Raw genomic sequence first — 57,671 nt, 5'->3', positions numbered from 1 at the left:
TCACTCGTGATACTGCCATATAGGGCAACGAGAATAATATAGGTCAGAATCATAGTGACAATCTCGACCGAATTGGGGGAGACGTATAGCCCGTATAAGAGCCCGACCCCGATCAATCCGTTATACACTCCTTGATTTTTGAACAAAACCGATACCGAGTCTCTCTTCAGTTCGTCTTTCGACATACGGAAGACACGTGACGTCGAGGAAGACGCTGTCGCAATCGTCTCTAAATAGAAGATATAGAAGAACTCGATGGCGACGAGTGTCCCGAGCACAATGGTGAGCGTCGACATATTAGTTGACCGATGCTACTTGCACGACCGGTTTCGCAGACACGTAGTTCGCGACGTTTTGTGCGAAGTTGATGAGGGCAGGGTTTTGGTTGTGTTGCTCGAGAGCAGCTTGGTCTTCCCAGTTCTCGATCATGACGAAACGGTTCTCGACAGACGTTGACTCATATAGGTCATATCCGACGCAGCCCGCTTCTTGTTTTGATGAGTCGATTAAGACTTGGATGTCACGCAAGAAGTTCTCGCGTTGTGATGCTTGGATATCGAATGTGGCGTTGACTAAGATCATGGTTGATTCCTCCGATTGTGTGGTGAATTATTTGAACGATGTGACCGTTTGAGCGTCAAGACGAACTGATTCGTAACCTTCTTCTGCAGCTTTCCCGACAGACAAGATCATGACTGGTACATAACGGTCTTTGTCGAGACCGAACGCTTCAGCGAGTTGGTCTTTCTCGAAACCACCGATTGGGTTCGTGTCATAGCCGTGTGCACGTGCTGTGAGCATGAATTGCATCGCTGCGAGACTCGCATCGATTTTTACGATGTCGTTCATCTCTTGTTTCGAGAGGTTTTTGTAGTAAGGGATGATTGCGCCGAGCTGTTGGTCACGAACTTCTTGTGGCATTTTGCCTTCTGCGACCGCTTGATCGTAGATTTGTTCGCCGTACTCGTAGCACTCCATGTCTCCAAAGATGAGGAGCATCGCAGAAGATGAATCGTTTTGACGTGTGTTGAAGCGGATGAGCGGCTTGAGCGTCGCTTTCGCTTCTGGGCTTTCGACGACGACGAAGCGCCATGGTTGCATGTTGACCGATGATGGGGCAGTCGTTGCTTCCTGAATCATCTCGAGCATCTCTTCTTGTGAGATTTTCACGTTCTCGTCATAGACACGGATTGATTTACGACCGAACATGACGTCTTTGAATGTATTGTTTTCGAATGTAGTTGCCATTGGTGAATTCCTTCTTTCTCTGTTTAGGTGTGACTGTTCAGTTTTTGAAGCAGTCCGGATAAGTGTTGAATCTCTTCAGCAGACAAGGCTTGTAAGACGAGGTGGTTGGCCTGTTCGTCTCGTTCGCAGTGCCCGAGGTCTTGCTCTGCTTTCTCTGTCACGCGGACGAACATCTCGCGATGGTTCTCCGCGTTCCGCTCTCTGATGACATATCCTTTTTCTTCGAGGATTTTTAAATGTCGGGTGATGGCGGCATTGTCGATTTTCATCTCTTCTTTAATCACGCGTTGCGAACAAACGCCTCGTTCTTTGACGACTTGTAGCATCTCGTAGCGGGTCAGGCTGAAGCCCGTCTCCCGTTCGAACGATAATGCGACGTTTTGTTCCGCCAACTTGATTTGGTAAAGTAATCGGCTGATTTCACGTAGGTCCATTGCGTCCCACCTTCCTCAATTGACTTATCAATCGTTGACTTGTCAAACGATACAACGTTTCGGATTGCGTGTAAAGTCAAACGCTCAAAAAAAGACGACACCGAAATTACCGTGTCGTCTCGTCTTCGATGGGAGTGCCATCAAAATGATATTCTGTCATGAACGTCGTCTCGTCGAATCCGTAAAGACGGTCGTAGGCGTTCAAATCCTCAATCGTCCGCACGTCGAGGAATGACGGGTCGATATCAGACGCTTCACGCGTGAACATCATATACCGTTCCGTATAGTCGTCATTGCCACCTGGTTTCCCATCGAACGAGAAATGGATCGAGTAGACGTCAGACTCGATTTCGCGGATGATGTTGAGAATGCGCTGTTTCTGTTCGTCCGTGTTGTTCCAGTCTTCATGAAACATGATGGAGACGTCGAGATACGTCTCCGGATTCGTCTCATAAATAGACGTCGGGGTCGGGGTGACGTTCGCTTGCACATCATCGGACACACCAATCGGCACCTCCGCACGGACGGTCTCTTCCTCTTTTAGGATTCCGTCCGATACGAGCCGCTCGTGAATTGTCCGCTCTGCCTCACGTTCCCAATACGTCTCGAGCACGTTGTCATGGATGGAGCCGTCTCCATACGTCTCAAGAAAATAAGTGCCGGCGAACGGTTCGTTCGTCAATGTGACTTCCCCGACATAACCGCCCATCTTCCAATCCCATGACAGTTCGATGTCGGGTTGTTCCTGATACGTTTCTTTTAAATAAGTACTATATGCATCTCGTGTCTCGGATTTTTCGATCGTCGTATAAACGAAGAACCCACCAGCGAGAAGCCCGCCGACAACGCCTGCCACGATTCGTTTTTTCATCATTTCGTCACCTCTTTCCCAATGTACCTGATAAATCGAGGAGAAACCTCGGTCCAAAGTCTTATTCAAATCATTTCCATTTCCCTGTAAACTGAAAGTGCCCTCGAAATACTATTGCAATTACGTGTACTAATACATATAATACACTTAAAGAGTGACATTGACTATGAGAGGGTGTGACCCATGTTATACAAAATCGATATGAAGAGTTCAGAACCGCTATACGAACAAATCGTCAATCAAACGAAAGAGCTCGTCATCCGCGGCATTTTACGTCCGGGAGACAAGGTGATGTCTGTGCGCGAACTCGCCACCGATCTCGTCATCAATCCGAATACGGTTAGTAAGGCGTATCAGGAGTTGGAGCGACTCGGACTCCTCGAGATGCGACGCGGGCGCGGGACATTCGTCTCCGAAGACTGGGTAGATGATGATGCATCAAGAGAACCGGTCATCGCATCGATCAAGAAGATTGCGATTGATTGCCATTATGCGAATGTGCCGTTAGAAGAAGCCATCGACGTATTGCGGACCGAATATGAGAAAGTAGGGGAAGCCAATGCTGAAAGTTGAGCAACTGAGTAAACAAATCGACCGTCAGACGATTCTTGACGGAATTGACTTTACTGTCGAATCAGGAGAAATCGTTGCGCTCGTCGGGCGTAACGGTGCCGGCAAGACGACACTTCTCCGGACGATGGTCGGAATCATCCGCCCAGATTTGGGAGACGTGTTATATGGAACGAAAAGTATCTTTAAAGACGCGGGACTGAAACGGGACGTCATCTTCGTACCGGATTCGGCGGATGCACTCAAACACTACACGGTGAACGAGGCGACCGACCTGTATGAGTCGATCTATCCATCGTTCAATCGTTCCGCTTTCCGTGAGACGTTGACGCGTTACAATATCGACAATAAAAAAATTCGCCAGCTGTCAAAAGGACAGAAGGCGCTCGTCACGTTATCACTCGCTTTCGCCGTCCAAGCGAAATACTATCTGCTTGATGAACCGACGGACGGTTTAGACGTAGTTGCCAAGTCAGACGTGTTGAAACTGATGATCGCCCAGGTCGAGAAGCGGAACTGCTCGATCATCGTCTCGAGCCACCAGTTGCACGAACTCGAACGAATCGCCGACCGCATCATCATGATCGAGAGTGGGCGCGTCAAAGCGATCATGTCGCTCGAAGAGGCGCGTGCCCTCAGCATCAAGTGGCAAGTCGTCTTCAACGATCATGTCCCGGTCGAGTTGCTCGAACGAAAAGATATCGAAATCATTAGTGTGACAGGACGTGTCGTGCTATTCATGGCGAAAGAACGGACGGAGGAGCTCGAGACGTTCATCGATTCATACAATCCGATGCTCATCGAAGAGATTCCGATGTCTCTCGAAGACGTATTCCGTATCCAGTTAGGAGGAGAAGCCCATGCCGTCTAAAGTGTTGTTGAAGAAAGATTGGAAACAAGTGTCGTTGCTTTGGATCTTGCTCGTCTTCTTAGGGATCGTCGCTTTCACGGTGCCGGTGTGGACGGATATGTATGCGTACGAACAACAGATTCTTGAAATTAAACAAAACCCAAGCGACTTCCCAGATATCGTGACAGGTGATGTGAACGAGATGGTGCCGGAAGACTTCTTCGGGGATGGATCTGGATACGGATACCTCGGAGGTCTGAACGGACTCATTCCGTCAGGCGGTGTCATTTTCTTGTTTGTCATCTTCGGTGCCCTCATGGCGTCCGTGTTGATCGGAAGTGAACGCAATAGCCAAATGTCCGATTTCACGATGTCGTTACCGTACACGCGTACCCAGCTATACATATCGAAATGGGTGCTCGGTGCGACAGGAATTGTAACATCGACCTTGATTGGTGGGACGTTGATGTTCCTCATCATCCGCTTCTCCGATTACTCCTTCTTGATGGAAGGAAAAGAGTTCAAGGTGATTGCGATGATTCTATTCTTGATGCTGTCCGGAATTTCGTTCTTCTCGCTCTCATTATGGATGGGATCGTTTGGCGGAGAGTCCATCTCACAAGTCATCTGGACGTTTGTCGCGCTCATCTTTCCGATGGGGATTTTACTTCTCGTCCAAGGTTCACTCTATGCCTTTTTCCCAGATCGACTCTTCTTGTTCGTTGAAGAAGCGTTTGAAAGTATCCCGATGCGAATTTTGTCACCGCTAAACAATATTTTCAATGTCGATATGTATTCAGTGTATACCGATCAATCGGTGTGGAATGACTTTATCACGTACGCCCCGATTCTTTCGATCGCGAACATCGTGCTCACATTCGGTCTCGGGTTGTGGATGTTCAAGGAAGCACCACAAGAGAACAACGGACGCTTCTTCATGTTCTCGAGCTGGTTGTGGCTCATCCATATCGTCATCGTCATTTGCTTCGCGATGTTAGGTGGCGTATTGTTCTCGGTCATCTCGTACCCGCAAAACATGATCTTGTATGTGATTGGATTTGTGATTGCGGCCTTCCTGGCTCACTTACTCGCCAAACGCTTGCTCTACCGCTTCAACTTGAAACTCAAATCGTAAGGAGGGACACCAATGAAACGCTTCTGTCTGTTGCTCGTACTCGCCATCTCACTAGTAGGTTGCACGAATGCTGAACCGGACGCCTTTGAATATAAAGGCTCGAAAGTCGGGGACAATGCCGCTGTCGTCGGGATTGCTGGAAGCTTGCCGCTACACGAATGCTATCAATCGGTCGAGCTGCAGACGAAGAAACGTCCATATGGGTTGACCGTCCGTTACGAAGATCCAGGGATGGAGCGGGCGGAGCAAGAGCGTCTTGCGATTCGGAATGCGGCTGTTTACTTCACGCTCATTCCGAATGCAGAGATTGTCCGCTTCGCTTTTCCGAACCGGACATACGCCTTCTCTCGCCCAGAGATGGAAGCGTGGTTCGGAACGGATTTCTCGAACATTCGTCACGAGAATGAGTTAAAACAATTAATGAATCAGAAGCTTGAACAGCTGGATTCGAACAATTCCTATTTTAGGCGGGTATGACAGCGATTGGATGACAAATCCAATCGCTTTTTTTGATATTTTCTGAAAATTATCGGGTAAAGGGTAGATGAAAGCGTTTTCTTAGCATTATAATAGAGTTAACTGAATGAGTATTCATTTCCAAGGAGGAACAGCGATGAACAAACCGTGGTTACAAGATTATCCAGAAGGTATGCCCCAGTCGATCGATTACGAGGTAAAGCCGCTCTATGAGGCATTGTCTCGCGCAGCAAAGGATTATCCGAATCGTACGGCTGTCTCCTTTATCGGGAAAGAGTGGACATTCGCGGAGATCGATGATGCCGCACGTCGACTCGCCACGATGCTCCAAGCGAAAGGACTTGAAAAAGGGGACCGCGTCAGCCTCATGCTTCCGAACTGTCCTCAATACGTCATCTCGTTCTATGCCGTGCTCTATGCAGGTGGGACCGTCGTCCAGACGAACCCGCTCTATACGGAACGGGAACTTGATAACCTCATCACGGATGCGGGCGTCAAAATCGTCATCACCCTCGACTTGCTCTATCCGAAAACGCTTCGCGTCAGTGAGAAGACGGAGATCCAGACCGTGATCACGACGAGTATCGCCGATTACTTACCGTTCCCGAAAAACAAGCTGTATCCGATCAAAGTGAAACGTGAAAATAATATCGTGATCGATACGACCGGCTCGACACCGTTTAAAGACTACAAAGACTTTAATCCGGTCACACCGCTCGACATTGATCCAAAAGAAGATGTCGCGGTTCTTCAATATACAGGAGGAACGACGGGACTTCCGAAAGGCGTCATGTTGACCCACTTTAACTTGACGGCGAACGCGGACCAAATCACGAACTTATTCTATAAATACAATCGCGGAGATGAGAAGCGCGTCTTGTGTGTCGTTCCGTTCTTCCACGTCTACGGAATGTCGTGCTGTCTGAACTTCGGTGTCACAAACGGGTATGAGCTCGTGCTCGTGCCGCGCTTCGAAGTGACGGATGTCCTGAAGACGATTCAGAAGAAAAAGCCGCACTTCTTCCCGGGTGCTCCGACGATGTACGTCGGGATCTTGAACGACCCGAAACTGAAAAAATATGACTTGTCTTCGATTGAGGCGTGTATCTCAGGTTCGGCACCGCTTCCGATTGAGGTACAAGAGGAGTTCGAGAAGATCACTGGTGGTCGCATCGTCGAAGGATATGGATTGTCTGAGACGTCGCCGGTTACGCACGCGAACTTCTTATGGGATAAGCGAATCGTCGGCTCAATCGGTGCGCCGCTGTCGGATACTTCTGCTAAAATAGTAAAAGCAGACGGAGAGACGGAGGCAGACATCGGGGAGATTGGTGAAATCATGCTGAGCGGTCCACAAGTTATGAAAGGCTATTGGCAAAAACCGGAGGAGACGGCAGCCGTTTTGAAAGATGGATGGCTCGCGACGGGTGACCTTGGGTATATGGGCGAGGACGGATTCTTCTATATTGTCGACCGGAAGAAAGACATGATCATCGCCGGTGGATTCAACGTCTATCCGCGTGAAATCGAGGAAGTGCTCTACGAACATCCGGCCATCAAGGAAGCGGTCTGTATCGGTGTCCCTGACCCGTATCGTGGTGAGACGGTCAAAGCGTTCATCGTCCTTCGCGACGGGTCGAGCGTGACCGAAGAAGAGCTCGACAAACATTGTCGTGAGAAACTCGCGGCTTATAAAGTGCCGAAGCTGTACGAGTTCCGTGACGAGTTGCCGAAGACGTTCGTCGGTAAGATTTTACGCCGCGTCCTCGTCGACGAAGAGAAGGCGAAACAAGTGAAACAAAGCAGTTGACACCAAGCGTATGCATGATAGAATAATAAATGAATGAACCATCATTCATTTTTCTGCAGCGGTAAGGAGCTTGGGGTTAATGACAAATCATATTTCGAAAAGTGACCGAATCATTGATGCGGCGGTCAAAGTAATTGCCAATCATGGCTATCACGGTGCAAAGGTGACAGCCATCGCCAAAGAGGCGGGTGTCGCGGACGGCACAATCTATTTGTACTTCAAAAACAAGGAGCATCTCTTGATCGAGTTGTTCCAAGCGAAGATGGGGCTGTTTATCGACTACTCGAAACAACAAATCGGGAACGAGACGACAGCCGGAGATCAGTTGTATCAGTTGATCGAATCACATTTAAAACAACTGTCGGCCGATTACGACCTTGCCGTCGTGACACAAATCGAACTGCGACAGTCGAACTTGGTGCTTCGCCAAAAAATCGGAGAAGTGCTCAAACCATATTTGAATTTGATCGATTCGGTCGTCAAACACGGAATCGAGACAGGAGAGTTCGACAAGGATCTAGATTATCGACTCGCCCGTCAGATGATTTTCGGCACAATCGATGAGGTTGTGACGAGCTGGATGGCGAGCGGCTTCAAGTATGACTTGATGTCGACGCTTCCGAATGTGCACCATATGTTAAAGAAGGGGCTTACTTAACAGTGAGCCCTATCACTAGCTCAAAAAATGAATGCTGATTCATGAATGATGGGAAAGAATTGACTAAAGGGGGATCAACCATGAATATTTTTGTTTTGCTGAAACGTACGTTTGATACTGAGGAAGCGATTCAGCTCGAGAATGGGGAAATTCAAGAAGACGGCGCTGAGTTCATCATCAACCCGTATGACGAATATGCGGTCGAAGAAGCGATTCAAAAACGTGACGCACTCGGGGGAGAGGTCACGGTCGTCACGGTAGGACCAGAAGACGCGGACAAAGAGCTTCGTACGGCGCTCGCCATGGGAGCGGACAAAGCTGTTCGGATCTCGATCGAGGACGATGTCGAAGATGCGGACCACGTCACGATTTCAAAAGTGCTCGCCACATACTTGAAAGAACAAGACGCAGACCTCATCTTTGCAGGGAACGTTGCAATCGATGGCGGTAGCGGACAAGTCGCACCACGTGTCGCAGAACTTCTCGACATGAACTACGTGACGACGATCACGGCTCTTGAAATCGACGGCACGACGGCTACGGTCACACGTGACGTCGAAGGGGATACGGAAGTCATCGAAGTCGCACTCCCACTTCTCGTGACGGCGCAACAAGGGTTGAACGAGCCACGTTACCCGAGCTTGCCAGGGATCATGAAAGCGAAGAAGAAACCACTCGAAGAACTCGAACTCACGGACATCGACCTCGATGAAGATGAAATCGAAGCGAAAATCGAGACGATCGAACGATTCTTACCAGAAGAGAAGAAAGCCGGGCGTATCCTTGAAGGCGACATGTCGACACAAGTGAGCGAGCTCGTACAACTTCTTCGCACGGAAGCGAAAGTCATTTAAGGGGGAGATCATAGATGAAAGCTTTAGTACTCGCAGAAGCGCGTGAAGGCGCGTTACGTAACGTATCATTCGAAGCCATCGCTGCGGCGAAGCAATTGACAGACGATGTGACGGCAGTCGTGATTGGGGATCACGTGCAATCACTCGCGCAAGAACTTGGGGAGTATGGCGCAAGCCGTGTCCTCGTCGTTGAAGACGATCGCCTCAAACACTATACGCCAGACGGCTACGGACAAGTGCTCCGTCAGTTGATCGAGCAAGAAAGTCCAGACATGATCGTCCTCGGTCACACGGCTCTCGGGAAAGACATCGCACCGAAACTCGCGGCACGTCTCGATGCCGGACTCATCAGTGACGTCGTCTCCATCGAGGGAACGGGTCGTGACGCTGAGTTCGTTCGCCCGATCTACTCAGGGAAAGCGTTCGAAAAAGTGAAGTTCAAAGACTCGGTCATGTTCTTCACAATTCGTCCGAACAACATCGACGCACTCGCGCGTCAAGCCGGCGCGAGCGTCTCAGTTGAAACGCCAGCAGTCGAATTGAAAGACCTCGCGATGATCGTCAAAGAAGTTGTTCGTAAGGCGACTGGTAAAGTCGACTTGGCGGAAGCGAAAGTCATCGTCGCAGGCGGACGTGGCGTGAAGAGCGAAGACGGCTTCAAACCGCTTGAAGAGTTGGCGGAACTTCTCGGAGGAGCGGTCGGTGCTTCACGTGGAGCATGTGACGCCGACTACTGCGACTATGCGCTTCAAATCGGACAAACGGGTAAAGTCGTCACACCAGACCTTTATATCGCGTGCGGAATCTCTGGGGCAATCCAACACTTGGCAGGGATGAGTAACGCGAAAGTCATCGTCGCGATCAACAAAGATCCGGAAGCGAACATCTTCAGCGTGGCGGATTATGGCATCGTCGGTGATTTGTTCGATGTCGTTCCAATGTTGACAGAAGAGTTCCGCAAGCACCTCGTCAATAGCTAATAAGCAAAACGTTTTGGGGTTGTTACCCTCCGTGGTATACTCTGAACATGAATTGCATGAGAGTTCTACATCAGGACTCTCTCATCTTATTGGGGAGGTTTTTACAAATGGCTATTAAACACGCAACGACTCAATCGTTTGAACAAGATGTAAAAGAGGGCGTAGTCCTCGTTGATTTCTGGGCAACTTGGTGTGGACCATGTCGCATGATCGCGCCAGTTCTCGAAGAACTCGATCAAGAAATGGGTGACCAAGTCCAAATCGTGAAACTCGACGTCGACGAAAACCCTGAAGTCGCAGGTGCTTTCCAAATCCAAAGTATCCCGACACTCATGATGTTCAAAGATGGCGAGCCTGTTTCGAAAACAATGGGCTTCCAACCAAAAGAAGCATTGAAAGAGTTTATCGCAACAGCACAATAATTGCGTAGCAGCCGATTGAAGTCGGCTGCTTTTTTGTTTTGTCGAACGGAAAAGAAGGAAAAGGACAGGCAAGTAGGGAATAGGTTGAGTTATTCCACACACCCTCATTTACGGAAAAATCCGATACATATCGTCTGATTTCAAAATTTTTTTTGAAGAAATTCCGTCGGCTTCCTTCATATTTAAAAGATTCGGAATTTTAGTGAGGGCGTGAGCGGACTGGAAGCTTTTATCATGGAAACAGACTGAAAATTTACGCTATACTCATGAGGAAGACATGATGGAGTCAAGTGACCTTACTTTACGGCTCAATCTATTGTACGACTCTGTTCGAAGGAGGAATTTTCTTGTCGCTGTTACATTTAGCTATTTTGTTGCCGCTTCTCGCGGCACCGTTCATCCCGTTCTTGTTTCGGGGGATGAAGCAAATTCATACAGGCTGGTTCGTTTTGATCGTTCCGGTCGTGCTCGTCACCTACTTCGCCGGATTCATTCCGATCACGAGTGCAGGGGACGTCGTGACAGAGACGATTGCGTGGATGCCGTCCCTCGGGATCAACTTCACGGCATACGTTGACGGACTCAGTCTATTGTTCGCCCTCCTCATCACGGGGATCGGCGCACTCGTTGTCTTATATTCCATTTATTATTTGAATAAGGACAAAGAGTCACTCGGGCATTTCTATGTATATCTCTTGATGTTCATGAGTGCGATGCTCGGGGTCGTTCTCTCGGACAACATGATTGTCATGTATATGTTCTGGGAGCTCACATCGATTTCATCATTCCTGTTGATTGGTTACTGGTATGAGAAAGAGCGTTCACGCTACGGCGCACAGAAGTCGATGCTTCTCACCGTATTCGGTGGATTGTCGATGCTCGGGGGGATTGTCTTACTCGAGTCGATGATTGGTTCGTACAGCATTCGTGATATGGTCGCGAACTCTGGCGTCATCGCCGAGAGCCCGTTCTTCCTTGTCGCGATGATTCTCATCTTGCTCGGGGCGTTCACGAAATCGGCGCAGTTCCCGTTCCACATCTGGTTGCCTGACGCGATGGAAGCACCGACTCCGGTCAGTGCGTACCTCCACTCGGCAACGATGGTCAAGGCGGGTCTCTACCTCGTGGCCCGTATGAGCCCGGTGTTCCAAGAGTCATCGGTCTGGCTATGGACGATTGCCGGAGTCGGGATGTTCACGATGTTCTGGGGCTCGTTCAACGCCGTGAAGCAGACCGACTTGAAGGGAATCTTGGCATTCTCGACAGTCAGTCAGCTCGGGTTGATCATGTCACTCCTCGGTCTAGGGGCGGCTGCGCTCCACTATGACGGTATGGATGACAATATCTTTATGGTCGCGACGATCGCAGCGATCTTCCATTTGATCAACCACGCGACATTCAAAGGCTCGCTCTTTATGATGGCCGGAATTGTCGACCACGAGACGGGCACACGTGACATTCGTAAGCTTGGCGGTCTGATGACGGTCATGCCAATCACGTTCACGATTGCCGTCATCGGTTCATTATCGATGGCCGGTCTTCCACCGTTTAATGGTTTCTTGAGTAAAGAGATGTTCTTAAAAGCGACGACGAAAGTCTTCTCGGCCGACTTCTTCGCACTCGATACAATTGGAATCTTACTTCCGGTCATCGCGTTCGTCGGAAGTGTGTTTACGTTCATCTACAGCATCATGCTGTTCACACGGACATTCATGGGCAAGGCGAAGTTCGATCAATTGCCGAAGAAACCGCATGAGGCGCCAATCGGCATGTTGATTTCGCCGGCCATCCTCGCGCTTCTCGTTGTCGGTCTCGGGTTCTTCCCGAACGTCTTGTCGAACTCGCTCATCAAACCGGCCGTCGAGTCGATCTATCCGACACTCGTCGCGCAAGGGCAAGAAGTCGATGTTCACATCTATTTCTGGCATGGTTTGACGCCAGAGTTGTTCATGACGATCGGGGTCGTTCTCCTCGGTTCGTTGCTGTTCTGGCAAATGGGCAAATGGATGGGCATCTACAATCGAATCCCACATCGTTTGACGCTCAACGGGATGTACGATGGTACGCTCGTCTGGTCGAATAAGGCAGCATACCGCTTTAAAGACAACTACATGACTGGATTCATCCGGTCGTATTTGATCTATATTTTCGTCTTCCTATCAGGCATGATGCTCTTTAGTATCTGGTGGTTCGACATGTACCGATTCTCGTTCGAGAACTTGGCAGAGATTGCACCGTATGAATACGTGCTCGGAGCCGTCGTCATGCTTGCGGCGCTCGCGATTCTTTTCATGAAGTCGCGTCTCCCGTCAATCATTTTACTCGGGGTTGTCGGTTACGGCGTGGCATTGTTCTTCGTCTTCTTCGGTGCACCTGACTTGGCACTCACGCAGCTCGTCATCGAGACGGTCTCGGTTGCCTTGTTCTTGCTCGTGTTCTATCACATGCCGGACATCAGCAAGAAGGAAGTACGGATGCGTTTCAAAGTCGGGAATGCCATCGTAGCGATTCTCGTCGGGACGACCGTGATGCTCCTCAGTTTCATGGCGCTCACGAATAAATCGCTCACCTCGATCTCCGAGTATTACAAAGAGAACGTGTATGAGCTTGCAGCAGGTAAAAACATGGTCAACGTCGTCCTCGTCGACTTCCGTGGATTTGATACTTTGTTTGAAATCGTCGTTCTTGGAATTGCGGCTTTCGGGATCTACACGATGATTAAATTTAGAACAACACGACGTACGAAAGGAGAAGGTGCACATGAAGCAAAACAGCAAACACGTCAATGACGTCATTTTGCAGACGGCCGCGATTATCATTTTCTTCATCATCGTCATCTTCTCGATCGATTTGTTCTTTGCCGGTCACTATTCACCAGGTGGAGGGTTCATCGGTGGATTGATGACATCCGCGGCACTTGTCTTGTTGCTACTCGCATTTGACTCGAAGACGCTCGCGAACGTGCTCCCGATTGACTACCGTCTCATGACGGCAAGTGGATTGTTGATTGCACTCGCGACAGGTCTTCACTCGGTGTTCTTGGGTCGTCCGTTCTTGACGCATGCTTACGGGAAGTTCGACTTACCACTTCTCGGTGAACAGACGCTCCACACGGCGATTGCGTTCGACTTAGGAGTTTATCTCGTAGTCATCGGAATCACCTTGACGATTATACAAACGATTGGAGAGAGTGAATAATGGAAATCTTCGTTAGCATCATCATCGGTGTCCTGACGATGTGTGCCGTCTATCTTGTTCTCTCAAGAAGTTTGTTACGCATCATCATCGGCACAGCCTTGTTCAGTCACGCGGCGCACCTTCTCGTCTTGACGACGGCAGGTTTGAAGACAGGGGCAGCCCCTGTCCTCGTCGACGGTGTGACTGATTTCACAGACCCGTTACCGCAAGCGCTCGTTTTGACGGCAATCGTCATCAGTTTCGGGGTGACGGCGTTCTTTCTCGTACTTGCATACCGCACATATCAGGAGCTCAGCACGGACAATATGGAAGAAATGAAAGGAACAGAATCGTATGATTAACTTACCGGTCTTTCCAATCGTCATTCCTGCGCTTGCGGCCATCATCATGATGTTCATGCCAAAACGGGTCCAGCTGCAGCGTGTGATGGCTCTTGGAGCTTTAGTTATTACGGCGATCGTGTCACTCTTCCTTGTGCACACGGTCTCCACGGAGGGGATTCAAACCCTCAACCTCGGGAACTGGCAAGCGCCGTTCGGGATTACACTCGTATCGGATATGTTGTCAGCCCTGCTCGTGACGACGTCGACTCTCCTCACGCTCTTCATCGTGTGGTTCGCCGTCCATTACTTCTCAGACTCATATGAAGGCAACTACTTGTACATCTCGATGCTCTTCTTGCTCGTCGGGGTGAACGGTGCCTTCACGACAGGTGATATTTTCAACTTGTTCGTCTTCTTCGAGGTCTTCTTGATGTCTTCATACGTGTTGATTGTACTTGGTGGACGTGGCGTCCAGTTACGTGAGTCCATCAAATACTTGCTCGTGAACATCATCGCCTCGGCACTCTTCGTCATGTCGGTCGCCTTGCTCTATGGCGTTACAGGTACGCTCAACTTGGCAGACTTGGCGATGAAGATTCCGCTCGTCGATAACCCGGACGTCATTACCGTCATCGGTGTGATGTTTGTCATCGTCTTCGGGATGAAAGGGGCACTCGTCCCACTTCACTACTGGCTCCCTGGGGCGTATGTAGTCGCACCGACACCGATTCTCGCGATGTTCGGTGCACTCTTGACGAAAGTCGGGGTCTACTCGATCTTGCGGACGTACACGCTACTGTTTGATGGGAACGGTGAGTTTTTACAGACGTTCCTTATGGTGCTCGCTGTCCTCACGATCTTCATCGGGATGACAGGTGCCATCGCTTATAACGATGTGAAGCTGATCATCATCTACAACATCATGATCGCGGTCGGGGTCATCTTGTACGGGATCTCGGTCAACACGCAGACGTCCCTTGAAGGGTCGCTCTACTACTTGATTCACGATATGATCATCAAGGCAGTTCTCTTCATGCTCGTCGGGATGATGATTGGGATCACCAAATCCGGTCAACTACGCGATATGGGTGGACTCATCACACGCTTCCCGCTGTTCGGATGGACGTTCTTCATCGCAGCGCTCTCGCTTGCAGGGATTCCGCCACTTAGTGGATTCTTCGGGAAGTTATTGATCGTATCAGGCGGGATGGACGAAGGAGAACTGTTCGGACCACTTCTCGTCCTCTTATCAAGTCTCTTCGTCCTCTATTCGGTCATGAAGATCTTCTTGAACGGATTCTGGGGAGAGGCGAAGCGTGAGTATGACGGACCACTCGTACCGTATACAAAACGTTTGATTGTGCCGGTCTTCTTGTTGCTCATCATTGCGGTCGCATACGGATTTGGGGCAGAAGCCATCCATCCGTATATCACGCAAGCGATTGAGCCGCTCGTCAATCCAGAAATCTATATCGATGCCGTGATAAAGGAGTGAAACACAGATGGCTTATCAACTTTTGATTAACTTTTTCTTGGCGTTCATCTGGATGTTCCTCACGGGATCGTTCACAACGAGCGGATTTTTCGTCGGGTATCTACTCGGCTTGCTCATCTTGTTCATGATGCGCCGATTCTTTAAATCTAGTGGAGGCGGTTTTTACTTCACACGCGTCTGGCGTCTGTTTAAACTGCTCCTCATCTTCATCCGGGAACTGTTCCTCGCGAACTTCGAGGTGTTACGTCTCGTCCTTAGTCCGAAGCTGAAGATTCAACCAGGAATCTTCAGGTATGAGACGTCTCTCGACAAAGGCTGGAAAGTCAGCTTGCTCTCGATGCTGATCACGCTCACACCAGGGACGCTCGTCGTTCAGGTGTCGAAAGACAATTCCGTGCTCTATATCCACGCGCTCAACATGCCGGATAAGGAAGCATTACAAAAAGACATTTATGATAACTTTGAATCAAGCATTAAGGAGGCGACAGAGTGATGGATTTACTAGACATTCTCATCTACATCTCGCTCGCCATTCTCTTGCTTGCGATGTTGATGATGTTGTATCGCGTCGTCAAAGGACCGACGACGGCAGACCGAGTCATCGCGCTCGACTCAATCGGGATCGCGCTCATCTCGGTCGTCGCGTTACTGTCGATCCTGCTCGATACGACCTTATATTTTGAAGTCATCTTGCTACTCAGTATTTTGGCCTTCATCGGAACGGTTGCGTTCTCGAAATTCTTAGAGAGGGGAGAGATTATCCAACATGACCGCGACAATGATCTTTGATCTCATTACCGGCATCTTCACGATCATCGGCGTCTTCTTCACAGTCGTCGCCGCGATTGGTCTCATCCGTCTCCCAGATATTTATTCGAGAACACACGCTGCCTCGAAGAGTGCGACGCTCGGTGTCATGTTCGTCCTCTTCGCCGCTGTGCTTCACGTTTATGTCGATGAGCAAGTATTCGATGCAAGACTCTTGCTCGGTCTCTTCTTCGTCCTCTTGACGGCTCCAGTCGGGGGGCACCTCATCTCACGTGCGGCGCACGCGAAAGGGGTCCCGCTTTGGGAGAAGTCGCTACAAGACGCGCTGAAAGAAGACAAGGATAAAGGAATCGAATAAGAAAAAGACGGGATTCGCCATGAGGCGAGTCCCGTCTTTTGTTTAGATCAGATAGGTCAGGTCGGAGGCGGCCGTCGGATAGGCGACTTCTAAGTGCTTCACGTGTTGATGCGACAGTTTGTTCTGTATAATGAAAGAGAACAGGTTGATGAGTTCCGGGGCATGGTGTCCAATCAGATGTGCCCCGATGATATGACCTTCCGCACTCAACAATACTTTCGAATAGGCGGTCGCGTCATTGATGCGTGAATAGGTGAGGAAATGGGACATGTCCGTTTCTTTCACGTCGAAGTCGATACCCTCGGCTTCCGCTTCCTCCACAGTGAGCCCCACTTTGGCAATCGGCGGCGTCGCAAACACGATTGTCGGCGCCGGACGCTCCGGGAGTGGCCGTGTATTCCCGTGAAGCATGTTCAATGCAGCGAGGCGTCCTTCTTGACCAGCGAACGGTGTAAGCGCAGGATTTGGACTGCTTGCGACGTCCCCAGCGGCATAAATAGTCGGATTGCTCGTCTGGAGATAATCGTTCACCTGAACACCATGGTGGTCGACTGTGACTCCGGCTGCTTCGAGATGAAGTCGCTCGATGCTTGGAATTCGCCCTGTGGCGTTAAGGACAACTCCTTCAAGGGTAGAGTCATCTGATAACGTTAAGACGTTCCCATCGATTCGTGTCGGTTCGATGTCATGTCGGACGGTGATGCCGATTCGCTTCGACTCCTCGAGGAGCCGATGGACGACGTTCGGGTCGAATGCCTTCAACGCACGTGAACGAATGAGAAGGGTCACGTCGCTTCCGAAGCGTCGGAAGATATGGGCGAATTCAAAAGCGATATAACCGGCACCGACAATATGAATCGATTTCGGTAATGCGTCGAGGTCGAACACATCATCGCTCGTGATGGCCAGTTCGCCACCTGGAATGTCGAGAGGGCGGGGTGTTTGGCCCGTCGCGATTAAAAATTGAGGGGCAGAGAGCTCATGACCATCGATGACGATGGAGTCTTCATCGATAAAGTGAGGCTCCCCCTGATATAAGTCAATGTTCATCTCGTTCCAATGTTGCGTTTTTGACGTAGGAATCGAGAAGCGATATTCATCAATCCGCTTTTTAAAGGACGACCAATCGAGGGACAGGCTTCCTTCGACGCCGAGCTCGCGCATACGTTCCGTGCGGGCGAGTAGTTCGGCACCTTCGGCGAGCATTTTTTTCGGGTCACATCCACGTTGGGGACACGTTCCTCCGAACGTCCAGTTTTCAATGATGGCAATTTCTTTACCGGCGTCACGTAAAATCGTGGCGGCTTGGCTCGCGGCAGACCCGCTCCCAATAATAATGACATCGTATCGTTTCATAATATAAAATCCTCCTCTGACGAGATATCACACTCTTTTTCCCGTACAGGAGGAAGCTAAACTGAGGTGAATAGAATTGAGTCATACTGACCATATCAAACATAAATTAGCGTTACTCCCAGATGAGCCAGGCTGTTACCTGCATAAAAATGAATATGATGAAGTGATTTACGTAGGGAAGGCGAAAAACTTGAAGAACCGGGTCCGCTCTTATTTCACGGGCGCACACGACATCAAAACGATGCGTCTCGTCGCAGAGATCCGTGACTTCGAGTATATCGTGACGGCGAGCGAACTCGAAGCGTTACTGCTCGAAATGACGCTCATCAAAAAGCATGATCCGAAGTACAACATTCGCTTGAAGGATGACAAGACGTATCCATACATCAAAATTACGAACGAACCGTATCCGCGTCTATTGACGACACGTAAGCTGAAGAAAGACGGCGGACATTACTTCGGACCGTATCCGAACGCTTACGCGGCGAACGAGACGAAACGTCTGCTCGATAAACTATACCCGCTCCGTAAATGTCAGCCGATGCCGAAGAAGCTCTGTCTCTATTATCACATCGGTCAATGTCTAGGGCCTTGTGAGCTCGCGGTCGACACGGATTCGCAAAAAGAGATCGTCAACGAGATTCGTCGATTCCTGAACGGAGAGACGGCTGAGACGCTCACGAAGCTGAACGTTGAGATGGGACGTGCCGCTGAGGACATGCAGTTCGAGCGAGCGGCTGAACTGCGCGACCAGATTCGAGCGGTGGAATCGATCATGAATAAACAGAATATGATTACGGCCGACCCGACGGCACGAGACGTCTTCGGTTATACGCTTGACCGGGGCTGGATGTGTGTCCAAGTGTTCTATATGCGAGGCGGCAAGATGATCGAGCGAGATGTCTCTCTCTTCCCGATGCACGGAGAACCTTCTGAAGAGCTCGAAAGTTTTATCGTCCAGTTCTATGAACAAAATGTCGTGCCAAAAGAGATTCTCGTACCGGAAACGGTTCGCCTCGATTTATTGAATGACGCAATCGGTACGAAAGTGATGCAACCGAAACGTGGGGCGAAGAAGCAACTGCTTGATTTGGCGACGAAGAACGCGACGATCGCCTTGAACGAGAAATTCGAATTGCTCGCACGAGACGAAGAGCGGACGTTACTCGCGATGCGTGAACTCGGGGAGGCAATCGGCATTCCGAACTTGTCGCGTGTCGACATCATCGATAACGCGAACATTCAAGGGGCGGACGCCGTATCGGCGCTCGTCGTCTTTGAGGACGGGAAACCACTCAAGAAAGAGTATCGGAAATATAAGATTCGTACCGTCCAAGGGCCGGACGATTACGAGACGATGCGTGAAGTCGTTCGTCGACGGGTCCGTCGCCTGTTGACGGAAGACAAGCGACTACCCGACCTCCTATTGATTGATGGTGGACTCGGACAGTTGAATGCCGCGCTCGACGTTATCCAAAACGAGTTCGGGCTCGATTTACCGGTCGGCTCACTCAAAAAAGATGACCGACATCGGACGAGTCAACTGTTGTTTGGAGAACATGGTGCGGTCGTGGAACTCCACCCACGATCGAGTGCGTTTTATCTATTGCAACGAATGCAAGATGAGGTCCACCGTTTCGCCATCACCTTCCACCGTAGCTTGCGCACAAAGAAGATGACGAAATCAATCCTAGACGAGATTCCGGGAGTCGGTCCGAAGCGTCGTCAACAGCTCATCCGTCATTTCGGGTCGATGAAACAGATTCGTCTGGCCTCGCTTGAACAGTTGAAAGAAGCGGGACTACCGGAAAAACTGGCGGAGACCGTCCTTCAATATGTGCATGAGGATACGGATGAATGAGGCAGCTTCCGACAGACGTGGAGAATACAATCGCTTCATTCGTGAGAACGGTTGATGAATTTCTACCAACCGTTCAGCATGTATACATTCATGGTTCATTAGCGATGGGTGGCTTTCATCCGAAGCGAAGTGATGTAGATTTGTTGCTCGTCGTATCGAACGCATTGACTCGGGAGGAACGACAAAAACTCATCGACTGTTGTCTCTTATACTCCAACGAACCATATCCGCTCGAACTGAGTATCATGACGATGGTCCAGCTAAAAGACTGGTGTCACCCGAGTCCCTTCGAGTTTCACTATAGTGAAGGATGGCGTTCTCGTTTTGAAAAGGCAGGTAGGGAAGAGCGAATCGAATTGCAACAAGGATTCACCGACCCTGATTTGGCAGCTCATATGATGATGATTTTACAACGAGGTATCACTTGGCGCGGAAAGCCACTTCATCAATTGCTCTGCGGATTCGATTCCGCTCATTTTTCTGATGCGATTCGGGCAGATGCGTTCGACTGTCTCGATACGATGGATGAAAATCCGATTTATTGCGTGTTGAACTTGTTACGCGGACTGGCCTATGAACAAGAACGTGCCCTTCTCTCGAAACAAGAAGCGCTCGGTTGGGTGATAGAGAACGGACATTTTCCGGGAAATGTTGTAGCGGTCGTTCGTAAAGCGACTCAGGGCTATGAAGGGGAAGACGTGACGTTTGATCAACACGAACTCAATGACGTACGTCAGTATATGAACGGGCAACTTCAGCAGAAACAAAAATAAGAGTCGATGCGAAACGCATCGACTCTTATTCGTAATCGTCTTTCCGGTCTAGTTGGACGGTGATTTGGACAGTTTTTCGAGCGGGATCGGCATATCCTTCCGCGACGCACTGGAAACGACCTGCAATCTGTTCGGCTAAAAATCCAGCTTCGAGCTGATAGTAACCGGTCGCCTTGGCTTGGGTCGTGGGCGGTGGGGTCAGTTCGTATGTAAATTTACTCCCACGTTCCTTTTTGAGCGTCAACGCTCCCCAACCTGCCTCGTCGAAGAATGCAGTCAGTTCATCGTCAGACATCGTCGGGAATTTGCGGGCGACCCGTTTTCCTGACCAATAGATGACTTGGGCGTAATCTTCACCAAGCAAGTCCGTCAACACATAGTCGCGAAGAAGTTCAATCGCGAAAATTGGTTGGCTCATCGTTTCCATTCTATCCCATCACTCCAATCTCTCTATATCATTATAACGACCAATCTGAATTTGGTCATCCTGTATTTTTGAAAAGAATGTGGCACAAATCGGCTAGGTTATCTTGTCATACAATTTTCACAAGAGTAGAATAGGAGTCAGAAAGCTATATCTGCATTTGAAAACGCTTTTATTGACAAAACGAGCCAATGCTCGTGAAAAGGGGGAACTAGAATGGCAGCGCATCGTGACTATTTCAGTCGTAAAGTCCATTCGCTACTTGGGGTCATTCCAATCGGTTTGTTTTTGATCGTTCACTTATCGGTCAACTACTACATCGTCGATGGGGTGGAGTCATTCAACAAAGCAGCAAAATTCATGGAGAACTTACCGTATCTGTACTTCCTTGAAGTGACGATTATCGCATTGCCGATGATCTTCCACGGCGTGTACGGCGTGTACTATGCGTTTCTCGGATCGATCAACTCGAACCGTTATTCATACGCACGTAACTGGATGTACATTTTCCAGCGCTTCACAGGGGTCTTCCTCGTCATCTTTATCGCATGGCACGTTTGGGAAACGCGCTTAGCGAAATTACGCGGGGTAGAAGTCAATGCGGAGATGATGCAAAACATCGTCGACAACCCGCTCATGTTGATCTTCTACATAGTCGGAATCCTTTCGGCTACGTTCCACTTCGCGAACGGTCTTTGGTCGTTCTCGATCACGTGGGGAATCACACAGTCACCTCGTTCGCAACGTCTCATGAGCTACGTATCAGGTGTCGTGTTCTTGGCACTATCTTTTGTCGGCATCCGTTCGATTTTGACGTTTGCAGGCATCTTGTAATTAGGGGGAATTTTACATGGCAAATCAAAGTTTGATCGTCATCGGTGGCGGTCTAGCTGGACTCATGGCGACGATCAAGTCGGCAGAGATGGGTGTTCCGGTAAAACTATTCTCGCTTGTACCGGTCAAGCGTTCACATTCAGTTTGTGCCCAAGGTGGCATCAATGGGGCCGTCAACACGAAAGGGGAAGGCGATTCTCCTTGGCAACACTTTGACGACACGGTCTACGGGGGCGACTTCCTCGCCAACCAACCACCTGTTCAAAAAATGGCAGAGAATGCACCGAAAATCATCCACATGTTCGACCGGATGGGTGTCATGTTCAACCGTACGCCAGAAGGTCTCTTAGACTTCCGTCGTTTCGGTGGAACGCTTCACCACCGTACGGCATATGCTGGAGCAACAACAGGTCAACAACTTCTCTATGCACTCGATGAGCAGGTTCGTCGTTATGAAGCACAAGGTCTTGTCGAGAAATATGAGGGATGGGAATTCCTTCGTGCCGTCATCGATGAAGAAGGGATCTGCCGCGGTGCGGTCTGTCAGGATTTGCGCTCGATGGAAATTAAAGCGTTCCCATCGGACGCGGTGATCTTGGCGACAGGTGGCCCAGGGGTCATCTTCGGTAAGTCGACAAACTCGGTCATCAACACAGGACAAGCAGCGGCAGCGGTTTACCGCCAAGGTGCCGTCTATGCGAACGGGGAGTTCATCCAAATTCACCCGACTGCGATTCCTGGGGACGACAAACTTCGTCTCATGAGTGAATCGGCTCGTGGGGAAGGTGGACGTGTCTGGACATACAAAGACGGGAAACCATGGTACTTCCTCGAAGAGAAATATCCAGCATACGGAAACCTCGTACCGCGTGACATCGCGACACGTGAGATCTTCGATGTATGTGTTAACCAAAAACTCGGCGTCAACGGCGAGAACATGGTGTACCTCGACTTGTCGCACAAAGATTCGAAAGAACTCGACATCAAACTTGGTGGGATCCTCGAAATCTACGAGAAATTCGTAGGGGACGACCCGCGTAAAGTACCGATGAAGATCTTCCCGGCAGTCCACTATTCAATGGGCGGACTGTGGGTCGACTACGATCAAATGACAAACATCCCTGGACTCTTCGCAGCCGGTGAATGTGACTACTCGATGCACGGTGCGAACCGTCTCGGGGCGAACTCACTCCTCTCAGCCGTTCATGGCGGAATGGAAGCAGGTCCTGCAGCGGTCAACTACATGCGTGGTCTCGACCAAGCGACAGAAAGCGTCTCAGACGCGCTCTTCAACTTCAACGAGCGTGAAGAGATTGAACGCTTCAACGACATCCTTGCGATGGACGGAACAGAGAACGCGTATCAAATCCACCGTGAACTCGGTGAACTCATGACGGATAACGTCACAGTCGTTCGTTATAACGATAAGCTCGAAGCGACGGACAAAAAAATCCAAGAATTGCGTGAACGTTTCCATAACATCTCGGCTACGGATACGGCACGCTGGAGCAACCAAGGGGCATCGTTCATTCGACAGCTCGACCACATGCTCGACCTCGCACGCGTCATCACACTCGGCGCACTCAAGCGGGACGAAAGCCGTGGTGCCCATTACAAACCGGAATTCCCGGAACGTAATGACGAGCAGTTCATGAAGACGACGATGGCACGTTACAAAGATGGGGAAGTCGATATCTCGTATGAAGACATCGATGTTTCGTTAATCCCGCCACGTAAACGGGATTACTCGAAGAAAGGGGCGAAGACGAAATGACGACGCCAATGCAATCTGAACAAAAAGACATCCGCTTCATCATTGAACGCCAAGATGGACCAGATCAAGCAACATATACTGAAGAATTCACGGTGCCGTACCGTCCGAACATGAACGTAATCTCGGCATTGATGGAAATCCGCCGTAACCCGGTCAACGCGAACGGCGACAAGACGACACCGATCAACTGGGACATGAACTGTCTCGAGGAAGTATGTGGTGCCTGCTCGATGATCATCAACGGGAAGCCACGCCAATCGTGTACAGCGCTCGTCGATAAACTCGAGCAACCGATCCGCCTCGCGCCGATGAAGACGTTCCCGGTTATCCGTGACCTCCAAGTCGACCGCCAGCGTATGTTCGATGCGTTGAAAAAAGTGAAGGCATGGGTTCCAATCGATGGAACGTATGACCTCGGTCCAGGACCGCGTATGCCAGAAAACAAACGTCAATGGGCATACGAGTTATCGAAATGTATGACATGTGGGGTTTGTCTTGAAGCGTGTCCGAACGTCAACGACAAGTCGGACTTCATCGGTCCAGCAGCGATTTCGCAAGTCCGTCTCTTCAACTCGCATCCAACAGGTGCCTTCCATGCGGAAGACCGCCTCGAAGCCCTTATGGAAGACGGCGGCATCATGCAGTGCGGAAACGCACAAAACTGTGTCGAAGTTTGCCCGAAAGGCATTCCGCTCACGACGTCTATCGCTTCGATGAACCGTCAAACGACGCTTCACTCGTTCAAACAGTTCTTCGGTAGTGACAAAGGTCGCACCGGTTCTGCGGTCGAGGCATAAGCGAGCCGATGACCAAGTACTTTCGAGAGCCAGGTTGGGAAACACGTGTCAAAGCAGGGATCGCGCTCGATGTGAAAGTCCGCTTTTCGGAGTGCGATCCGTACGGTCACATGAACAACACGATCCCGTTCATCTATTTCGAAGATGCGCGAATCGAGTTGTTAGAAGCGACAGGATTCTCCTTGAAGGACGGGTTTGTCGTCGTCGCCGATGCGCAATGTGACTATGTTCGACAAGTCATGCCACGTCAACAGCTGACCGTGCATGCCAATATCTTGACGGTCGGAAACACTTCATGTGATATTCATTACGGGGCATATGACGGAGAGCAACTCCTCTTCGCGGGACGAACGAGCCTCGTTCATTTGACGAAGGAAGGTCGTCCAACGGAATGGACTCCGGAATATAAAAACCGCTTGCAGAATTTTTGCGAATCCGCTATCATTTGATAATGAGTTCACAAACAAAAAATATTCTGCCGGTTCGCCTGTAGAATTGAATTTTGAAGGGAGACCATCATCTCATGGAAAAAACGTTCACAGTCGTTGCTGATTCAGGAATTCACGCTCGTCCAGCTACTCAGTTGGTTAACACAGCTTCTAAGTTCCAATCAGACATCAACCTCGAGTACAATGGTAAAACAGTTAACTTGAAGTCGATCATGGGTGTACTTTCACTCGGTATCGCAAAAGATTCTACAATCAAGATCACTGCTGAAGGTGAAGATGCAGAAGAAGCGATCAACACGCTTTCTGACATGCTCACTAGCGAAGGTCTTGCTCAGTAATTCGGGTAAGGGACGAGGCGCCACTGGCGACCTCGTCTTTTTTTGTCATGGGAACGTTTCTTTTTCCGTCTGATGTTTTTTGGTAAGATAGGTGAGAATGGAAGTGATGCAAAATGAAACGAGCGATTGGAGTCCTCGATTCAGGAGTCGGCGGGTTGACGGTAGTCAAAGAATTGATGCGCCAACTCCCTAAAGAAGAAATCATCTATATCGGGGATACGGAACGCTGTCCATACGGACCGCGTCCGCACGATGAGATTGAAGCTTATACATGGGAACTCATTGAGTTTTTATTGAAGAAAGACGTCAAAATGATTGTCATCGCCTGTAACACGGCGACGGCGGTCGTTTTGAAAGAGGCGCGGAAACGCCTCGATATCCCGGTCATCGGTGTCATCGACCCAGGTGCCCGCGCGGCCGTCAAAGGGACGCGCAACAAACATATCGGTGTCATCGGTACGAAGATGACGATTGAGAGCGCTTCGTATGAGAAGGCGCTTCGTCACGTGGCTGGTGAGGTCGACGTGTACTCACTCGCTTGCCCGCCTTTTGTCCCGCTCGTCGAAGCGGGGGACGTGTCGGGAGACCGCGTCCGTCAAATTGTGGAAGAGACGCTGCGTCCCCTACAATCTTCTGAGATGGATACACTCATTCTCGGTTGTACGCACTATCCGATTCTTGCGCCTGTCATCCAGGACGTGGTCGGACCAAACGTGCACCTCATCTCGTCGGGTGACGAGACGGCGCTTGAAGTCGCAGCGATGCTTGATTATCAAGAGCTTGAGAACGGATTAGATACTGTCCCATCCCATGCCTTTTATGCGACGGGTGACATTGAACTGTTTGACCGACTAGCGAGCGAATGGCTCGGTCGTCCGGTCCATGCAGAGAAAGTCGAGGTGACCGGCATTGCGTGATACGAGACGATTTGATGAATTACGAACAGTCGAGATCGTACCTCATGTGAATAAGCATGCGGAAGGATCCGTCCTCATTTCGATTGGTGATACGAAAGTGATTTGTACAGCGACTGTCGAAGAACGTGTTCCGAACTTCCTTCGCGGGAAGAAGCAAGGCTGGATCAATGCCGAGTATGCGATGTTGCCACGTGCGACAGGTGACCGGACTGTCCGAGAAGCGGTACGTGGGAAACAATCGGGTCGAACGATGGAGATTCAGCGTCTCATCGCCCGATCACTTCGCTCGGTCGTTGACTTGGAACGTCTAGGCGAACGCACGATTTGGATTGACTGTGACGTCATCCAAGCGGATGGCGGTACGCGTACGGCATCCATCACGGGTGGTTTTTGTGCCCTCGTCCTCGCTGTCGACCGTTTGATCCGTCAAGGGAAGCTTGATGATACACCAATCAAAGAAGGCGTCGCAGCCATCTCGGTCGGACGGACCGATGAACTCGTTCTCGACTTGGACTATATGGAAGACGCGGCGGCTGAGGTCGACATGAACGTCGTCATGACGGCGAGCGGTCGGTTCGTCGAAGTTCAGGGGACAGGTGAAGAGGCGACGTTCACGCTTCAAGAGATGAACGAGATGCTCGCGCTCGCGCAACACGGAATCGAATCATTATTCAAGACGGCTGAAGAGGCACTCGGTGCTTCTTGGTGGTACGTCGGAGAACGTTCGGAGGAGACATTATGAAGTTGATTATTGCGACACACAATCCTGGAAAAGTGAAAGAACTGGAAGGGATGTTGACACCGCTCGGGTTCGAGGTCGAGTCACTACTCGACTATCCGGATGCGCCGGAAACAGATGAGACAGGTACGACATTTGAAGAAAATGCGGCGTTAAAAGCGACAGAAGCGGCTGCCTATTTCGGTCATGCCGTTCTCGCGGATGACTCCGGTCTTGAAGTCGACGCGCTCGATGGGGCACCTGGTGTATATTCAGCCCGCTTCGCCGGTCCTGAAAAATCGGATGAGGCGAACAATGCGCTTCTTCTTGAAAAATTGAACGGGCAAACGAATCGCGTGGCTCGCTTCGTCTGTGCGCTCTGTCTGGCGAAGCCGACAGGAGAAACGTTGACCGTTCGCGGAACGATTGAAGGGACAATCGGCTATTCTCCACGTGGCGAGAACGGTTTCGGATACGACCCGCTCTTTATCGTTCCATCGCTCCACAAGACGGCGGCCGAACTAGAACGTGAAGAAAAAGCGGTCGTCAGTCACCGTGGACAGGCATTACGAAAACTGGAGGCAGAAATCATTCCATTCATGAAAGGATGAAGCTTATGCGTTTTCTAATAGTGAGTGATAGTCATGGTCTGACGGAAGAATTGACAACGATTTTTGAACGACACGAGGCGGAGATTGATGACGCGTTCCATTGCGGCGATTCACAACTCGCACTTGTCAATGAACATCTATTGCCGTATCGAACGGTCCGTGGGAATTGTGATTTTGGTGGAGACCTTCCGCTCGAACGGATTGAGACGACGGATGCCGGCACAATCCTCATCGTCCACGGGCATCATCACGACGTCAAATTCGACTTGAATCGGCTGCGTTATCGGGCTGAAGAAGTCGGCGCGAACGTCGTCTTGTTCGGTCACTCGCATGTGGCGGGTGCTTTGATCGAGGATGGGGTCGTCTACATCAACCCGGGTTCGATTCGGATGCCACGGGGACGAACGGACAAAACATATGCGCTTCTTGACCTAGAAAAAGGGGAAGCAGCGGTACGTTTTTATCGCTCGGAAGACGGTTCTCACGTCGAAGATTTGGACATCGCAGGAAAACTATGAGTTTCGAATGGGAAATCGATTGACAGGAAACCATTTTTCTATTATAGTTTTCATGTCAATGTCCCAATAGCTCAGCAGGATAGAGCAACGGCCTTCAAGACAAATAGGAGCCTTTATAGGGAAACAGAAACCTATAAAGTGGACGACACTATATCGGTGAAGCCTTAACAGATCATGCTGATGGTAATACCGAGGAAACTCATTCCCGCCTGGTCGGGTCGAGTTGATTCGAATGTCTATGGAAATAGAGGTAGAATCAATGGAGGAGCATGGTGCTCGTGAGGTTCCGTAGAGACTACACGTGTCGCACCTGAAACGGTGAAGATATAGTCCAGACTACAAACAACACGATGTTGGTGACGAAAGTCATGGTGGTAAGCTAAGCCGTCGGTCGGGGGTTCGAATCCCTCTTGGGACGCTTCCATTAAAATAGAGACGCTCTCTACGGAGAACGTCTCTTTTTTCATTTTCCGGGAAATCGATTGACAAGGAATCGCGTCCTAACGGAAGATGAAAGGGAATGGAAGAGAGGGTGAGGGAAGATGGAGAAGGAAAAGGACCAGGACTATCCGTTCCCCGGGAATTGGTCGCGTCTGCACAAGATGATTCAAGAAGCAGATGCTTCTGGGGAACGACAGCGGATCGAACCGATTTTATGGGATTGGTATCAGGCGATTCCAGGTGACCCGTTTATTTTCATGGAAATCTTCCAATGTGCGATGGAAAAACCGGACGACCCGGAAACGCTCGAGAAGTTGCAGGAACTCGTCGCCATCCAGATGGCGGAAGCGGAAGAACCGGCTTCGGGCGGATTACAGATCGCGCAGTATTACATCATGCGGGACCAGCCGTTTGAAGCGGCGCACTGGATCAACCAGTACCTCGAATGGCAAGACGAAAAAGATACGGTCAACACACAGGCACATCAAGTGCTTCAAGTGTTGAAGATGACGGAGTTTCCGGCGGCAGTCGCCAAATTGAAACGGACGTTGACGCGAGGCAGTACAGGGGAACAAATCGAAGCGTTGCAACATGTCCATTTCAATATCGATTCGGTACTCGACAATGTGCTGAATGAGCTACTCGTATCCAATCGACCGAAGCTCGTCAAATTGATCGTGTTAGAGAAGGCTTTTGCCGAACTTGCGGTTATCAAGTGGTCGGATGGGGATTCGACGAACGAGATGTCGCAAATGGAGGCAACATCGCACATCGAGACGTGGGAGAAGACCGTCCTCTCGCTTCAGAAATCAGTAGAGGGCGATGAGATCGGGACTCAGTTGTTGATGAACTATATGTATACGCATTATCCGTATGTGCCGGCTGAAAAAGCGGACGTGGAACAGGCGCTCGTACAGGCGAAACAAGCGATTTTGCATGACGAGGCAGTCGACGGTTTGGCAGCTGCGATTTTAGAGGCGGATCTGCGCTTCACACAGGCGTTATTAGACTAAATCCTTGTGTGCATACCGAGGATTTATGCTATAATACGGATTGTTGTACATTTTTGTACGGTATAAACGAATTGTTGGAGGGACTTAGCATGACAGCAAAATGGGAAAAAACATCAGGTAGCCAAGGCGTACTCACGTACGAAGCTCCTGCAGAAGCTTTTGATAAAGCAGTTGACGCCGCATTTAAAACAGTCGTCAAAGACTTGAACGTGCCTGGCTTCCGTAAAGGTAAATTGCCACGCCCAATGTTCAACAAAATGTATGGAGAAGAAGCACTCTATCAAGATGCGCTCGACATTCTCTACCGCGACACAATCCAAGGTGCGGTTGAAGAAGCTGGTTTCGAACCAATCGCGCTCGAAAACATCGATGTAGACGGCACGCTCGAGAAAGGCAAACCAGTCGCTTTCAAAGTGACATTCGTGGTTGAGCCAGAAGCTGAGCTTGGCGAATACAAAGGCCTCGAGTACGAAGCTGTTTCAACTGAAGTAACAGAAGACGAAGTAACAGCAGAACTTGAAGCACTTCAACAGCAAGGTGCAGAACTCGCTGTTAAAGAAGGTGCAATCGAAAACGGCGATACAGCTGTATTTGATTTCGCAGGTTTCGCTGACGGTGAGCAGTTCGAAGGCGGCACAGCTGAGAACTACACACTCGAAATCGGTTCTGGTCAATTCATCCCAGGATTTGAAGAGCAAATGGTCGGCATGACTGCTGGTGAAGAAAAAGACGTTGAAGTAACATTCCCTGAAGAGTACCACGCTGAAAACTTAGCGGGTAAACCAGCGACATTCAAAGTCAAACTTCACGAAGTTAAAACAAAACAAGTTCCTGAACTCGACGACGAGTTCGCAAAAGACATCGACGAGTCTGTTTCGACACTCGACGAGTTGAAAGCGAGCATCCGTGAGCGTTTAGAAGCTGGTAAGAAACAAGAAGCTGAAGGTACAATGCGCGACCAACTCGTTGAGCAGGCAACTGCGAACGCGACAATCGACGTACCACAAGTTCTCGTTGACCAAGAAGTAGACCGCATGGTACAAGAGTTCGGTTCACGTGTATCTTCACAAGGAATCGACCTTAACATGTACTTCGAACTCACTGGTACTTCTGAAGAAGCAATGCGCGAAGAGATGAAAGAGCAAGCTGAAGAGCGCGTTAAAGCTCGTCTCGTCTTGAAAGCAATCGCTGACAAAGAAGCAATCGAAGTATCTGACGAAGATGCTGAGAAAGAGCTTGAAGAAATGTCTAAACTTTACAACATCGCACCGGATCAACTCCGTACGATGCTCGCTCCACAAGGCGGTCTTGAGACACTTAAAGGTGACCTCAAATTCCGTAAAGCGATCGACATCCTCGTTGAAAACGGTAAAGCGAAGTAAGTTGATTTTTAGTGGGACGACTGCTTAGCGGTCGTCCTTTTTTCTGTCACAACACTTTGGATGTGTAATTCTTTGAAGTCGCAATATGTTCATGCTACAATTATTTCAACGCAGAGATGTAAAATGTCTTTTCACGGTGCATCGCACCAGAAAATACAAATCGCGATTTATCGCACTTACATCCATTTTCACCACAGAAGGGGTGTATCGAATGTTCAAATTTAACGAGGAAAAGGGGCAACTCAAGTGCTCGTTTTGCGGAAAATCGCAAGAACAAGTTCGTAAGTTAGTCGCCGGACCAGGCGTATACATTTGCGATGAGTGTATCGAACTTTGCAATGAAATCGTTGAGGAAGAGCTCGGTGTAGAGGAAGAAGTCGAATTCAAAGACATTCCGAAACCACAAGAGATTCGTAACATTCTAGACGATTATGTCATTGGACAAGACCGCGCGAAACGTGCGCTTTCAGTCGCTGTCTATAACCACTATAAACGCATCAACGCCGGCGGCCGTTCGGATGATGTCGAACTTGCGAAGTCGAACATCGTCATGATCGGACCAACTGGTAGCGGGAAGACGCTTCTCGCCCAGACGATGGCTCGCGTCTTGAACGTCCCATTCGCAATCGCGGATGCGACGAGCTTGACGGAAGCGGGTTACGTCGGTGAAGACGTCGAAAATATCTTGCTCAAATTGATCCAATCAGCTGACTACGATGTCGAGAAGGCTGAAAAAGGAATCATCTATATTGATGAGATCGATAAGATTGCTCGTAAGTCTGAAAACCCATCGATTACGCGCGACGTATCCGGTGAAGGCGTTCAGCAGGCACTCCTTAAAATTCTTGAAGGCACGACAGCAAGCGTACCGCCACAAGGTGGACGTAAGCATCCGCATCAAGAATTCATCCAAATCGATACGACAAACATTCTCTTCATCGTCGGCGGAGCATTCGCCGGGATTGAATCGGTCGTCAAACGCCGAATCGGGAAGAAAGTCATCGGTTTCGGAAACGATCAAGAGAATCGCGAGTTGACGCAAGAAGACTTGCTCGCCCGCGCACTTCCTGAAGACCTTCAAAAATTCGGTTTGATTCCTGAGTTCATCGGTCGTTTGCCAGTCATGGCGACGCTCACGACACTCGATGAGGAAGCACTCGTTGAAATCTTGACGAAGCCGAAAAATGCCCTCGTTCGTCAGTACGAGAAAATGCTCGAGCTTGATGATGTCGAATTGACGTTCACAGACGAGGCATTGATCGAAATCGCCAAACTTGCGATCAAACGTAAGACTGGCGCGCGCGGTCTCCGCTCGATTATCGAAGAAATGATGCTCGATGTGATGTTCACTGTCCCATCGCGTGACGATATCGAGAAAGTCATCATCACAGATGAAACGATTACGGGTCTTGCCGGTCCGAAATACGTCCTTCGTGATGGTACTGTCGAACAGACAGGGGACAACAAAGAGACAGCATAATTTGTTAACGAAGAAGGCTCAAACACTCGGCACACTCCGAGTTTTGGGCCTTTTTGCACAGGAGGCGTTGTAGATGGAAAAATTACCAATCCTTCCGTTGCGAGGAGTCGTCGTATATCCGCTCATCGGTGTGACAATCGATGTCGGACGCCCGTTATCACTTCGGGCGCTCCTTGCTGCAAAGGAGCATGAAACGGATTTAATTGTCGTCACTCAAAAAGAGACCGGGAACGAGTCACCAGAACCGGAAGACTTGTACACGATTGGAACACGTGTCCATATCGCCAAGATGAGCGAATTGTCGAACGAGACGATTCGGGTTCGCATTGTCGGGAAAGAGCGTGTCCGCGTCGACTCGGTCGAATCGACGGATGAAGGCTGGTTCGCTAACGTCGAACCACTCGAGCTTGCTGAAGGGGAAGAGGTCGAACGTACGGCGCTCGTCCGTCTGTTGAAAGAGCAGTTCGGTAAACTTGTCGCGAACATTAAAGGTATGTCCCCGGACGAACGTCGTCGTTTCGAGATGTATGAGCGACTTGAGTCGCTCACGGACTATATCACGTCGAAACTTGATGTCGATGTCGAGCTTCGCCAAGCGATGCTCGAAGAAGCAGATGCGGTCAAACGAGGGCTTGAACTGCTTGAAATCATCGCACACGAGGTGGAAGTGATCGAACTCGAGCAAGAGATGCGCGAGCGGACGAAGAAGTCGATTGAGCAGTCGCAGCGCGAGTATTACTTACGGGAACAGATGAAGACGATTCAACAAGAGCTCGGTGACCAGGCGCAAGAGTCTGAGCCGAATCGCCTCCGCGAGAAGTTAGAAGCGCTCGACTTGCCAGAGACGACTCGAAAGAACGTCATGCGTGAAGCAGAGCGATTGAACGTCGTCCCACAAACGTCGCCGGAGTATGCGGTCATCCGTAACTACCTTGACTGGGTCGCATCCCTTCCATGGGGCATCGAGACGGAAGATAAGCTCGATGTGAAACACGCGGCAGACGTCCTTGATGATGACCATTACGGTTTAGAGTCAGTAAAAGACCGAATCCTCGAATACTTGGCCGTCCGTCAGTTGACGAACTCGCTTCGTGGACCAATCCTTTGCCTCGCCGGACCTCCAGGGGTCGGGAAGACTTCGCTCGCCCGTTCTATCGCGTCGGCGCTTGAACGTCACTTCGTTCGTGTCTCACTCGGTGGGGTACGCGATGAGGCAGAAATCCGTGGTCACCGCCGGACGTATATCGGCGCGATGCCAGGACGTGTCATCCGCGGGTTGAAGCAAGCGGAAAGCAAGAACCCCGTCTTCTTACTCGATGAAATCGACAAGATGGCTTCTGACTTCAGAGGAGACCCGGCGTCGGCGATGCTCGAAGTACTTGACCCAGAGCAAAACGTATCGTTCTCGGACCACTACATCGAAGAACCGTTCGATTTGTCGAACGTCCTCTTCATCGCGACAGCGAACGACGTCTCGCAAATTCCGGCACCACTCCTTGACCGGATGGAACTCATCCAAATCGGTGGGTATACGGAACTCGAGAAAGTTGAAATCGCGAAGCGTCACTTAGTGCCGAAACAGTTGAAAGAGCATGGATTGAAGAAGAGCCAATTGACGATCAAAGAAGATGCGCTCTATGAAGTCGTACGCCGCTACACACGTGAAGCGGGTGTCCGGAACTTAGAACGCGTCATCGGTTCGCTATGCCGTAAAGCAGCGAAACAAATCGCGATCGGTGAGAAGAAACGGGTCACGATTTCGAAGAAAGCCATCATCACGTATCTCGGAAAACCGAAGTATCGTTACGGAAAAGGGGAGACCGAGGACTCAATCGGTGCAGTGACAGGTCTTGCCTACACTGCGTTCGGTGGAGACACGCTCACAATCGAAGTGGCGCTCGCACCAGGGAAAGGCAAACTTCAGTTGACGGGTAAACTCGGTGACGTGATGCAGGAGTCGGCACAGACGGCATATAGCTATGTCCGTGCGAATGCGGAGCGGTTTGGGATTGACCCGACGTTCTATGAGCGACAAGACATCCACATCCACGTTCCAGAAGGTGCCGTGCCAAAAGACGGACCATCGGCCGGGATCACGATTGCGACAGCACTCATTTCCGCGTTGACCGGGAAGAAAGTCCATCGCGATGTCGGGATGACGGGGGAGATCACACTTCGTGGACGAGTCTTACCGATCGGTGGATTGAAAGAAAAAGCGCTCGCCGCTCATCGGGCCGGGTTGACGACCATCGTCATTCCGAAAGATAATGAGCGAGACATCGATGACATTCAAGAAACGGTGCGTGAAAAATTGACGTTCGTTCCCGTGACGACCCTCGATGAAGTACTAGATGTAGCATTTGGAGGAAATTAAATGAAGATCAACAAAGCAGAATTCGTGACGAGTGCCGTCGCGCCAGACCATTATCCGGTCCATGAGTTGCCGGAAGTGGCGCTTGCCGGACGGTCGAACGTCGGGAAGTCGTCGTTCATCAATAAGATTTGCCAACGGAAAGCGCTCGCACGGACGTCTTCAAAACCAGGAAAGACTCAGACCCTCAACTTCTTCAACATCAATGATGAAATCATGTTCGTTGACGTTCCAGGATACGGTTACGCGAAAGTATCAAAGACAGAGCGTGAGAAGTGGGGTGTCATGATGGAGCAATATTTGACGAGCCAAGAGGCGCTTCGCGGCGTCGTCTTACTCGTCGATATCCGTCACGAGCCGACGGGTGACGATGTGACGATGTACAACTTCTTGAAGCACTATGACATTCCGGTCATCGTCGTAGCGACGAAGCTCGATAAGATCAAGAAGAGCCAGCGTCAAAAGCACGAGGCAGCGGTAAAACGTAAGCTTCAGTTCGATCCATCTGACCGTTTCGTCGCTTTCTCAGCCGAAACAGCAGAAGGAAAAGACGATGCGTGGAAAGCAATTTATGCACTCATCACGGAAGGTGAATGAAGTATGGGCGAAGGGATTCCTTCGCCTTTTTGTTTTTCTCGTCCCGTAAGCGGGTAATTATCGTATAATCATAGTTAGTACATAGTCATAATCGTAAACGAGGTGGAGAAATGCAGCGCATGTTTGAAAACAAATGGTACCGCGCCCTCTTTTGGACGCTGACCATCTTTTTAGTCATTTGGGTCGGAACAGAGATCTCATTCGTGTTTGAACCGATTCAAGTCATTTTGGCACTCGTCACGGTCCCACTCATTGTGGCCGGGCTCTTCTTTTATTTCTTGGTCGGTATCGTCGACTTTTTAGAAAAACGGTTGAAAGGGAAGAGGACTTTAGCTGTAGCGATTACGTTGATTGGTCTCGTCCTGATTTTCACACTCGTCTTCAGTATCCTCGGACCAGTGTTAGGCGAACAGATCACGTCGCTCGTCAATGCGATGCCAAGTATTGCAAAAGAGCTTCAGAAACAGGCGTTCGCTGTCCGGGACACGTTGTTACAAAATGAATTCTTGTCACGCTTCATGGCAGAGAACGATGAAATGTTCCGTAACTTGACGACGAACATCACGTCGTACTTAGGAGATTTGTTCGGGAACATCGCGTCGTCATTCGGTCAAGTCGTCGGATTCGTGACGTCGGCGGTCATCACGATCGTCGTCATCCCGTTTATGCTTCTTTACATGTTGCTTGACGGGAAGCGTCTACCGGACGCCATCGTCAAACTTTTGCCATCGAGCTACGAAAAAGAGACGCGTCACATCTTGCATGACATGCATGAGACGGTACGCAGCTATGTCAATGCGCAGTTGCTGGTCGCGTTCTTCGTCGGAATCACCTCACTCATCGGTCTATGGATTGTCGGTGTGGATTATGCTATCTTGCTCGCTCTCTTCATGATGGTGACAAATATCATCCCGTATGTCGGACCATTCTTAGGAGCTGCACCAGCAGTAGTGGTCGCGTTCATTCAAGATCCAATCAAAGTTGTATGGGTCATCGTCGTCATCATTGTCGTACAGCAGATTGAAGCAAATGTCATTTCACCCCTCATTCAAGGGAAGTCCTTGAAAGTCCACCCGCTCACGATTATCATCGTCTTGCTCGTGGCTGGGAACTTGGCCGGGATCATCGGGATGCTCATCGCCGTACCGTTCTATGCGGTCGCCAAAACAGTTGTCCAGAATATCGTTCGCATCTATAAACTAAAAGAGCGTGAACAATATTTGGACAAAGAAGAGACGGAAAGCTCTATTATTACGGATCCAAACTCACCACATTCATAAGAAGAAGGGTAGAAATGGGGTTTCGCCATTTCTACTTCTTTTTGTCACAAAAAGTTCTTATTTTATTTCAGGAAAATCAAACAGAAGATTATAGTTACCAGATAAGAACTGTTATAATGTACGGTAGAGATTGAAAAAAAGAAGAGACAACCGTCGGTGGATTTTAGATGAGGGGAAGAGATACATGCATATTGTCGTCGTTGGACTAAATAACAAGACAGCCCCTGTCGCGATTCGGGAGCAGTTCTCGTTTGGGGAGCAAGAAATCGTGGATGCGATGATTGCACTTCGCGAAGAGAAGAGCATTTTCGAGTCGGTTATTTTGTCTACGTGTAACCGGACGGAGCTGTACGTCGTGACAGATCAACTCCATACTGGACGTTATTACACGAAACGTTTCTTAGCGAACTGGTTCAATCTAGAGATGGAGCAGTTCACACCATACTTGTCGATTCGAGAAGGGGAAGAGGCGATTCGCCACTTGTTCCGTGTCACATCGGGCCTCGACTCGATGATCATCGGGGAAACACAAATTTTAGGTCAGGTGAAGACGAGTTTCTTCCGTGCTCAAGAGCATGGAACGACAGGAACGGTCTTCAACAAATTATTCAAAGAAGCGGTCACACTCGCCAAGCGCGCCCATACGGACACGCAAATTGGGGAAATGTCTGTATCGGTCAGCTCGGCTGCCGTGACGCTCGCGCAAGAGATGTACCAACAGCTCGACGATAAGCAAGTTGTCGTTGTCGGAGCCGGAGAAACGGGTGAACTGACAACACTCAACTTGTTCGAGGCTGGTGCCAAACAGATCGCCGTCTTCAACCGGACGGAGAGCAAAGCGAAAGCTGTTGCGGATAAGTTTAAAGGTCGTGCCCATTCGATTCGTGAAATCGCATGCGGCTTGCTCGATGCGGATATTTTGATCAGTTCGACCGGAGCGAAAGATGCCGTCATCGGATATGACGATGTGGCAGCGGCACAATTGTTGCGCCGTGAACGTCCACTTCTTCTCATTGACATCGCTGTGCCGCGAGATATCGATCCAGCGGTCGCGACACTTCCAGGTGTTCATTTGTTCGATGTCGATGATTTGAATGGAATCGTCAACAAGAATCTCGAAGCTCGTCTCCTCGAGGCCGAGAAGATCGAGATGAAGATCGATGAAGCGATTCAAGAGTTCCAAACATGGCTCGTCACGCTCGGTGTCGTACCAATCATGAACGAGTTACGCGCCCGTGCCCTTGATATTCAAGAAGACACGATGACGAGTCTAGAGCGCAAGCTCGACCACTTGTCGGCACGCGACAAGAAAGTTATCGGGAAGCATATGAAGTCCATCATCAACCAGATGCTTCGTGACCCGATTGACTACATTAAAGACGCAGCGGCACAACCGGACGCAAACGTTCGAATTGCCCAGTTTGTCGAGACGTTCGGACTCGATGTCGAACTGCCAGAACAGCCAGTAGACGAAGTGGAAGAAACAGATGCCACTTCTGCCAAAGCACCACTTCGCGCATTGATGCGCTAACAAGATATAAAAGGCGACGTGTGTCGCCTTTTTCTATGAAGGAGAGACTCAACATGCGAAAAATCATCGTCGGCTCACGCCGTTCCCAACTTGCCATGACTCAAACGAAATGGGTCATCGAACAATTGAAACAAGCCGGAGCACAAAATGAGTTCGAGATTAAAGAAATCGTGACGAAAGGGGATCAAATCGTCGACGTACAATTATCGAAAGTCGGCGGGAAAGGTCTATTCGTCAAAGAGATTCAACAACAGATGCTCGACGGGGACATCGACTTCGCCGTCCACAGCATGAAGGACGTTCCAGCCGAACTTCCGGAAGAACTCTATATCAGCTGCATGCCGAAACGTGTCGACGCGCGTGACGTCCTTATCTGTGAGAACGGCTACACGTTCGAGACGCTTCCGAAAGGTTCGATCGTCGGAACGAGCTCGCTCCGTCGTGGGGCACAGATCTTAGCGGCACGTCCTGACCTTGAGATTCAATGGATCCGCGGAAACATCGACACGCGTTTGAAAAAGTTGGATTCGGAGAACTACAACGCCATCTTGCTCGCGAAAGCCGGGCTCGAACGGATGGGGTGGACGGAACGTGTCGACTTCGAAGCACTTGACCCGGATGTCATGGTACCTGCTGTCGGACAAGGCGTACTCGCGATCGAGAGCCGTAAAGACGATGCAGAAGTAACGGCAGTGCTTCAGTTGTTACACGATGACGTGACGGCCAAAGCCGCGACAGCGGAACGAACTTTCTTAAAAGCCATCGAAGGAAGCTGTCACGTACCGGTCGGCGGTTACGCAACGGTCGACGGTGACGAAGTGACGCTCACGGGCCTCATCGCGTCAGTGGACGGGAAAGAAGTGCTTCGCGTGACGAAAACGTCAACGGACGGGGTCGCACTCGGAATGGACGTCGCAGAAGAATTGCTTGGACGTGGCGGGCGTGAAATCCTCGCCTCGGTCAATGAGTGACGTTTGGTACACGGGAACGAAACGAATGACCGCTTCGCAACGGGCACTGCTCGAGGCGAGCGGTCTTTCCGTTCATCATGTCCCGCTCATTCAGACGAGAGAGACGCACGTCCCACCACCCGTGGAACGATTCGATTGGCTCGTCGTCACGAGCCAGAACGCGGTGCCCGCGCTTCGAAATCTGACGCGTGACGTCAAGGTCGCTGCTGTCGGTGAGAAGACGAAGCGGGCGCTTGAAGCGGAAGGGTTTACCGTCTCGCTCATGCCGGAGACGTATACGGGTGAGGCACTCTTTGAGCAGTTACGCGATGTCGTTTCCGCCGATGAGGTCGTCTTGTTCGCGCGTGGCAATTTGGCGAACACGTCACACATGGCGATGCTCTCTCACGTGCAGGACTGGGTCGTCTACGAGACGATCCCAGTGCCGTTGACACCGGCGCAACAGCAACAACTCGAGACCGTGAAGGCACTGCTCGTCTTGAGCCCGTCGGCCGTCGAGGCGCTCACACCGCACTTGTCCCGCTTCGCCGGGACGTGGTACGCCATCGGCGAAGTGACCGAACGTGCCGTCCGACAAGTGTCGACGTTACCGGTACGAGTGCCAGAATGTTATACTATGGATGCATTAATACAGTGTGTAGGGGAGGATTTTTCATGAACCAGTTTGACCGTCACCGTCGTCTTCGCTCATCGAAGTCGATGCGTGCCCTCGTACGTGAAAATCATGTTCGGAAAGAAGATTTGATTTACCCACTCTTCATCATTGAAGGGACTAACATTAAACGTGAAGTCAGCTCGATGCCTGGCGTCTTTAATTATTCACTTGACCGACTCGAAGAAGAGATCAAAGAAATCGTCGACCTCGGTCTTCAATCCGTGCTCTTGTTCGGCGTGCCGGAACATAAAGACCCGGAAGGCAGTGAAGCGTATCATGACCACGGCATCGTCCAAGAAGCGATCCGTAAAGTGAAAGAGTGGGCGCCACAGCTCACAGTCATCGCCGATACGTGCCTATGTGAATATACGTCTACAGGTCACTGTGGCCTCGTGAAGGACGGGGACGTCGATAACGACGCATCGCTTCCACTTCACGTCCAGACGGCGATCACGCAAGCACAAGCGGGTGCCGATATCATTGCGCCGAGTTCGATGATGGACGGATTCGTCGCAGCCATCCGTGAAGGTCTCGACCAAAACGGATTCAGCCACATCCCAATCATGAGCTATGGCGTAAAATATGCGTCGGCGTATTACGGACCGTTCCGTGACGCTGCCCAATCGGCTCCTGGTGAAGGCGACCGTAAAGGGTATCAGATGGACCCGGCGAACCGTCGTGAGGCGTTCCGCGAGTCACAATCGGACGTCGAACAAGGTGCCGACTTCATGATTGTCAAACCGGCTCTCGCGTTCATGGACATCATCCGTGATATGCGCGACTCACTCGATATGCCAATCGTGGCGTATAACGTGAGCGGAGAGTACGCGATGATCAAAGCCGCGTCACTCAACGACTGGGTCGATGAAGAACGCATCGTCATGGAGACGATGGTCGGATTCAAACGTGCCGGTGCCGATCTCATCGTCACGTATTTCGCAAAAGACGTCTGTCGCTATTTGGAAGGAGACTACGCATGACATACAACCAAACGCGCTCACAAGAAGCGTTCGAACAAGCCCGCCCACTCATGCCAGGCGGTGTCAACAGTCCGGTCCGTGCCTACAAATCGGTCGGTATGACGCCGATCTTCGCCGAACGCGGTGAAGGTTCACGCGTCTATGACATCGATGGCAACGAGTATATCGATTACGTCCTCTCATGGGGACCACTCATCCTCGGTCACCGTGACCCTGTCGTCACGAAAGCGATTCAAGAGCAGGCTGAAAAAGGCTGGACGTTCGGAACGCCGACCGAGCTTGAGACGAAGATGGCAGAACTCGTCATCGACCGCGTCCCATCAATCGAGATGGTCCGCATGGTCAACTCGGGTACGGAAGCGACGATGGCGGCACTTCGCCTCGCACGCGGCTATACAGGGAAGACGAAGATTTTGAAGTTCGAAGGATGCTACCACGGACACGGCGACTCGCTTCTCATTAAAGCCGGTTCGGGTGTCGCAACACTCGGTCTCCCAGACTCACCAGGTGTACCGAAAGAGCTCGCGAGCCATACGCTCACGGTTCCTTACAACGACTTGGACGCTGTCCGCGTCGCGTTCGAGAAATACGGTGACGACCTCGCTGGTGTCATCGTCGAACCGGCAGCTGGAAACATGGGCTTCGTACCACCACAACCAGGATTCCTCGAAGGACTTCGTGAAATCACGGAACAAAATGGCGCGCTTCTCATCTTTGATGAGGTCATGACGGGCTTCCGTGTCGGGTACAACTGTGCACAAGGATACTTCGGTGTCACACCGGACCTCACGTGTCTCGGTAAGGTCATCGGTGGTGGACTTCCGGTCGGTGCTTACGGCGGGAAACGCGAAATCATGGAACAGATTGCACCGCAAGGTCCAATCTATCAAGCGGGTACGCTCTCGGGTAACCCACTCGCGATGATTGCCGGTTACACGACACTCTCGCAACTGAAGCCTGAGCACTACGCGGAGTTCGAGCGTAAGGCAGACCGTCTCGCGGAAGGTTTCACGCAAGCTGGTGAGAAATACAACATCCCGCACGACACGAACCGTGCCGGCTCGATGTTTGGTTTCTTCTTCACGAACGAGAAAGTGACGAACTTCGAAAAAGCGAAATCGGCGAACCTCGAGATGTTCCGTTCGTACTATCAGAAGATGGCAGCGCGCGGCGTATTTTTGCCACCGTCACAGTTCGAAGGATTGTTCCTTTCGACGGCGCATACGGATGAGGATATCGAGAAGACGATTGCAGCGGTCGAGGCGACGTTTAAAGAGCTTCAAGAAGAGTTTTCACTCTAATCTTGACTGCTGACGTTTCTGTCGCTACAATTATTTAACAGATATGATGAATTGCTTTGATGAGGAGTAGTACGCATCATCCATTCCTTTTTAGAGACGCGACCGCTTGGTGAAAGGTTGTGAGGGATGGACGCGGAAGTCGCCTCGGAGCTGACTTTCTGAATGGAGTAAGAAAGTTCGGTCCATCGACCGTTATTCGATTTTGAGTGCGCCACTTGTTGGCGAACTAAGGTGGTACCGCGGAAGATCACGGCTTCTTTCGTCCTTAGCGTATAGGACGAGAGAAGCCGTTTTTGTGTTCATTACAATATAGAGGAGGCGCCACACATGGCCCATGAGACAAATGAAATCACCATGCCGACGAAGTACGACCCAAGTGCGACGGAGTCAAAATGGTACGACTACTGGTTAGAGAATGATGTATTTAAAGCAGACGAGGACGATTCGAAACAACCGTACACGATCGTCATCCCACCACCGAACGTTACGGGGAAACTTCACCTCGGTCACGCTTGGGACACGACGCTCCAAGACTTGTTGACGCGCCTCAAGCGCATGCAAGGTTATGACGTGCTCTGGCTCCCAGGGATGGACCATGCCGGAATCGCGACACAGGCGAAAGTCGAACAAAAGCTCCGCGAAGAAGGCGTCATGCGTTACGACCTCGGACGTGAGAAGTTCCTCGAGAAGACGTGGGAATGGAAAGACGAGTACGCGAAGACGATTCGTGACCAATGGTCTAAACTCGGTCTCGGCCTCGACTATTCACGTGAACGCTTCACACTGGACGAAGGGCTCTCAAAAGCCGTTCAAGAAGTGTTCGTTCGCTTGTATGAGAAAGGTTTGATCTACCGTGGCGAATATATCGTCAACTGGGACCCGGCTCAAAAGACGGCAGTTTCGGATATCGAAGTTATTTACCAAGAAGTCGAGGGTGCGTTCTATCACATGAAGTATCCACTCGCTGATGGTTCAGGTCACATCGAGATCGCGACGACACGTCCTGAGACGATGCTCGGTGATACGGCGGTTGCCGTCAACCCGAAAGATGAGCGTTACACACACCTCATCGGCAAGACGATCATGCTTCCGGTCATGAACCGTGAGATTCCGATCGTTGCGGACGACTACGTCGACATGGAGTTCGGTACAGGTTGCGTGAAAATCACGCCAGCCCACGATCCGAATGACTTTGAAATCGGAAACCGTCACGAACTTCCACGTATCCTCGTCATGGACGAAGGCGGGAAGATGAACGAGAACGCGGGCATTTACGAAGGGCTTGACCGCTTCGAATGCCGCAAGCAACTCGTCAAAGACTTAGAGGCGGACGGCACACTCGTGAAGATTGAGCCGCACACGCACTCGGTCGGTCACTCAGAGCGTTCAGGCGCAGTCATCGAGCCATACCTTTCGAAGCAATGGTTCGTTGACATGGAGCCACTCTCAAAAGCGGCACTCGAAGCACAAGGAAACGACGACACGAAAGTCAACTTCGTCCCAGAACGCTTCGAAGGCACATACCTCCGTTGGATGGAGAACATCCGCGACTGGTGTATCAGCCGTCAACTTTGGTGGGGTCACCGCATCCCGGCTTGGTATCATAACGAGACAGGTGAAGTGTATGTAGGGAAAGAAGCACCAGCTGACAGCGAGAACTGGACACAAGACGAAGATGTTCTCGACACATGGTTCTCGTCAGCGCTTTGGCCGTTCTCAACGATGGGCTGGCCGGACACGGACGCACCGGACTTCAACCGTTACTTCCCGACGAGCGCGCTCGTTACGGGATACGACATCATCTTCTTCTGGGTATCGCGCATGATCTTCCAATCACTTGAGTTCACAGGGAAGCAACCGTTCAACGATGTCCTCATCCACGGTCTTATCCGTGACTCGGAAGGACGCAAGATGTCGAAATCACTCGGTAACGGCGTTGACCCGATGGAAGTCATCGACCAGTACGGAGCGGATTCACTCCGTTGGTTCCTCCTCACAGGTTCGACACCAGGGAACGACCTTCGTTTCTATTGGGAGAAGATCGAGTCGACATGGAACTTCTCGAACAAGATTTGGAACGCGAGCCGTTTCGCTCTCATGAACATGGATGGACTCAAAGTGGAAGACATCGACCTCACGGGCGAGAAGACGCTTGCTGACAAGTGGATTTTGACACGCTTGAACGATACAATCGACCAAGTGACACGCCTCGTCGACAAGTACGAGTTCGGTGAAGCTGGACGTTACCTGTACAACTTCATCTGGGAAGAGTTCTGTAACTGGTACATCGAGATGGCGAAACTCACGCTCTACGGTGAGGACGAAGCAGCGAAGCACACGACACGTTCGGTCCTCGCGCACACGCTTGATTCAATCATGCGTCTCATGCACCCGTTCATGCCGTTCCTTACAGAAGAAATTTGGCAGCACTTGCCGCACGAAGGCGATTCAATCGTTCGTGCAAGCTACCCGACGCGTCGTGACGACCTTCACTTCGCCGATTCGGTTCCAGCGTTTGAAGCTGTGATGAACGTCATCCGCTCGGTTCGTAACATCCGTGCCGAAGTGAACGCACCGATGTCAAAACCAATCCAGCTCTTCATCTCGACGAGCGACGATGCGACACAAGGTTACTTGAGCGCGAACGAAATGACGATCGGCAAGTTCACGAACGCGACAGAGCTTGAAATCGGACGTGGCCTCACGGCTCCGGATAAGTCGATGTCAGCGATCATGACAGGAGCGGAGCTCTTCATCCCGCTCGCAGACCTCATCAACTTCGAAGAGGAAATCGCCCGTCTTGAAAAAGAAGTGGCGAAGTATGAGAAAGAAGTCGAGCGCGTACAGAAGAAACTTGGAAACCAAGGCTTCATCGCCAAGGCACCGGCTCACGTCATCGACGAAGAAAAAGCAAAAGAAAAAGACTACCTCGACAAGCGTGACGCAGTCCGCGCCCGTTTGGAAGAGTTGCGTAAGTAATACATGGACCTTCTTTGGAGATTCATTCTCTGAAGAAGGTTTTTTTGTGTTTTGGTAGAATTTGGAGAGGTAGATGTAGAAAAGGGGATACGAGATGAGACGAATCGGGTTAATGTGTGTTCTTGTATTGGGGCTGACTGGATGTACGACATCAGAAGAGACAGAGGACGGTACAGTTATAGAGAAAATTGAAACGAGTGAAGAATCCCAAGCATCCACGAGTGAATGGGTGGGCACACTCATTGAAGACGTACCAAAAGGGACCGAATCGTTGACAGATGCGGTAGTTCATCAAATCACGCTTCAATATCAAGATGGATCGGAAGGCCACCTTTCCACAAAGGATGTCATCTATGAGGCGACAGTTGGAGACATTGGATTGGTTGCGATGGCTCATCCAAACCAAACGCCTTCTTTCGGCGTCTATCACTATTCACGGGACGGGGAATGGGCCATGCATGGGATGAAGCACTTTAGAATTCATGATGCTTCCGAAAAAAGAAGCCACGGTTTGTCACTCCCTGAAAATTCGATGTACACGATTGATAGTGAAATCGATGACGTAAAACGACCGGTAAAACTGTGGACATTATATGATGAGACGCAACTGGTCACCATTTTGATGACTGATGCATTCAGTGTGGGCGACGGTGAGCGGATCGATCGTCAGGCGGATGGAGTGGAGTATTATCGATTGAATCAGCCGAGCGGCAATGGAATCTACTTCATCAGTCAAGACAAACTGATTCTTGTAACAGGAAATGTCTCGGAAGATGAGCTGTTGAAGCTAACTGATTCTCTACCGGAACCTTCATCTGTGTCGTTTCCTTTCGATGATTCAGAATAAAGATCCTTTATGTACAAAAGAGATGTTGGATTGGTGCTTTGGAGAAAGTAAACATTAGCAATCATTGAAGAGGGGATATGAGATGAAGCGAATCGGGGTAATCTGTGTTCTTTTGTTGGGGCTAGCTGGGTGTACGACACCTGAAGAGACGAAGTCTGTGGAGACGGATGAGGTGGAAAAAGTAGAGCAAGTGGAAGGAATCGATGAATCACAATTTCCCAACGCAGAAGTGACAGGGACGATGATTGCCGAAGTACCACCAGGGACAGAAAAGGTCTCGGACGCGGTCGTGGCACAAATCACCCTTCAATATGAAGATGGCTCAACAAAGCAGTTGTCGAAGGATCACATTTTAACGGAGACGATGGTCGGAGGAATCGGTTTAGTTGCGATGACCGTTCCTGACCGTGCGAACCCGTTTGGCGTATTCATTCATGATGGTAAGAAGGGATGGGCGCAACGCGGAATGCAACGCTTCGGGGTACCCGAGACGTCCAATGCGTTTACGCATGGATTAGATCTTCCAGTCAAAGAGATGGAAGTCATCAGCTCTGACTACTCAGTTAACGATTGGCCTGTGAAGCTTTGGACGTTATATGATGAGACACACCTCATCAGTATCATTGAGACGGACGATTTTACTGAAATCGAAGGGGAGATATCGGATCAGCCAAAACCATACATAATGGAGCAAGCATACGGGAGCGGCTTATACTATTTATCTCAAGGTAAATTGATCATCGTAACGGGAAATATCTCGGAAGAGGAGTTGTTGAAGCTAGCTGATTCTCTACCGGAGCCTTCATCAGGATCGTTTCCTTTTCGGGATTCAGAATAATATCAAGGCCCGAGCGTCAAGAGCGACGTTCGGGTCTTGTTTGTACGAGCCACCAGACGATGACTCCAATCACCAATAGCATCGGGAGTTGAGTATACAGTGGGGTCGTGAAACCGATTCGAAACAGGTGGACGATATACGTGGAATATAGAGTCGCACCAATAACCAAGAGAGCGATATAGATGCGTTTCATGCCTCTTCCTCTTCACTCCAAAACGGCACACGGCCTGTTGTGACGTAGTATGAAGACGTGAAAAGAAGACCGATTGCCACACCGGTCAACTGTGGCTGAATCGGTTGACCGACTAAAGTTAAATATAGACTATACACGACATATGATGCTGAAGTGATGATGAGGATCAACAATGGGATCAGCTTTTTCATTTTGTGTCACTCCATTCCGACTCATTCAGATGTTTCATGTACTGGACGAACGACACGCTCAAGAAAAAGACGGGCATCGCCCAAACGATATTGCTTAAGTATGGGGCTTGCCAAAGTTCGAGTGCGAGTAAACAGGCAAATCCTAATGAGACGAGTGAGGTGAGTAAGCGCATATATAAGTACCTCCATTTTGTAATACCTTATCCTACGTTAGAAGATTGGAAAATGATTCAAAAAAACCATCTCGCGAATGCGAAATGGTTCATGTGCCACAAAACGTCTGGTACGGATACGTCCGAGTTGGACCTGCCGATACGTATTCAGACGGTTGGTCGTAGTTATAAGGGTCACGCAAAATCGTGAGTAGCGCCTCGGTTGGACCGAAGTCGCCTCGTTCTGCTGCTTGGATTGCTTTTTCGACATGATGATTTCGAGGAATGACGGCCGGGTTGTATTGGCGCATGTTTCGACTTACGTCCTCGTCTGGTAGACCTTGTTCGCTTAGGCGTTTTTGCCAAGCGTCAAGCCACGCCTTCCCATCTTCCCGAGTTGCGAATGGAAGTGATTCGATCTCACCGAGCGTCAACGAGCGAAACGTATTTGTATAATCTGCCTCTGTCTCCATCATCAAGCGGAGCAATTCATCGGTTAGTGCATCGTCACCGTCTTTTCGGACGTATATGCCGATTTTGTGCGCGAGTCCGGTAAAGTAGGCTTCTTTATATAGCTCCGTATAGCGGGTGAGTTGTTTGTTTGCTACATCGACTGCCTCTTCTTTCGTCTCCCCAAGGAGCGGCAGCAATGTCTCCGCGAGTCGGGCAAGGTTCCAAGACCCGATGTACGGTTGATTTTCGTAGGCGTAGCGCCCTTCCCGGTCGATTGAGCTGAAGACGGTCTCCGGGTGATACGTATCCATGAACGCACACGGTCCGTAATCGAGACCTTCTCCACTGATGAACATATTGTCCGTATTCATCACGCCGTGAATGAACCCGACGAGTTGCCAGTTAGCGATGAGTCTCGCCTGTCTTTCGACGACGCGTCCGAGAAACTGTTCGTAGCGATCGGGTGCATCAATCAAGTCTGGGAAGTGACGTTTGATCGCAAATTCCGCGAGCGCGATGACGTCATCGATGGAGCCGGCACCTGCCGCGAATTGGAATGTCCCGACACGCAAGTGACTCGAGGCGACCCGGGTCAGGATGGCTCCATGTTTTGGACCTTGACGCATGATGGCTTCCCCGGTCTGAACGACGGCGAGTGCTCGGTTCGTCGGGATACCGAGTGCGTGCATCGCCTCGCTGATAATGAATTCCCGTACCATCGGCCCGAGTGCGGCCCGTCCGTCGCCACCTCTCGAGTACTCCGTCGGTCCAGAGCCTTTCAGTTGCACATCGACACGTCTCCCGCTCGGGGTCACGTGCTCCCCAAGCATGAGGGCCCGTCCGTCTCCGAGCATCGTCAAGTTGCCGAATTGATGTCCGGCGTAGGCTTGCGAGAACGACGTCTCGGTTTGACGATTGCCTGCAAGTAAATCGATGTCTTGTTTGAGTGTTTGTGCATCAAGCCCGAGTGAAGCGGCTAATGTATCGTTAAACAAGACAAGTGTTGGATTGTCGACCGGATGGATGGGTCCACGGTCGTAAAAGATGTCACGTAGTTCGAGGTACGTCGCCTCGAAGTTCCAGTCAGTTGTCATGGCGCATGCCTCCTTCTTCGCTTCGAGTATAGCACAGACTGTTTTCCATAACGGCTGTCGTGAATTTTGATAAGATGAAACAGAAGTGTAAACAGTAGGAGTGTGGAAGATGAAGACGAGACAAGATGTATTCGATTGGTTGAGTGGACAGCTTCGCTTCGGGATCAAACCGGGTCTCGAGCGGATGAACTGGATGATTGAGAAATTAGGATTAGAAGAACGTCCATCCATTCATGTGGCAGGGACGAACGGAAAAGGGTCGACCGTGGCATTTTTACGGGCGATGGCGATGGAGAATGGATTATCCGTCGGAACGTTCACGTCACCTTATATCATTCAGTTCGAGGAGCGGATCATGTTGAACGGGGAACCTATTCAAGAGGGCGCGCTCGTCGACGTGGCGAACCGTGTCAAAGCGTGTGCGGACACGGCACCGGAAACGTTGACGGAGTTTGAACTGTTGACGATGATGGCATGGTGCTATTTTGATGACACACGTCCTGATGTAATCATGTGGGAAGTCGGTCTCGGGGGACGACTGGACTCGACGAACGTGTTGACACATCCCCTTGCGACCATCGTGACATCGATTGGTCATGACCACCAAGGGATTCTCGGCGATACGCTTGAAGAGATTGCGATGGAGAAGTACGGCATCATGAAGCGTGACGTGCCGATGTTCCATAGTGTCGGTGAGGAAGAGTTGATTGAGCTGTTGCTTCAAAAAGGTGAAGATGTAGGTGCTTCGATTCATGATGTACGAACGCTTGTGACAGAAATCGAGGACGGGGCTGGGACTGCCGTTACATATGAGGGTATGCCACCTGTCGTGCTCGGGTTGACGGGTCATCATCAAGCTTATAACGGGGCATGTGCCGTCGCCGTAGCGCGTCATCTCGGTTGGAAGGAAGAAGCAATCCGGTCTGGTCTTGAGCGGGCACAACATCCGGGACGATATGAACTCGTCTCCAAACGACCACGAGTGATCTTGGACGGGGCACATAATCAGGAAGGCATCGAGGCATTGGTTGTGCAAGCTAAACAAGAGACAGATGTGACAGTCCTGACGGCGATTTTAGCGGACAAGGACCGTGACACGATGGTTCACGCGCTTCAAGAGATTGGCGACGTGTACGAGACGACGTTTGATTTTCCACGTGCGAGAACGAGAGATCATCTTGAAAGAGATGGAGCACGCTTCGTTGAATGGAAAGAATGGCTAAACGATTGGATGGAAGCACCGATAAGCGGGACGCTGATTGTGACCGGGTCTCTGTATTTCATCAGTGAAGTAAGAACTCATTTCCAAAGTTTGAAAAAATAAGGTTGTGTTCAGACGAATGAAAGAGTATGAATGAATATGAGAACGTATGTCAAAAATCATTCGAAACTTCCAAGGAGGAAACGCAGCATGGTCAGTCAACGTAGATTGAAACGACCCGTGACGGCATTCGTCGCCATCGTCTTTATCACATCACTCCTCATCACAACTTTATTTGAGATGTATTCAACCGTATCGGCGAATGCGCCGGTCAAACCAGTGATTTTGGAAGTGACGGACATTCCAAAACAAGTGAACGGAAAAGTCGATGGGATTAGTGTCGGCAGTGATTTTGACGTTCAAAAAATGTCGATGAAACAATTCAATGCGTTACGATATGATCTACTTGGACGTTATGATGCTATCGTTTTTTCTCCTTCTGGGGCTGCAAATGGTAAAAAATATAATCCAGAGCAAGTTATATACGATTATCAGAAACCTTCTGGTGATAATAGCACTCCTTATGATGAATCGAGTAATAAATACAAAGAATACATAGAATCTTTGTATGCTACAAAGGAAAAAGATAACGACTTAACGACGTTACGTGTAAACGATTTATTAAAATTGATGAAGGCTGGAATCCCAGTGTGGATTCATGCAGATGCCTTCTCGCCTTTAACTGGTCAATCTATAGTCAGAAACTTTGAATCACTTAAAAGTGAAGAAAAATTGAAGGTATTTGATCAAACAAGTACTGCTTCTAACGAAATCAAGCAATTTTTCCAACAAAGACAGATGACGAAACTTGAAGAAGTCACAGTCAAACAGGAAGGGAAACTGTTGACGAATCAGGTGTCAATCACAAACGCCGGTAACTTTGCTGTTCGTGGAAAAGCGATTGATTTTTCCTATTCGTTAAATGCAACTCCATCGAGTGGGGCAACGGTTGAACTTTATATCGACTTTGATAGTAATGACCGATTTTCTTTAGAAGAAAAGGTCATGACTGTCCCGGCTAAATCAACTGATACGCTTTCTTATACGATTGATGCACCGAGTTACACAAGCCCTCGCTACTGGAAAGTCATTGTAAAGGATGAGGCAAACCAGACTTACCATTATCGAACGGGACGATTTTTATTAAAAGATGAACTGGCAAAAGCGAAAATTTTACAAGTAACAGCTTTTGAAAATGATGGAAGTAATTTATTTAAGACGTTTGATGGAAATATGGACAACAATGTAGGCGAAACTAGCAAGAATATGCTGAACGAGAGTGGACTCTATAATTTTGATTTGGAGATTACAGACCTAAAGAGCTTTGAAAGTAAAATAGAAAAAGCCGACAAACAATCTTCGAACTATGATCCGGCAATTGAAAAGTGGTTCTATGAGAAGGATTTAATTATCTTTGGATTCAAAGATTCATTTGGACGTTTAGACTACGATGGAAAGTTAAAAAATGATTCGAAAGATGCTGCCGTAATTTCGAATACAACGAAAGCTCTACAAGAATTTATATCACGTGGACAAGGTGTGATGTTTTCACACGATATGCTTTACCGTTTACCAGGTAAAAGCGGATATAAAGAAGATTCCACTAGCCAGCGCGAATGGGAAACGGCATTTGGAAAAGACTTTGCCATTAAAAATTTGATCAACTTTGGGAAACGTGGTGTATATACGACTACAAAAGTTGAGCAGATTGCAACAGGTTTGTTCACGGAATATCCTTATGATTTGCCAGCTAAATCATCAAATAATATGGTCTCACAAACGCATAGCCAATATTTCTCGCTAGATTTAGCGAATGAGGATTTGACGGTTTGGTATAACTTGTCAAGTGACAAACATACAACCGGGGATGCTGCACACCACTATTATATGTATACGGTAAATAATTTGACTTATACTGGTGCCGGTCATCAGACGACTTTTCCACAAACACCAGAAAAGCAGATTTTTGTGAACACCATGTTCCGCGCCTTCATCGGATCTAACCACGCCCCTAAAATTGAGGTGCTTTCTCCGCCAGTCGAGAATGACGTAAGATCTATTTATGATGTAGAGCCACTTTATTTAGCTTGGAACTCAATCGATTACGATTTTAAAGACCGGAGCTTACAAACCCGTGTTGTAATTGATGGGAAACAAGTTTTTCCACAATCAATCTCATCTGAGCCATCCTATCAAACGGTGAAGAATAATGAAGTACAAAGCCTATTCCACCAACATAATATTAAGGGAGATGGAACACTTCGAGTAGAGATTGAAACAAAAGATAGCGGTGGGGCTGTAACCACTGAAAAATTCGATGTAAAAGTCAAACCTTCTAAAGAAGCTGTTCACGTATCACGAACTATCTCTCCTACGATTGTAGAAGTGGATCAAAAAGCTACACTCACATATGATGTGTCGACCAAGAAGCCTGATATTTCTCGACCGAACGAAAAGTCCTATAAGAGCAAAACGTGGGAAATTCAAGTGAACGAAGTCGTACCTGCGGGATATACTTTATCAGACACTCAACCGAGTGGATGGTCCATTGATACTGATCGGAATGTAGTCTCAGCGAAGCTTCGCAAAATTGATGAGGATCGACTTGAAATTTATGATGAATCCCAAAAAAGTTGGATCCCATTTGAAGGAAATAACACAATTCAATTAATCGCGAAAACGATTGGGGACTATGAGTTTTCACAAGGGACATACACGTATACATTCATTGGAGATCATGCCTCGAACAATAATGCTAACGGTAAAGACATTGTTCAAAAAGGAGAAGGAAAGTTAACTGAGCTACGTACTTCGATTATGGAAAAACAAATTAAATCTATTCAATTGAATGGACCGATTGAACTCGAAGTTGGCGATACGGTTCAACTTGTTCCAATTATTCAACCGGATTCAGGTAAAAAGTTGAACTTGGTTTGGGACAGTTCAGCGAAAGAGGTAGCGACCGTGGCGTCAAGCTATGTAGACAACAGTGGGATTTTAACTGGTTTGACTCCAGGAAGTACAAAAGTGAAAGTGAGTTATACAAAAGGAAATCAAACCGTTGTCTCCAATGAAATCGATGTAATTGTCATCGACCCTGTAAAAAACTTTAAAGTGAATTCGCTTGAACTATTAGTCGGACAAAGCGGGACATTGAAACCGACTGTTGAGTCTAAAACTGAAAAATACCAGAATTATTCCTTTGAATTTGTGGAAGGCAGTGACTTGGTGACAACCCAACTAAATTCAAAACAAGTCAATGTTGTTGCCAAAAAGCCTGGAACGGCAAAAGTGAAAGTGTCACTCATTAATCAACCGATTGGTCGAACGATTGCACCGATTTTTACGACTGTGAAGATTTCACTTCCAACCATGACGTTGACGCCGAGAACTGATGACCTTTGGGTCTATCAAAAAACGAAGGAAGTAGACGGGGAACTCATCTCAGAGATGGTAAGAGAGCGTCTGACCTTGAACTTGAACCAAAATACAGATCAGCCACTCCCGATTGTCTGGTCGATAGCGAACCAAAACCCAGCGATTCAGTTTGTTGGTAGTCCGACTTCGGAACGGGTTGAAGTACAAGCTATCCAAGGAACATATCCAAACGTAGGACCGATTCTTGTAACCGGTGCCTTCCGTGACTTTAGTGACCAGTTCGTCAGTTCACAGATTACGGTAAAAGAATACCCACAACGTATCGTCTCTCCAAACGTAGAACTATATGTTGAAAATTCACCATTTGTCTACGCGCCACAGTTTTATCCTTCGACCTCGACCGTGCGTGGTTATGGTATGCGGGTCGTCCAAGGGAATGATGTAGTAGAAGTAGTGGACAACACGAAATTAAAATTGAAAAAGCCAGGGCTTGCAAAAGTTCAAGTGGCGACAGAAGATGTTAGTCGATACTTTGAAGCTGGGGAAGGTCCAGAGGTTGTGTATTCTGAATTTTATGTGCGTGTGAAAGAAGGCTCAGATCCGAACCCAGAATCTCCAAATGATGCAGGTGATTATTACTAATGAGTTCGAAAAAAAAGAAATGGATTGGTATAGGAGTTACAGTGGTGTTATTAAGCATCACTGTAACGTTCGTTTATATTCATTTGCAAAAACAAGCGTTAGAAGAAGCGATTGTGTCATTTGATCAACAACAAGTCAAACACATTCTTGATAGTCCATTCATCCAAGCTGAAGCACAGTGGATGGAGCTCGCTCACTATTATCACAACACCGCTTCTGTCATTACGTTGTATGAAGCTGGTTTGTCATTAGAATCTGAAGATTGGATCAATATCGCTGATACTTCTTCTGTAGACGAATTTCAACAGATGATTGAGTTAGGTGCGCCTCTTGATGTGGAGCAGAACGGTCGCTTGTTGATAGAAGGTTTATATGGAATGAGCGATGACCCTGAAAAATGGCACATTGCGCATGAGCGATTGCCTTCTGCTTATTGGGGAGAACATCCCCAGTTGTTGCAAGTTATGGTGGTGGAAGGGAACGCGAATGCTTTTGAAGATATGATTCGTCGGATGGAACCGGGAGACATTCCTTATGATGAAATTGTTCCACTGATTTTACGTGCCTATCAACCTCATTTATTAACGGTGCTACTTGAAAAAGGATATACCTTAACGAGTCAAGACCTTGCATATGCAAAAGAGTTAAACGTTCAAATAAAATAAGCGAGAGGCTCAGCCTCTCGCTTATTTTATTTGAACAGGATGACTGACAAAGAACTGGAGCTGATTCGTGATTGGTAGTGTTTCAAGCTGATTAAACACGGCATCGTTATAGGTCAGTTTTAATCTCGAATCGGCAGCACCCTGAGCAGGGGAGTAATTCGCATTGTCAAAATATTCTTTTGGACTTAAACCTTCTGCAACTGCAAATTTCCCACGAAATACGTTCACTTCTAGCGGTCCTTTACTGTAAAGACCTCCGTTGATTTCAAGGATGGAACCGACCGCATAGACCTTTGTCACTTCTTCAGAGTCACTATACATAAACGCCTGAAGCGTCGTCGGCGTGTTATCAAATTCGTTGATCCGATTCAATAAAATCTTCCCCTTCGATAAGAGGATGAGTGAGTTTCCTTTCTCTTCATCAATCGGAAGAATGTTGGCACGGTCGATGAACGTATCGCCGAGTGTATACACGGTCGAGTTAAACGATACGTTTCCTCGAATCGTTAAGTTCCCTCTTACAATTAACGGTCGCGCAATCGTTAGTTCATCAATCGATTCAATCACGACGTCCCCATCAAAAAGAAGAGGCGCATTTGATTCCGTGATGGATTCGGTGACGTACATGGGGCGATCGAGGATGAGATCAGGTCGTTTTAATATAGTCGGTTCCGATAAACGATTGTATGCATCTGCATTCAAGTATGGCGTCGGACGATCGATAATAGATGCCCCATCTTCCGATAAAATCCGTTCGAGTTCAAATACGTCATCTGTCGAAGCGATCAACCCATCTTCAAAAATTTTAGATTCTATGTTCCTTGTATACGCGAGCTTCGGATCGAGACTTCGGTTCAAAAACTCGATAATCGAATAGTCATATTGGAACGGTGAGAAACTACTCGGAGAAACGCCCACATCGGCCTTCTCGCCAGCTTCTTCGTCTCCGGCAGTGAAATAGTTTTCCTGTTGGCAACTTGTACAACTTCCTTGATTGGATAAATCGATTCGACCATCTAAATGGAACCGACTGGAGTTCAAATTTTCAATCGTAAGTCGCTCAGAACCAAGTTGATAATTGGCATCTCGATTAAACGTTAGCGGTCCGTTCGAATACATATTTCCTTTGACTGTCGGCATACCGTTCACGTTTAACTGTTCGTCAGACCCGAGGACGTAATACAGGAAGGACGGGAGTGCCGTCAAATACAGGTCTTGTGTATATTCGACCGAAAGCTCAGGCTGTTCTGGATTTACTTGTCGAGACGCCGTGACGTTCACTTGCAAGATGGTGGTGAACGGTGCCGTCTGTACCTCGGTATCCGTCGAATCTCGCTTCAGTTCAATCGAGTAACGGACTTCGCTATCTGTTGTCAACGCAGTGAAAGGTTCATCGCTGACAATGAGTGATTGTACTTTGCTATTAAAAGCGGCTTCCGATTCCATATGATCCGGGAGCTCCATATCGCCATGAAGCGGGAACTGGGTCCGAACCTCATCGGCAATGAGTCGAAGTGCACTTTTCGCGTCTTCATTCAATTGTGTGTCTTCCGTCCGGATGACTGTCAGTTTATTTGTCGCCAAGTTCACTTGCATGGCAGCAAGCGACAGAACGGCAAGAGCTGCCATCGTTACGAGCACGAGCACGAGGACGTAACCGTCTTCACGTTTTCGCATCAACATACCTCCTTTCCTTAAAATGGGATTGAACTTTTGAACGTGGTCACCGAATCCGGATCATTCGTCTGAACCAAGTCCATTTCGATTTCAATCAGCCCCCCCGTCATATAGGTCGGGCGTCGCGAATCAAAGACAGGTTCCTCTAATTTAATGGTCATCCGTTCCACAATGATCTGCGGATTAGATGGAGTGAACGAATCGGGAGACAGAACCAACTCTGTCGGAACGTACCCCGCCTCCCGATAAATCATTCCGGCATCCGAGATACCAGGTGTGGACAACCGATAAAATTGGAATGACCCGTCGATTTCCGTCACCGCGTCAAATTCAGTTCGGTTCACGTCAGAGAGAACGGACGCAATCAAATAGTCCGCCTCACTCCGAAGTTCACTCGTTTCATTCGTCATCTGAAAACCGAGCGTTCCCGTGATGAAGGCTGTGATGATAACCCCGCTTAAAATCGAGGCAACGACGACCGTGACGAGCAACTCGACGAGCGTGAAGCCGTCTTCACGCTTTGTTTGATCAGTTAGTTGTCGGTACAGCCGTTTCAGGGAACGGTTCGCGTAATGTCGCATTCGATATGACTCCTTTCAAGGTCACGGGGGTTTGTAACCGATCCGTTGTAACCGAAATTTTGACCTCGATGGTGTGTCTCGGTTCTGGAGATAAGGACTCAATCGTCGCGACATACGTATCCCCATGAATTCGTGTATCTTTACAAAAATCGCACGTTCCGTCCTGATTTATCAATTGACTCAATTTGAGCGGTTCCTTGATTGTTGCGGCGCGACGGTTCAATGTATGTAACGTATTTTGTGCCACTTGGTTGGCGATTGTCTGGTTTAGACTGTCGTGGGTCGTCTTCAGACTTTGAGTGAAAATCGTGAGTAAGGAAAATGAGACAATCGAGAGGACGACGATGGAGACGAGTACTTCGATGAGCGTGAACCCTTTTTCGGAATCTGACAAAACATTGACCTCCTATTCAAAAAAAGTAAAACTTTCGGAAAATAACGTATGAAATACTGAATAAAATGTTATTTTTTGTACAATACATATTATACTAAAGTTACACACTGAACGGATACATAGAATAGAAGACATATGAAACATAGGGGGATTTTTACATGAAGCGGTATGGGATGCATCTTTTCATTTTGATCGGACTCGTCATGCTCGTGACGCTACCGACCATCGGACTCGTCAATTACTTAGATGCGTCCGCCGAGTCAAGTACTACATATACAGAAACAACCGTCGCAGGCATCGATGTTTCCGGGATGACGAATGAAGAGGCTGACGTTCGTCTCGATAACGCCATCAAAGATTTCAACACGATGCCGTTTTCGGTCAATCTGATGGACGGGACCGTCATTGAAATCGGAAAAGAAGTCGTGACGTTCGATGTACCGAACACGCTCGATTCCATCACAGATGAGGGCGAATATCCATTGTTGACCGCAATCGATGAG

Annotated in this window: 59 protein-coding genes and 1 other annotated feature (2 of these 60 running past the window's edge); of the genes, 45 read left to right on the top strand and 14 right to left on the bottom strand. The window is 49.3% G+C overall.

All coding sequences use genetic code 11. The features are described 5' to 3' along the window. The 5 genes from PJK55_RS06360 to PJK55_RS06340 all read right to left on the bottom strand — a co-directional run. Positions 1–296: the 5' portion of a DUF1304 domain-containing protein gene (locus PJK55_RS06360; RefSeq protein WP_271305138.1), read on the bottom strand. The gene continues 67 nt to the left of window position 1, outside the view; 296 of the gene's 363 nt are visible here — the first part of the coding sequence; the start codon lies at positions 294–296; its stop codon lies beyond the left edge, outside the window. 1 nt (position 297) lies between these two features. After that, positions 298–582, bottom strand: coding sequence for a putative quinol monooxygenase (locus tag PJK55_RS06355; RefSeq protein WP_271305137.1), 285 nt, complete (start codon positions 580–582; stop codon positions 298–300). 27 nt (positions 583–609) lie between these two features. Further along, positions 610–1,248 carry a nitroreductase family protein gene (locus PJK55_RS06350; RefSeq protein WP_271305136.1) on the bottom strand — a complete coding sequence of 213 codons (639 nt, stop codon included), beginning with the start codon at positions 1,246–1,248 and terminating at the stop codon, positions 610–612. A 23-nt stretch (positions 1,249–1,271) separates the two neighbouring features. Then, on the bottom strand, positions 1,272–1,682 hold the full coding sequence (locus PJK55_RS06345) for a MarR family winged helix-turn-helix transcriptional regulator (RefSeq protein ID WP_271305135.1): 411 nt from the start codon (positions 1,680–1,682) through the stop codon (positions 1,272–1,274). Between the two features lie 106 nt (positions 1,683–1,788). Further along, positions 1,789–2,553, bottom strand: coding sequence for a hypothetical protein (locus tag PJK55_RS06340; RefSeq protein WP_271305134.1), 765 nt, complete (start codon positions 2,551–2,553; stop codon positions 1,789–1,791). A gap of 183 nt (positions 2,554–2,736) precedes the next feature. Between PJK55_RS06340 and PJK55_RS06335 the strand changes: the two genes are divergently transcribed. The 16 genes from PJK55_RS06335 to mnhG all read left to right on the top strand — a co-directional run bounded on the left by PJK55_RS06335 (position 2,737) and on the right by mnhG (position 16,451). After that, the gene (locus PJK55_RS06335) at positions 2,737–3,126 is read left to right on the top strand and encodes a GntR family transcriptional regulator (protein WP_074032742.1); all 390 of its coding nucleotides are present in this window, start codon (positions 2,737–2,739) and stop codon (positions 3,124–3,126) included. Continuing rightward, positions 3,113–3,994 carry an ABC transporter ATP-binding protein gene (locus PJK55_RS06330; protein WP_271305133.1) on the top strand — a complete coding sequence of 294 codons (882 nt, stop codon included), beginning with the start codon at positions 3,113–3,115 and terminating at the stop codon, positions 3,992–3,994. The genes PJK55_RS06335 and PJK55_RS06330 overlap by 14 nt, the downstream gene beginning before the upstream one ends. Next, positions 3,984–5,108, top strand: a complete 1,125-nt coding sequence (locus tag PJK55_RS06325) for an ABC transporter permease subunit (protein WP_271305132.1) — start codon at positions 3,984–3,986, stop codon at positions 5,106–5,108. Before PJK55_RS06330 ends, PJK55_RS06325 begins: the two co-directional genes overlap by 11 nt. 12 nt (positions 5,109–5,120) lie before the next feature. Continuing rightward, positions 5,121–5,585 carry a DUF4825 domain-containing protein gene (locus PJK55_RS06320; RefSeq protein WP_271305131.1) on the top strand — a complete coding sequence of 155 codons (465 nt, stop codon included), beginning with the start codon at positions 5,121–5,123 and terminating at the stop codon, positions 5,583–5,585. Positions 5,586–5,721: 136 nt separating this feature from the next. After that, positions 5,722–7,395, top strand: a complete 1,674-nt coding sequence (locus tag PJK55_RS06315) for an AMP-binding protein (RefSeq protein ID WP_271305130.1) — start codon at positions 5,722–5,724, stop codon at positions 7,393–7,395. Between the two features lie 79 nt (positions 7,396–7,474). Further along, positions 7,475–8,053: a TetR/AcrR family transcriptional regulator gene (locus PJK55_RS06310; protein WP_214695232.1), complete on the top strand. Its 579-nt coding sequence runs from the start codon at positions 7,475–7,477 to the stop codon at positions 8,051–8,053. 80 nt (positions 8,054–8,133) lie between these two features. After that, positions 8,134–8,907, top strand: coding sequence for an electron transfer flavoprotein subunit beta/FixA family protein (locus PJK55_RS06305; RefSeq protein WP_074032747.1), 774 nt, complete (start codon positions 8,134–8,136; stop codon positions 8,905–8,907). A gap of 14 nt (positions 8,908–8,921) precedes the next feature. Then, complete coding sequence (locus tag PJK55_RS06300; protein WP_214695236.1) at positions 8,922–9,887, top strand: electron transfer flavoprotein subunit alpha/FixB family protein; 966 nt, start codon at positions 8,922–8,924, stop codon at positions 9,885–9,887. 107 nt (positions 9,888–9,994) lie between these two features. Continuing rightward, a complete protein-coding gene (gene trxA, locus PJK55_RS06295; RefSeq protein WP_015881090.1) occupies positions 9,995–10,309 on the top strand; it encodes a thioredoxin in 315 nt (104 codons plus the stop codon). A 347-nt stretch (positions 10,310–10,656) separates the two neighbouring features. After that, positions 10,657–13,098 (top strand): Na+/H+ antiporter subunit A, encoded by a 2,442-nt coding sequence (locus PJK55_RS06290; protein ID WP_271305129.1) that lies wholly within the window; start codon positions 10,657–10,659, stop codon positions 13,096–13,098. Next, positions 13,070–13,507, top strand: a complete 438-nt coding sequence (locus tag PJK55_RS06285) for a Na(+)/H(+) antiporter subunit B (protein ID WP_271305128.1) — start codon at positions 13,070–13,072, stop codon at positions 13,505–13,507. Before PJK55_RS06290 ends, PJK55_RS06285 begins: the two co-directional genes overlap by 29 nt. Beyond that, positions 13,507–13,848 (top strand): Na(+)/H(+) antiporter subunit C, encoded by a 342-nt coding sequence (locus PJK55_RS06280; RefSeq protein WP_074037549.1) that lies wholly within the window; start codon positions 13,507–13,509, stop codon positions 13,846–13,848. Before PJK55_RS06285 ends, PJK55_RS06280 begins: the two co-directional genes overlap by 1 nt. Next, positions 13,841–15,325 (top strand): Na+/H+ antiporter subunit D, encoded by a 1,485-nt coding sequence (locus PJK55_RS06275; protein ID WP_214785304.1) that lies wholly within the window; start codon positions 13,841–13,843, stop codon positions 15,323–15,325. The genes PJK55_RS06280 and PJK55_RS06275 overlap by 8 nt, the downstream gene beginning before the upstream one ends. 7 nt (positions 15,326–15,332) lie before the next feature. After that, a complete protein-coding gene (locus tag PJK55_RS06270) occupies positions 15,333–15,818 on the top strand; it encodes a Na+/H+ antiporter subunit E (protein ID WP_015881095.1) in 486 nt (161 codons plus the stop codon). Then, positions 15,818–16,114 carry a Na(+)/H(+) antiporter subunit F1 gene (locus PJK55_RS06265; protein WP_026826530.1) on the top strand — a complete coding sequence of 99 codons (297 nt, stop codon included), beginning with the start codon at positions 15,818–15,820 and terminating at the stop codon, positions 16,112–16,114. Before PJK55_RS06270 ends, PJK55_RS06265 begins: the two co-directional genes overlap by 1 nt. Beyond that, complete coding sequence (mnhG, locus tag PJK55_RS06260) at positions 16,092–16,451, top strand: monovalent cation/H(+) antiporter subunit G (RefSeq protein WP_271305127.1); 360 nt, start codon at positions 16,092–16,094, stop codon at positions 16,449–16,451. Before PJK55_RS06265 ends, mnhG begins: the two co-directional genes overlap by 23 nt. Before the next feature lie 42 nt (positions 16,452–16,493). Here mnhG and PJK55_RS06255 read toward each other — a convergent pair whose 3' ends face one another. Beyond that, the gene (locus PJK55_RS06255) at positions 16,494–17,807 is read right to left on the bottom strand and encodes a dihydrolipoyl dehydrogenase family protein (RefSeq protein WP_271305126.1); all 1,314 of its coding nucleotides are present in this window, start codon (positions 17,805–17,807) and stop codon (positions 16,494–16,496) included. Positions 17,808–17,883: 76 nt separating this feature from the next. Here PJK55_RS06255 and uvrC point away from each other — a divergent pair, with 76 nt between their 5' ends. Together uvrC and PJK55_RS06245 are read left to right on the top strand one after the other, a co-directional pair. Beyond that, on the top strand, positions 17,884–19,668 hold the full coding sequence (gene uvrC / locus PJK55_RS06250; protein ID WP_271305125.1) for an excinuclease ABC subunit UvrC: 1,785 nt from the start codon (positions 17,884–17,886) through the stop codon (positions 19,666–19,668). After that, positions 19,665–20,441, top strand: a complete 777-nt coding sequence (locus PJK55_RS06245; protein WP_271305124.1) for an aminoglycoside adenylyltransferase domain-containing protein — start codon at positions 19,665–19,667, stop codon at positions 20,439–20,441. The genes uvrC and PJK55_RS06245 overlap by 4 nt, the downstream gene beginning before the upstream one ends. Positions 20,442–20,466: 25 nt before the next feature. On the opposite strand, the gene PJK55_RS06240 is transcribed toward PJK55_RS06245, so the two are convergent. Further along, positions 20,467–20,859, bottom strand: coding sequence for a YslB family protein (locus PJK55_RS06240; RefSeq protein ID WP_271305123.1), 393 nt, complete (start codon positions 20,857–20,859; stop codon positions 20,467–20,469). A 222-nt stretch (positions 20,860–21,081) separates the two neighbouring features. Here PJK55_RS06240 and PJK55_RS06235 point away from each other — a divergent pair, with 222 nt between their 5' ends. The 23 genes from PJK55_RS06235 (at position 21,082) to PJK55_RS06125 (ending at position 46,487) form a co-directional block, all read left to right on the top strand. Beyond that, positions 21,082–21,699, top strand: coding sequence for a succinate dehydrogenase cytochrome b558 subunit (locus PJK55_RS06235; RefSeq protein WP_271305122.1), 618 nt, complete (start codon positions 21,082–21,084; stop codon positions 21,697–21,699). A 16-nt stretch (positions 21,700–21,715) separates the two neighbouring features. Continuing rightward, positions 21,716–23,473, top strand: a complete 1,758-nt coding sequence (sdhA, locus tag PJK55_RS06230; protein WP_074032768.1) for a succinate dehydrogenase flavoprotein subunit — start codon at positions 21,716–21,718, stop codon at positions 23,471–23,473. Between the two features lie 8 nt (positions 23,474–23,481). Beyond that, on the top strand, positions 23,482–24,270 hold the full coding sequence (gene sdhB, locus PJK55_RS06225; RefSeq protein ID WP_193343274.1) for a succinate dehydrogenase iron-sulfur subunit: 789 nt from the start codon (positions 23,482–23,484) through the stop codon (positions 24,268–24,270). A gap of 8 nt (positions 24,271–24,278) precedes the next feature. Next, on the top strand, positions 24,279–24,719 hold the full coding sequence (locus PJK55_RS06220) for an acyl-CoA thioesterase (protein ID WP_147537790.1): 441 nt from the start codon (positions 24,279–24,281) through the stop codon (positions 24,717–24,719). 74 nt (positions 24,720–24,793) lie between these two features. Further along, entirely contained in the window at positions 24,794–25,057 is a 264-nt protein-coding gene (locus PJK55_RS06215; RefSeq protein WP_015881106.1) for a phosphocarrier protein HPr, read from the top strand. A gap of 113 nt (positions 25,058–25,170) precedes the next feature. Continuing rightward, on the top strand, positions 25,171–25,974 hold the full coding sequence (gene racE / locus PJK55_RS06210; protein ID WP_214819366.1) for a glutamate racemase: 804 nt from the start codon (positions 25,171–25,173) through the stop codon (positions 25,972–25,974). Then, entirely contained in the window at positions 25,967–26,716 is a 750-nt protein-coding gene (rph, locus tag PJK55_RS06205) for a ribonuclease PH (RefSeq protein ID WP_074032777.1), read from the top strand. Before racE ends, rph begins: the two co-directional genes overlap by 8 nt. Further along, complete coding sequence (locus PJK55_RS06200) at positions 26,713–27,303, top strand: XTP/dITP diphosphatase (RefSeq protein ID WP_074032779.1); 591 nt, start codon at positions 26,713–26,715, stop codon at positions 27,301–27,303. The genes rph and PJK55_RS06200 overlap by 4 nt, the downstream gene beginning before the upstream one ends. A gap of 5 nt (positions 27,304–27,308) precedes the next feature. After that, positions 27,309–27,821, top strand: a complete 513-nt coding sequence (locus PJK55_RS06195) for a metallophosphoesterase family protein (protein WP_271305121.1) — start codon at positions 27,309–27,311, stop codon at positions 27,819–27,821. 542 nt (positions 27,822–28,363) lie between these two features. Further along, complete coding sequence (locus PJK55_RS06190) at positions 28,364–29,275, top strand: hypothetical protein (protein WP_271305120.1); 912 nt, start codon at positions 28,364–28,366, stop codon at positions 29,273–29,275. Between the two features lie 89 nt (positions 29,276–29,364). Further along, positions 29,365–30,657: a trigger factor gene (gene tig / locus PJK55_RS06185; protein ID WP_214749748.1), complete on the top strand. Its 1,293-nt coding sequence runs from the start codon at positions 29,365–29,367 to the stop codon at positions 30,655–30,657. 211 nt (positions 30,658–30,868) lie between these two features. Further along, positions 30,869–32,137 (top strand): ATP-dependent protease ATP-binding subunit ClpX, encoded by a 1,269-nt coding sequence (gene clpX / locus PJK55_RS06180; RefSeq protein ID WP_015881113.1) that lies wholly within the window; start codon positions 30,869–30,871, stop codon positions 32,135–32,137. 73 nt (positions 32,138–32,210) lie between these two features. Further along, a complete protein-coding gene (lon, locus tag PJK55_RS06175; RefSeq protein WP_271305119.1) occupies positions 32,211–34,511 on the top strand; it encodes an endopeptidase La in 2,301 nt (766 codons plus the stop codon). Continuing rightward, positions 34,512–35,105, top strand: coding sequence for a ribosome biogenesis GTP-binding protein YihA/YsxC (yihA, locus tag PJK55_RS06170; protein ID WP_074032795.1), 594 nt, complete (start codon positions 34,512–34,514; stop codon positions 35,103–35,105). 110 nt (positions 35,106–35,215) lie between these two features. Further along, entirely contained in the window at positions 35,216–36,385 is a 1,170-nt protein-coding gene (locus PJK55_RS06165) for an AI-2E family transporter (RefSeq protein WP_271305118.1), read from the top strand. A 184-nt stretch (positions 36,386–36,569) separates the two neighbouring features. Beyond that, positions 36,570–37,916: a glutamyl-tRNA reductase gene (hemA, locus tag PJK55_RS06160; RefSeq protein ID WP_214749736.1), complete on the top strand. Its 1,347-nt coding sequence runs from the start codon at positions 36,570–36,572 to the stop codon at positions 37,914–37,916. Between the two features lie 53 nt (positions 37,917–37,969). Then, complete coding sequence (gene hemC, locus PJK55_RS06155; protein WP_271305117.1) at positions 37,970–38,887, top strand: hydroxymethylbilane synthase; 918 nt, start codon at positions 37,970–37,972, stop codon at positions 38,885–38,887. A 25-nt stretch (positions 38,888–38,912) separates the two neighbouring features. Further along, positions 38,913–39,545 (top strand): uroporphyrinogen-III synthase, encoded by a 633-nt coding sequence (locus PJK55_RS06150; protein ID WP_271305116.1) that lies wholly within the window; start codon positions 38,913–38,915, stop codon positions 39,543–39,545. Next, positions 39,542–40,522 carry a porphobilinogen synthase gene (gene hemB / locus PJK55_RS06145; RefSeq protein ID WP_015881120.1) on the top strand — a complete coding sequence of 327 codons (981 nt, stop codon included), beginning with the start codon at positions 39,542–39,544 and terminating at the stop codon, positions 40,520–40,522. The genes PJK55_RS06150 and hemB overlap by 4 nt, the downstream gene beginning before the upstream one ends. Continuing rightward, positions 40,519–41,823: a glutamate-1-semialdehyde 2,1-aminomutase gene (hemL, locus tag PJK55_RS06140; RefSeq protein ID WP_031421390.1), complete on the top strand. Its 1,305-nt coding sequence runs from the start codon at positions 40,519–40,521 to the stop codon at positions 41,821–41,823. Before hemB ends, hemL begins: the two co-directional genes overlap by 4 nt. 47 nt (positions 41,824–41,870) lie before the next feature. After that, positions 41,871–42,093 (top strand) — a binding site (T-box leader). 57 nt (positions 42,094–42,150) lie between these two features. Beyond that, a complete protein-coding gene (locus PJK55_RS06135) occupies positions 42,151–44,802 on the top strand; it encodes a valine--tRNA ligase (protein WP_271305115.1) in 2,652 nt (883 codons plus the stop codon). 94 nt (positions 44,803–44,896) lie between these two features. Continuing rightward, positions 44,897–45,649, top strand: a complete 753-nt coding sequence (locus tag PJK55_RS06130; RefSeq protein WP_271305114.1) for a hypothetical protein — start codon at positions 44,897–44,899, stop codon at positions 45,647–45,649. A gap of 82 nt (positions 45,650–45,731) precedes the next feature. After that, entirely contained in the window at positions 45,732–46,487 is a 756-nt protein-coding gene (locus PJK55_RS06125; RefSeq protein WP_271305113.1) for a hypothetical protein, read from the top strand. A gap of 16 nt (positions 46,488–46,503) precedes the next feature. On the opposite strand, the gene PJK55_RS06120 is transcribed toward PJK55_RS06125, so the two are convergent. From PJK55_RS06120 to PJK55_RS06105, 4 genes are all read right to left on the bottom strand, one after another. Beyond that, positions 46,504–46,680, bottom strand: coding sequence for a hypothetical protein (locus tag PJK55_RS06120; RefSeq protein ID WP_271305112.1), 177 nt, complete (start codon positions 46,678–46,680; stop codon positions 46,504–46,506). Next, positions 46,677–46,871, bottom strand: a complete 195-nt coding sequence (locus tag PJK55_RS06115) for a hypothetical protein (protein ID WP_271305111.1) — start codon at positions 46,869–46,871, stop codon at positions 46,677–46,679. Before PJK55_RS06115 ends, PJK55_RS06120 begins: the two co-directional genes overlap by 4 nt. After that, on the bottom strand, positions 46,868–47,044 hold the full coding sequence (locus PJK55_RS06110) for a hypothetical protein (protein WP_158024788.1): 177 nt from the start codon (positions 47,042–47,044) through the stop codon (positions 46,868–46,870). Before PJK55_RS06110 ends, PJK55_RS06115 begins: the two co-directional genes overlap by 4 nt. A gap of 89 nt (positions 47,045–47,133) precedes the next feature. Beyond that, the gene (locus tag PJK55_RS06105; protein ID WP_271305110.1) at positions 47,134–48,570 is read right to left on the bottom strand and encodes a protein adenylyltransferase SelO; all 1,437 of its coding nucleotides are present in this window, start codon (positions 48,568–48,570) and stop codon (positions 47,134–47,136) included. Between the two features lie 109 nt (positions 48,571–48,679). Here PJK55_RS06105 and PJK55_RS06100 point away from each other — a divergent pair, with 109 nt between their 5' ends. The 3 genes from PJK55_RS06100 to PJK55_RS06090 all read left to right on the top strand — a co-directional run bounded on the left by PJK55_RS06100 (position 48,680) and on the right by PJK55_RS06090 (position 54,516). After that, complete coding sequence (locus PJK55_RS06100; RefSeq protein WP_271305109.1) at positions 48,680–49,894, top strand: bifunctional folylpolyglutamate synthase/dihydrofolate synthase; 1,215 nt, start codon at positions 48,680–48,682, stop codon at positions 49,892–49,894. Positions 49,895–49,981: 87 nt separating this feature from the next. Continuing rightward, positions 49,982–53,851, top strand: a complete 3,870-nt coding sequence (locus PJK55_RS06095; protein ID WP_271305108.1) for an Ig-like domain-containing protein — start codon at positions 49,982–49,984, stop codon at positions 53,849–53,851. Beyond that, complete coding sequence (locus PJK55_RS06090) at positions 53,851–54,516, top strand: hypothetical protein (protein ID WP_271305107.1); 666 nt, start codon at positions 53,851–53,853, stop codon at positions 54,514–54,516. The genes PJK55_RS06095 and PJK55_RS06090 overlap by 1 nt, the downstream gene beginning before the upstream one ends. Positions 54,517–54,537: 21 nt before the next feature. On the opposite strand, the gene PJK55_RS06085 is transcribed toward PJK55_RS06090, so the two are convergent. The 3 genes from PJK55_RS06085 to PJK55_RS06075 are packed head-to-tail and all read right to left on the bottom strand — an operon-like array spanning position 54,538 to position 57,168. Beyond that, positions 54,538–56,193 carry a hypothetical protein gene (locus PJK55_RS06085; protein WP_271305106.1) on the bottom strand — a complete coding sequence of 552 codons (1,656 nt, stop codon included), beginning with the start codon at positions 56,191–56,193 and terminating at the stop codon, positions 54,538–54,540. A 17-nt stretch (positions 56,194–56,210) separates the two neighbouring features. Then, positions 56,211–56,774: a prepilin-type N-terminal cleavage/methylation domain-containing protein gene (locus tag PJK55_RS06080; protein WP_271305105.1), complete on the bottom strand. Its 564-nt coding sequence runs from the start codon at positions 56,772–56,774 to the stop codon at positions 56,211–56,213. Then, positions 56,722–57,168 (bottom strand): type IV pilus modification PilV family protein, encoded by a 447-nt coding sequence (locus tag PJK55_RS06075; protein ID WP_271305104.1) that lies wholly within the window; start codon positions 57,166–57,168, stop codon positions 56,722–56,724. Before PJK55_RS06075 ends, PJK55_RS06080 begins: the two co-directional genes overlap by 53 nt. Positions 57,169–57,326: 158 nt before the next feature. On the opposite strand from PJK55_RS06075, the gene PJK55_RS06070 reads away from it, so the two are divergent. Then, a protein-coding gene (locus tag PJK55_RS06070) for a G5 domain-containing protein (protein WP_271305103.1) crosses the window boundary here: on the top strand, positions 57,327–57,671 show its start. It continues 867 nt past the right edge of the window; the window shows 345 of its 1,212 coding nt (coding positions 1–345); its start codon is at positions 57,327–57,329; the stop codon falls past the right edge of the window.

Origin of the sequence: Exiguobacterium sp. MMG028, assembly GCF_027947425.1 — a bacterium.
Classification (GTDB): domain Bacteria; phylum Bacillota; class Bacilli; order Exiguobacteriales; family Exiguobacteriaceae; genus Exiguobacterium; species Exiguobacterium aestuarii_A.
This window is presented reverse-complemented; position numbering and strand designations above follow the sequence as displayed.

Bases quoted from the DNA above. Each gene is read 5' to 3' on its own strand.
- PJK55_RS06355 (WP_271305137.1), bottom strand. From the start codon at position 582: ATGATCTTAGTCAACGCCACATTCGATATCCAAGCATCACAACGCGAG.
- PJK55_RS06350 (WP_271305136.1), bottom strand. From the start codon at position 1,248: ATGGCAACTACATTCGAAAACAATACATTCAAAGACGTCATGTTCGGT.
- PJK55_RS06345 (WP_271305135.1), bottom strand. From the start codon at position 1,682: ATGGACCTACGTGAAATCAGCCGATTACTTTACCAAATCAAGTTGGCG.
- PJK55_RS06340 (WP_271305134.1), bottom strand. From the start codon at position 2,553: ATGAAAAAACGAATCGTGGCAGGCGTTGTCGGCGGGCTTCTCGCTGGT.
- PJK55_RS06335 (WP_074032742.1), top strand. From the start codon at position 2,737: ATGTTATACAAAATCGATATGAAGAGTTCAGAACCGCTATACGAACAA.
- PJK55_RS06330 (WP_271305133.1), top strand. From the start codon at position 3,113: ATGCTGAAAGTTGAGCAACTGAGTAAACAAATCGACCGTCAGACGATT.
- PJK55_RS06325 (WP_271305132.1), top strand. From the start codon at position 3,984: ATGCCGTCTAAAGTGTTGTTGAAGAAAGATTGGAAACAAGTGTCGTTG.
- PJK55_RS06320 (WP_271305131.1), top strand. From the start codon at position 5,121: ATGAAACGCTTCTGTCTGTTGCTCGTACTCGCCATCTCACTAGTAGGT.
- PJK55_RS06315 (WP_271305130.1), top strand. From the start codon at position 5,722: ATGAACAAACCGTGGTTACAAGATTATCCAGAAGGTATGCCCCAGTCG.
- PJK55_RS06310 (WP_214695232.1), top strand. From the start codon at position 7,475: ATGACAAATCATATTTCGAAAAGTGACCGAATCATTGATGCGGCGGTC.
- PJK55_RS06305 (WP_074032747.1), top strand. From the start codon at position 8,134: ATGAATATTTTTGTTTTGCTGAAACGTACGTTTGATACTGAGGAAGCG.
- PJK55_RS06300 (WP_214695236.1), top strand. From the start codon at position 8,922: ATGAAAGCTTTAGTACTCGCAGAAGCGCGTGAAGGCGCGTTACGTAAC.
- trxA (WP_015881090.1), top strand. From the start codon at position 9,995: ATGGCTATTAAACACGCAACGACTCAATCGTTTGAACAAGATGTAAAA.
- PJK55_RS06285 (WP_271305128.1), top strand. From the start codon at position 13,070: ATGAAGCAAAACAGCAAACACGTCAATGACGTCATTTTGCAGACGGCC.
- PJK55_RS06280 (WP_074037549.1), top strand. From the start codon at position 13,507: ATGGAAATCTTCGTTAGCATCATCATCGGTGTCCTGACGATGTGTGCC.
- PJK55_RS06275 (WP_214785304.1), top strand. From the start codon at position 13,841: ATGATTAACTTACCGGTCTTTCCAATCGTCATTCCTGCGCTTGCGGCC.
- PJK55_RS06270 (WP_015881095.1), top strand. From the start codon at position 15,333: ATGGCTTATCAACTTTTGATTAACTTTTTCTTGGCGTTCATCTGGATG.
- PJK55_RS06265 (WP_026826530.1), top strand. From the start codon at position 15,818: ATGGATTTACTAGACATTCTCATCTACATCTCGCTCGCCATTCTCTTG.
- mnhG (WP_271305127.1), top strand. From the start codon at position 16,092: ATGACCGCGACAATGATCTTTGATCTCATTACCGGCATCTTCACGATC.
- PJK55_RS06255 (WP_271305126.1), bottom strand. From the start codon at position 17,807: ATGAAACGATACGATGTCATTATTATTGGGAGCGGGTCTGCCGCGAGC.
- PJK55_RS06245 (WP_271305124.1), top strand. From the start codon at position 19,665: ATGAGGCAGCTTCCGACAGACGTGGAGAATACAATCGCTTCATTCGTG.
- PJK55_RS06240 (WP_271305123.1), bottom strand. From the start codon at position 20,859: ATGAGCCAACCAATTTTCGCGATTGAACTTCTTCGCGACTATGTGTTG.
- PJK55_RS06235 (WP_271305122.1), top strand. From the start codon at position 21,082: ATGGCAGCGCATCGTGACTATTTCAGTCGTAAAGTCCATTCGCTACTT.
- sdhA (WP_074032768.1), top strand. From the start codon at position 21,716: ATGGCAAATCAAAGTTTGATCGTCATCGGTGGCGGTCTAGCTGGACTC.
- sdhB (WP_193343274.1), top strand. From the start codon at position 23,482: ATGCAATCTGAACAAAAAGACATCCGCTTCATCATTGAACGCCAAGAT.
- PJK55_RS06220 (WP_147537790.1), top strand. From the start codon at position 24,279: ATGACCAAGTACTTTCGAGAGCCAGGTTGGGAAACACGTGTCAAAGCA.
- PJK55_RS06215 (WP_015881106.1), top strand. From the start codon at position 24,794: ATGGAAAAAACGTTCACAGTCGTTGCTGATTCAGGAATTCACGCTCGT.
- racE (WP_214819366.1), top strand. From the start codon at position 25,171: ATGAAACGAGCGATTGGAGTCCTCGATTCAGGAGTCGGCGGGTTGACG.
- PJK55_RS06200 (WP_074032779.1), top strand. From the start codon at position 26,713: ATGAAGTTGATTATTGCGACACACAATCCTGGAAAAGTGAAAGAACTG.
- PJK55_RS06195 (WP_271305121.1), top strand. From the start codon at position 27,309: ATGCGTTTTCTAATAGTGAGTGATAGTCATGGTCTGACGGAAGAATTG.
- PJK55_RS06190 (WP_271305120.1), top strand. From the start codon at position 28,364: ATGGAGAAGGAAAAGGACCAGGACTATCCGTTCCCCGGGAATTGGTCG.
- tig (WP_214749748.1), top strand. From the start codon at position 29,365: ATGACAGCAAAATGGGAAAAAACATCAGGTAGCCAAGGCGTACTCACG.
- clpX (WP_015881113.1), top strand. From the start codon at position 30,869: ATGTTCAAATTTAACGAGGAAAAGGGGCAACTCAAGTGCTCGTTTTGC.
- lon (WP_271305119.1), top strand. From the start codon at position 32,211: ATGGAAAAATTACCAATCCTTCCGTTGCGAGGAGTCGTCGTATATCCG.
- yihA (WP_074032795.1), top strand. From the start codon at position 34,512: ATGAAGATCAACAAAGCAGAATTCGTGACGAGTGCCGTCGCGCCAGAC.
- PJK55_RS06165 (WP_271305118.1), top strand. From the start codon at position 35,216: ATGCAGCGCATGTTTGAAAACAAATGGTACCGCGCCCTCTTTTGGACG.
- hemA (WP_214749736.1), top strand. From the start codon at position 36,570: ATGCATATTGTCGTCGTTGGACTAAATAACAAGACAGCCCCTGTCGCG.
- hemC (WP_271305117.1), top strand. From the start codon at position 37,970: ATGCGAAAAATCATCGTCGGCTCACGCCGTTCCCAACTTGCCATGACT.
- PJK55_RS06150 (WP_271305116.1), top strand. From the start codon at position 38,913: ATGACCGCTTCGCAACGGGCACTGCTCGAGGCGAGCGGTCTTTCCGTT.
- hemB (WP_015881120.1), top strand. From the start codon at position 39,542: ATGAACCAGTTTGACCGTCACCGTCGTCTTCGCTCATCGAAGTCGATG.
- hemL (WP_031421390.1), top strand. From the start codon at position 40,519: ATGACATACAACCAAACGCGCTCACAAGAAGCGTTCGAACAAGCCCGC.
- PJK55_RS06135 (WP_271305115.1), top strand. From the start codon at position 42,151: ATGGCCCATGAGACAAATGAAATCACCATGCCGACGAAGTACGACCCA.
- PJK55_RS06130 (WP_271305114.1), top strand. From the start codon at position 44,897: ATGAGACGAATCGGGTTAATGTGTGTTCTTGTATTGGGGCTGACTGGA.
- PJK55_RS06125 (WP_271305113.1), top strand. From the start codon at position 45,732: ATGAAGCGAATCGGGGTAATCTGTGTTCTTTTGTTGGGGCTAGCTGGG.
- PJK55_RS06120 (WP_271305112.1), bottom strand. From the start codon at position 46,680: ATGAAACGCATCTATATCGCTCTCTTGGTTATTGGTGCGACTCTATAT.
- PJK55_RS06115 (WP_271305111.1), bottom strand. From the start codon at position 46,871: ATGAAAAAGCTGATCCCATTGTTGATCCTCATCATCACTTCAGCATCA.
- PJK55_RS06110 (WP_158024788.1), bottom strand. From the start codon at position 47,044: ATGCGCTTACTCACCTCACTCGTCTCATTAGGATTTGCCTGTTTACTC.
- PJK55_RS06105 (WP_271305110.1), bottom strand. From the start codon at position 48,570: ATGACAACTGACTGGAACTTCGAGGCGACGTACCTCGAACTACGTGAC.
- PJK55_RS06100 (WP_271305109.1), top strand. From the start codon at position 48,680: ATGAAGACGAGACAAGATGTATTCGATTGGTTGAGTGGACAGCTTCGC.
- PJK55_RS06095 (WP_271305108.1), top strand. From the start codon at position 49,982: ATGGTCAGTCAACGTAGATTGAAACGACCCGTGACGGCATTCGTCGCC.
- PJK55_RS06090 (WP_271305107.1), top strand. From the start codon at position 53,851: ATGAGTTCGAAAAAAAAGAAATGGATTGGTATAGGAGTTACAGTGGTG.
- PJK55_RS06085 (WP_271305106.1), bottom strand. From the start codon at position 56,193: ATGCGAAAACGTGAAGACGGTTACGTCCTCGTGCTCGTGCTCGTAACG.
- PJK55_RS06080 (WP_271305105.1), bottom strand. From the start codon at position 56,774: ATGCGACATTACGCGAACCGTTCCCTGAAACGGCTGTACCGACAACTA.